50 protein-coding genes, 1 tRNA gene and 2 pseudogenes are annotated in these 57,671 nt (G+C 61.6%); 22 read left to right on the forward strand and 31 right to left on the reverse strand.

Features of this window, described 5'->3' with window-relative positions:
- Positions 1–30 precede the first annotated feature (30 nt).
- The gene (locus tag EV679_RS14395; RefSeq protein ID WP_130487589.1) at positions 31–708 is read left to right on the forward strand and encodes a ProQ/FinO family protein; all 678 of its coding nucleotides are present in this window, start codon (positions 31–33) and stop codon (positions 706–708) included.
- Between the two features lie 72 nt (positions 709–780).
- Here EV679_RS14395 and EV679_RS14400 read toward each other — a convergent pair whose 3' ends face one another.
- Both EV679_RS14400 and EV679_RS14405 read right to left on the reverse strand, forming a co-directional pair.
- Positions 781–2,229 carry a heavy metal sensor histidine kinase gene (locus tag EV679_RS14400; protein WP_207224942.1) on the reverse strand — a complete coding sequence of 483 codons (1,449 nt, stop codon included), beginning with the start codon at positions 2,227–2,229 and terminating at the stop codon, positions 781–783.
- Complete coding sequence (locus EV679_RS14405; protein WP_130487590.1) at positions 2,226–2,924, reverse strand: heavy metal response regulator transcription factor; 699 nt, start codon at positions 2,922–2,924, stop codon at positions 2,226–2,228. Before EV679_RS14405 ends, EV679_RS14400 begins: the two co-directional genes overlap by 4 nt.
- 228 nt (positions 2,925–3,152) lie before the next feature.
- Here EV679_RS14405 and EV679_RS14410 point away from each other — a divergent pair, with 228 nt between their 5' ends.
- From EV679_RS14410 to EV679_RS14430, 5 genes and pseudogenes are all read left to right on the forward strand, one after another.
- Positions 3,153–3,728, forward strand: a complete 576-nt coding sequence (locus EV679_RS14410) for a cytochrome b (protein ID WP_068371601.1) — start codon at positions 3,153–3,155, stop codon at positions 3,726–3,728.
- Complete coding sequence (locus EV679_RS14415; protein ID WP_130487591.1) at positions 3,725–4,282, forward strand: YceI family protein; 558 nt, start codon at positions 3,725–3,727, stop codon at positions 4,280–4,282. The genes EV679_RS14410 and EV679_RS14415 overlap by 4 nt, the downstream gene beginning before the upstream one ends.
- 84 nt (positions 4,283–4,366) lie before the next feature.
- Positions 4,367–4,954 carry a YceI family protein gene (locus EV679_RS14420; protein ID WP_068371268.1) on the forward strand — a complete coding sequence of 196 codons (588 nt, stop codon included), beginning with the start codon at positions 4,367–4,369 and terminating at the stop codon, positions 4,952–4,954.
- Between the two features lie 94 nt (positions 4,955–5,048).
- Positions 5,049–6,543, forward strand: a pseudogene (locus EV679_RS14425) (amino acid permease).
- Between the two features lie 71 nt (positions 6,544–6,614).
- Positions 6,615–6,689, forward strand: a tRNA-Arg gene (locus EV679_RS14430).
- Between the two features lie 294 nt (positions 6,690–6,983).
- On the opposite strand, the gene EV679_RS14435 is transcribed toward EV679_RS14430, so the two are convergent.
- Positions 6,984–7,691: a TerC family protein gene (locus EV679_RS14435; protein WP_127773044.1), complete on the reverse strand. Its 708-nt coding sequence runs from the start codon at positions 7,689–7,691 to the stop codon at positions 6,984–6,986.
- Between the two features lie 252 nt (positions 7,692–7,943).
- Complete coding sequence (locus EV679_RS14440; protein WP_127773043.1) at positions 7,944–8,876, reverse strand: LysR family transcriptional regulator; 933 nt, start codon at positions 8,874–8,876, stop codon at positions 7,944–7,946.
- A gap of 81 nt (positions 8,877–8,957) precedes the next feature.
- Between EV679_RS14440 and EV679_RS14445 the strand changes: the two genes are divergently transcribed.
- Entirely contained in the window at positions 8,958–9,299 is a 342-nt protein-coding gene (locus EV679_RS14445; RefSeq protein WP_130487592.1) for a protocatechuate 4,5-dioxygenase subunit alpha, read from the forward strand.
- A gap of 40 nt (positions 9,300–9,339) precedes the next feature.
- The gene (locus EV679_RS14450) at positions 9,340–10,179 is read left to right on the forward strand and encodes a class III extradiol dioxygenase family protein (RefSeq protein ID WP_068371284.1); all 840 of its coding nucleotides are present in this window, start codon (positions 9,340–9,342) and stop codon (positions 10,177–10,179) included.
- A 240-nt stretch (positions 10,180–10,419) separates the two neighbouring features.
- On the opposite strand, the gene EV679_RS14455 is transcribed toward EV679_RS14450, so the two are convergent.
- Positions 10,420–11,322 carry a LysR family transcriptional regulator gene (locus EV679_RS14455; RefSeq protein WP_068371288.1) on the reverse strand — a complete coding sequence of 301 codons (903 nt, stop codon included), beginning with the start codon at positions 11,320–11,322 and terminating at the stop codon, positions 10,420–10,422.
- Positions 11,323–11,421: 99 nt separating this feature from the next.
- On the opposite strand from EV679_RS14455, the gene EV679_RS14460 reads away from it, so the two are divergent.
- The 8 genes from EV679_RS14460 (at position 11,422) to EV679_RS14495 (ending at position 18,632) form a co-directional block, all read left to right on the forward strand.
- Complete coding sequence (locus EV679_RS14460) at positions 11,422–12,285, forward strand: VOC family protein (protein ID WP_130487593.1); 864 nt, start codon at positions 11,422–11,424, stop codon at positions 12,283–12,285.
- Positions 12,282–12,974 (forward strand): class II aldolase/adducin family protein, encoded by a 693-nt coding sequence (locus EV679_RS14465; RefSeq protein ID WP_068371293.1) that lies wholly within the window; start codon positions 12,282–12,284, stop codon positions 12,972–12,974. The genes EV679_RS14460 and EV679_RS14465 overlap by 4 nt, the downstream gene beginning before the upstream one ends.
- Positions 12,975–13,064: 90 nt before the next feature.
- A complete protein-coding gene (locus EV679_RS14470) occupies positions 13,065–14,525 on the forward strand; it encodes a 2-hydroxymuconic semialdehyde dehydrogenase (protein ID WP_130487594.1) in 1,461 nt (486 codons plus the stop codon).
- Between the two features lie 7 nt (positions 14,526–14,532).
- On the forward strand, positions 14,533–15,318 hold the full coding sequence (dmpE, locus tag EV679_RS14475; RefSeq protein WP_130487595.1) for a 2-oxopent-4-enoate hydratase: 786 nt from the start codon (positions 14,533–14,535) through the stop codon (positions 15,316–15,318).
- Positions 15,319–15,329: 11 nt separating this feature from the next.
- On the forward strand, positions 15,330–16,133 hold the full coding sequence (gene dmpH / locus EV679_RS14480; protein WP_068371299.1) for a 2-oxo-3-hexenedioate decarboxylase: 804 nt from the start codon (positions 15,330–15,332) through the stop codon (positions 16,131–16,133).
- Positions 16,051–16,347 carry a 2-hydroxymuconate tautomerase family protein gene (locus tag EV679_RS14485; protein ID WP_257741165.1) on the forward strand — a complete coding sequence of 99 codons (297 nt, stop codon included), beginning with the start codon at positions 16,051–16,053 and terminating at the stop codon, positions 16,345–16,347. The genes dmpH and EV679_RS14485 overlap by 83 nt, the downstream gene beginning before the upstream one ends.
- Positions 16,348–16,661: 314 nt before the next feature.
- Positions 16,662–18,017 (forward strand): MFS transporter, encoded by a 1,356-nt coding sequence (locus tag EV679_RS14490; RefSeq protein WP_068371306.1) that lies wholly within the window; start codon positions 16,662–16,664, stop codon positions 18,015–18,017.
- 345 nt (positions 18,018–18,362) lie between these two features.
- Positions 18,363–18,632, forward strand: a complete 270-nt coding sequence (locus EV679_RS14495) for a hypothetical protein (RefSeq protein WP_068371309.1) — start codon at positions 18,363–18,365, stop codon at positions 18,630–18,632.
- A 185-nt stretch (positions 18,633–18,817) separates the two neighbouring features.
- On the opposite strand, the gene EV679_RS14500 is transcribed toward EV679_RS14495, so the two are convergent.
- The 13 genes from EV679_RS14500 to EV679_RS14560 form a co-directional block, all read right to left on the reverse strand.
- A complete protein-coding gene (locus tag EV679_RS14500) occupies positions 18,818–19,525 on the reverse strand; it encodes an amino acid ABC transporter permease (RefSeq protein WP_068371313.1) in 708 nt (235 codons plus the stop codon).
- Positions 19,526–19,576: 51 nt separating this feature from the next.
- A complete protein-coding gene (locus EV679_RS14505; protein ID WP_130487596.1) occupies positions 19,577–20,554 on the reverse strand; it encodes a D-2-hydroxyacid dehydrogenase in 978 nt (325 codons plus the stop codon).
- Positions 20,551–21,270: an amino acid ABC transporter permease gene (locus EV679_RS14510; protein WP_068371319.1), complete on the reverse strand. Its 720-nt coding sequence runs from the start codon at positions 21,268–21,270 to the stop codon at positions 20,551–20,553. The genes EV679_RS14505 and EV679_RS14510 overlap by 4 nt, the downstream gene beginning before the upstream one ends.
- Positions 21,271–21,494: 224 nt before the next feature.
- Positions 21,495–22,310: an ABC transporter substrate-binding protein gene (locus tag EV679_RS14515; protein ID WP_130487597.1), complete on the reverse strand. Its 816-nt coding sequence runs from the start codon at positions 22,308–22,310 to the stop codon at positions 21,495–21,497.
- Between the two features lie 432 nt (positions 22,311–22,742).
- Positions 22,743–23,684 (reverse strand): 2-hydroxyacid dehydrogenase, encoded by a 942-nt coding sequence (locus EV679_RS14520; RefSeq protein WP_068371326.1) that lies wholly within the window; start codon positions 23,682–23,684, stop codon positions 22,743–22,745.
- 69 nt (positions 23,685–23,753) lie between these two features.
- The gene (locus EV679_RS14525; RefSeq protein WP_207224943.1) at positions 23,754–25,250 is read right to left on the reverse strand and encodes a tripartite tricarboxylate transporter permease; all 1,497 of its coding nucleotides are present in this window, start codon (positions 25,248–25,250) and stop codon (positions 23,754–23,756) included.
- A 26-nt stretch (positions 25,251–25,276) separates the two neighbouring features.
- Positions 25,277–25,819, reverse strand: coding sequence for a tripartite tricarboxylate transporter TctB family protein (locus EV679_RS14530; RefSeq protein WP_068371332.1), 543 nt, complete (start codon positions 25,817–25,819; stop codon positions 25,277–25,279).
- 142 nt (positions 25,820–25,961) lie between these two features.
- On the reverse strand, positions 25,962–26,921 hold the full coding sequence (locus tag EV679_RS14535) for a tripartite tricarboxylate transporter substrate binding protein (protein ID WP_068371335.1): 960 nt from the start codon (positions 26,919–26,921) through the stop codon (positions 25,962–25,964).
- A 165-nt stretch (positions 26,922–27,086) separates the two neighbouring features.
- A complete protein-coding gene (locus EV679_RS14540) occupies positions 27,087–27,794 on the reverse strand; it encodes a FadR/GntR family transcriptional regulator (RefSeq protein ID WP_068371338.1) in 708 nt (235 codons plus the stop codon).
- 3 nt (positions 27,795–27,797) lie between these two features.
- Entirely contained in the window at positions 27,798–28,946 is a 1,149-nt protein-coding gene (dgoD, locus tag EV679_RS14545) for a galactonate dehydratase (RefSeq protein WP_068371341.1), read from the reverse strand.
- A gap of 110 nt (positions 28,947–29,056) precedes the next feature.
- Positions 29,057–29,707, reverse strand: coding sequence for a 2-dehydro-3-deoxy-6-phosphogalactonate aldolase (locus EV679_RS14550; RefSeq protein WP_068371344.1), 651 nt, complete (start codon positions 29,705–29,707; stop codon positions 29,057–29,059).
- Positions 29,708–29,855: 148 nt separating this feature from the next.
- A complete protein-coding gene (locus tag EV679_RS14555) occupies positions 29,856–30,890 on the reverse strand; it encodes a 2-dehydro-3-deoxygalactonokinase (RefSeq protein ID WP_240733277.1) in 1,035 nt (344 codons plus the stop codon).
- Between the two features lie 164 nt (positions 30,891–31,054).
- A complete protein-coding gene (locus EV679_RS14560) occupies positions 31,055–33,112 on the reverse strand; it encodes a UvrD-helicase domain-containing protein (RefSeq protein ID WP_068371607.1) in 2,058 nt (685 codons plus the stop codon).
- A gap of 186 nt (positions 33,113–33,298) precedes the next feature.
- On the opposite strand from EV679_RS14560, the gene EV679_RS14565 reads away from it, so the two are divergent.
- The gene (locus EV679_RS14565) at positions 33,299–34,957 is read left to right on the forward strand and encodes an FAD-binding protein (RefSeq protein WP_130487599.1); all 1,659 of its coding nucleotides are present in this window, start codon (positions 33,299–33,301) and stop codon (positions 34,955–34,957) included.
- Entirely contained in the window at positions 34,954–35,283 is a 330-nt protein-coding gene (locus tag EV679_RS14570) for a 4Fe-4S dicluster domain-containing protein (RefSeq protein WP_130487600.1), read from the forward strand. Before EV679_RS14565 ends, EV679_RS14570 begins: the two co-directional genes overlap by 4 nt.
- 18 nt (positions 35,284–35,301) lie before the next feature.
- Here the strand turns inward: EV679_RS14570 and EV679_RS14575 are convergent, their stop codons facing one another.
- The 3 genes from EV679_RS14575 to EV679_RS14585 form a co-directional block, all read right to left on the reverse strand.
- On the reverse strand, positions 35,302–37,479 hold the full coding sequence (locus EV679_RS14575) for a primosomal protein N' (protein WP_130487601.1): 2,178 nt from the start codon (positions 37,477–37,479) through the stop codon (positions 35,302–35,304).
- A 394-nt stretch (positions 37,480–37,873) separates the two neighbouring features.
- Positions 37,874–38,980 (reverse strand): uroporphyrinogen decarboxylase, encoded by a 1,107-nt coding sequence (gene hemE / locus EV679_RS14580; protein ID WP_068371365.1) that lies wholly within the window; start codon positions 38,978–38,980, stop codon positions 37,874–37,876.
- Between the two features lie 69 nt (positions 38,981–39,049).
- Positions 39,050–39,847, reverse strand: a complete 798-nt coding sequence (locus tag EV679_RS14585; RefSeq protein ID WP_130487602.1) for a helix-turn-helix domain-containing protein — start codon at positions 39,845–39,847, stop codon at positions 39,050–39,052.
- 174 nt (positions 39,848–40,021) lie between these two features.
- Between EV679_RS14585 and EV679_RS18070 the strand changes: the two are divergent.
- A pseudogene (locus EV679_RS18070) lies at positions 40,022–40,225 on the forward strand (hypothetical protein); the annotation flags it as partial.
- On the opposite strand, the gene EV679_RS17930 reads toward EV679_RS18070, so the two are convergent.
- From EV679_RS17930 to EV679_RS14640, 10 genes are all read right to left on the reverse strand, one after another.
- Positions 40,128–40,952, reverse strand: a complete 825-nt coding sequence (locus EV679_RS17930; RefSeq protein ID WP_415777712.1) for an STN domain-containing protein — start codon at positions 40,950–40,952, stop codon at positions 40,128–40,130. The pseudogene EV679_RS18070 and the gene EV679_RS17930 overlap by 98 nt on opposite strands.
- A gap of 283 nt (positions 40,953–41,235) precedes the next feature.
- Entirely contained in the window at positions 41,236–41,670 is a 435-nt protein-coding gene (locus tag EV679_RS14600) for a F0F1 ATP synthase subunit epsilon (protein WP_068371372.1), read from the reverse strand.
- A gap of 81 nt (positions 41,671–41,751) precedes the next feature.
- Positions 41,752–43,152, reverse strand: a complete 1,401-nt coding sequence (gene atpD / locus EV679_RS14605; protein WP_127773020.1) for a F0F1 ATP synthase subunit beta — start codon at positions 43,150–43,152, stop codon at positions 41,752–41,754.
- A 46-nt stretch (positions 43,153–43,198) separates the two neighbouring features.
- Positions 43,199–44,113, reverse strand: coding sequence for a F0F1 ATP synthase subunit gamma (gene atpG, locus EV679_RS14610; RefSeq protein WP_127773019.1), 915 nt, complete (start codon positions 44,111–44,113; stop codon positions 43,199–43,201).
- Positions 44,114–44,216: 103 nt separating this feature from the next.
- A complete protein-coding gene (gene atpA / locus EV679_RS14615; RefSeq protein ID WP_068371382.1) occupies positions 44,217–45,758 on the reverse strand; it encodes a F0F1 ATP synthase subunit alpha in 1,542 nt (513 codons plus the stop codon).
- 32 nt (positions 45,759–45,790) lie between these two features.
- Positions 45,791–46,336 (reverse strand): F0F1 ATP synthase subunit delta, encoded by a 546-nt coding sequence (locus tag EV679_RS14620; RefSeq protein WP_068371385.1) that lies wholly within the window; start codon positions 46,334–46,336, stop codon positions 45,791–45,793.
- A 12-nt stretch (positions 46,337–46,348) separates the two neighbouring features.
- Positions 46,349–46,819: a F0F1 ATP synthase subunit B gene (locus EV679_RS14625; RefSeq protein WP_130487603.1), complete on the reverse strand. Its 471-nt coding sequence runs from the start codon at positions 46,817–46,819 to the stop codon at positions 46,349–46,351.
- Positions 46,820–46,979: 160 nt separating this feature from the next.
- The gene (gene atpE / locus EV679_RS14630) at positions 46,980–47,219 is read right to left on the reverse strand and encodes a F0F1 ATP synthase subunit C (protein ID WP_068371391.1); all 240 of its coding nucleotides are present in this window, start codon (positions 47,217–47,219) and stop codon (positions 46,980–46,982) included.
- Between the two features lie 112 nt (positions 47,220–47,331).
- Positions 47,332–48,213: a F0F1 ATP synthase subunit A gene (atpB, locus tag EV679_RS14635; RefSeq protein ID WP_068371394.1), complete on the reverse strand. Its 882-nt coding sequence runs from the start codon at positions 48,211–48,213 to the stop codon at positions 47,332–47,334.
- Between the two features lie 83 nt (positions 48,214–48,296).
- Positions 48,297–48,719, reverse strand: a complete 423-nt coding sequence (locus EV679_RS14640; protein ID WP_165390061.1) for an ATP synthase subunit I — start codon at positions 48,717–48,719, stop codon at positions 48,297–48,299.
- Positions 48,720–49,103: 384 nt separating this feature from the next.
- Between EV679_RS14640 and EV679_RS14645 the strand changes: the two genes are divergently transcribed.
- From EV679_RS14645 to EV679_RS14655, 3 genes are all read left to right on the forward strand, one after another.
- Entirely contained in the window at positions 49,104–50,855 is a 1,752-nt protein-coding gene (locus tag EV679_RS14645) for a ShlB/FhaC/HecB family hemolysin secretion/activation protein (RefSeq protein WP_130487604.1), read from the forward strand.
- 24 nt (positions 50,856–50,879) lie between these two features.
- Positions 50,880–56,942 (forward strand): two-partner secretion domain-containing protein, encoded by a 6,063-nt coding sequence (locus EV679_RS14650; RefSeq protein WP_130487605.1) that lies wholly within the window; start codon positions 50,880–50,882, stop codon positions 56,940–56,942.
- Positions 56,943–57,156: 214 nt separating this feature from the next.
- Positions 57,157–57,510 carry a hypothetical protein gene (locus EV679_RS14655; protein ID WP_130487606.1) on the forward strand — a complete coding sequence of 118 codons (354 nt, stop codon included), beginning with the start codon at positions 57,157–57,159 and terminating at the stop codon, positions 57,508–57,510.
- Positions 57,511–57,671 lie beyond the last annotated feature (161 nt).

The raw sequence follows: 57,671 nt of genomic DNA on the forward strand, positions 1-57,671 counted from the left end.
GTCGCAAAATCAACGGAAATCAAAGGCATTATGGGATTTGAACAACTTGCCGCGCTCAAGCGAGAGCTTGAGCTGGCAGCCAAAGCACAGGCCGGCGCCCAGCAACCGCAGCGCCGTGGCCAGCACAAGGCGCCAGCCCGGGGCCCGAAGGGTGCCCCCAAGAGTGCGCGCCGTGACACGCCTCCGGCTGACCCTGTCGTTCTGGCCATTGCCCGCCTGCAAAGGCAATTCCCCAATGCCTTCCCCCGCAAGCCGGCCGCCAAGATCCCGCTCAAGCTGGGTATCCACAACGACCTGTATGCACAGTCGGAAGCCCTGAAACTGAGCCAGGACGAGCTGAAGGAAGCCGTCAAGGCCTGGTGCCAGGGCAGCCGCTACTGGGCGTGCCTGACCGAAGGCGCCACGCGCGTGGACCTCGCCGGCGAACCGGCCGGCACGGTAACCGCACCGGAAGCCCAGCGTGCCCGCCAACTGGCCTGGCGCCAGCGCAACGAGGCCCGCAAGGCTGCTGCCGCCGCACGCAAACCGGCGGATGCGGCTGAAGCCGGCCAGCCTGCCGCTGCCCCGGCCACAGATGCCGCCCCGGAAAACACGGCTCCCGCCGTAGTGGAAACCGCGGCCGCCGTGGCCGTACCGGCGCAGGATCTGACTGCTGCCCAGCCTGACACCGCCGCCGACAACGCTGCGCCCCAGGACCAGGCGCAGTAATAACATGCGCAACCGCGCAGGGCCTGGCTGCGCTGCAGCCAGGCCCGTTCCTGCTGGCGCCTATGCCGGCGGTCAGATACCGGCCTGCATCGTAAACACAAAAATATTGCGCCCTTGCTCACGCCTGGCGCTGGCGGTACCGCCGTGCATGCGGGCCACTGCCGCCACGATGGACAGGCCCAACCCGTGGTGCATGTCGCTTTGCGCCCGCGAACTGTCCGCTCGGTAGAAGCGTTCGAACAAGCGCTGCTCCACCTCCGGCGGAATCGGTTCCCCGACATTGGCCACCGCCGCCACAACGTCGCTGCCCTCCCGTGACAGCAACACTTCCAGGCTGCTGCCCGGTTCAGCATAGCGTGCGCCATTCTGCAGCAGGTTGCCCAGCGCCCGATGGAACAGGCGCCGGTCTATCGACGCCTCGGTATCCCCGCTCACCACGACATCCACGTCATAATCGGCAAACACCGGTTCCAGGTAGTCGATGGTCTTCAGCGCCTCCGCACGCAGCGATACGCGGCTGAGGTCGGCAGCCCGCTGGCCGCTGCCCGCGCATGACAGGAACAGCATGTCGTTGACGATGCCAGTCAGGCGCTCGATTTCCTCGATATTCGAGCCCAGCAGGTTTTCCAACTCTTCCACGCTGCGGCGCTGCGCCAGCATGACCTGGGTCTGCCCCATCAGGTTGCCCAGCGGCGTGCGCAGCTCGTGCGCCACGTTCGCATTGAAAGCTTCCAGCTGCTGCCAGGCCGCTTCCTGGCGCGCCAGCGCCCCATTGAAGGCCGTGGCCAGCTCGCAAAGCTCAGCAGGCAGCGCAGGTACGTCCAGGCGCTGGCTAAAGCTGCCTACCGGCAGATTGCGCGCTTGTGCGCTCAGACGCCGCAGCGGCGCCAGCCCGAAACGCGCAATGCCGTAGGCCAGCAGGGCGATCAGCACCAGCCCGACAAGATAGGTCAGTACCATGCTCTGCCGGAATTTTCCCAGTGTTTGGAAATACGGAGTGCAATCCGAGACTGTCACGAAGCGGATGGCCGGCCGTTCCCCATGCGCAGGCAGCAGACGCGTAAAAATCACCCAGGCCCGGCCACCGCTCAGGTTCGGAATGATGGAAATACCTTCCGGTTTGCCCAGCCATTCAGGCTGCGCCGGGCCCGAGCCAAAGGTATAGGCGGGGTTCTCTCCCAACACCCAGTAGCGCGTGCGCGAGTCGCGCCCGCCCAGGTCGCCGAGCTTGCGGCGTACCGTTGCCCATTGTTCCGGCGTGCCGCTGGCCGCCAGCAAGGGGTCCAGCAGCGAATGGCGGAATTCCAGCTCGCCGCTGATCTGCTCGAGCAGTGTGCGCTCCAGGTACTGGTAAAGCCAGACGCCGCTGGCCGCGAAGACCAGCGTGCCCAGCAGGATGAACATGCACACCAGGCGGCGCGTAATGGACGAACGATGGCGCGGCCGCATGGCTGCCTGCGCCTGGGCCGCGTTTTCATCCCGGACTGGCGCTGCGGCAGGCAGTGGCATGGTACGGCTCATGCTTGCGCCTCCTGCGTGCTGTCACGCTCTTCCAGTACATAGCCCATGCCGCGCACGGTGTGCAGCAGGCGCGTGCCGAAGGGCGCATCCACCTTGGCCCGCAGCCGCTTGACGGCAACCTCCACGACATTTGCATCGCTATCGAAATTCATGTCCCATACCTGTTCCGCGATCATCAGCTTGGACATGACCTCGCCTTCATGGCGCGCCAGCAGGCTCAGCAGCGCAAATTCCTTGGCAGTCAGGTCGAGCCGCACACCTGCGCGCGTCACCTTGCGCGCCAGCAGATCCAGGTGCAGGTCGCCGATCTGGAAACTGGTCGCCTCCGGCGTCTCGGTGCCGCGGCGCCGCGCCAGCGCCTGCACCCGCGCCACCAGTTCAGTAAAGGAAAAAGGCTTGGGCAAGTAATCATCTGCGCCCTGCCGCAGGCCACGCACCCTGTCATTCACATCGCCACGCGCTGACAGCATGAGCACTGGCGTGCACTTGCGCTGGCGCAGTCCGGCCAGCACCTGGAAGCCATCCTGCAGCGGCAGCATGACATCCAGCACGACTACGTCGTAATCCTGCTCCAGCGCGCAATGCAGGCCATCGACGCCATTATTGGCCAGATCAACGGTGTAGCCCTGCTCCGTCAGGCCGCGATACAGGTAGGAAGCCGTCTTTTCCTCGTCTTCGACAATCAGCAAACGCACGCTTTCAATCTCCTGCCGGCCAGGCCGGCCATTCCATGCCACCACCCCGGCTAGCGGGACTGTCCAGATACTGCCATACAGGCTCAAAACTAGCATGCGACAGCCGTCGAACCGCTGACTGCTGCCTGACATTTTTGTCAGCCAGCAGTCATCTTCAGGTCAGAGCCAGCGGCCTAAGATGGCATCCATTCCTTGCTGCATGACGGCCCCGGTCTGCCGTCCACGACGATGCCGAAACCACAAGATACGCAATACGCCCCCTTCGCCAAGCTGCTGCACTGGCTGATCGCCCTGCTGATGCCCGGCATCCTGGCGCTGGGCTTCTACATGCAGGACCTGCCCTTTTCACCCGGCAAGCTGCAACTCTATTCCTGGCACAAATGGCTGGGCGTGACGGTCTTCCTGCTGGCGCTGGTACGCATAGGTTACCGCCTGGGGCATCCGCCCCCGGCCCTGCCGGCGCACATGAACCGGCTGGAACGCCTGGCAGCCCACGGCGGCCATCTTGCGCTGTATGCCCTCATGCTGTCCATCCCCCTGTCGGGCTGGCTCATGAGTTCCGCCAAAGGCGTGCAGACTGTCTGGTTCGGCGTGCTGCCGCTGCCCGACCTGCTGGCCCGCGACCGTGCCCTGGGCGATACCCTGGCGCAGGTTCACGCCTTCCTGAATTTCGCTTTCCTCGGCATGCTGCTGCTGCACACGCTGGCTGCCCTCAAACACCAGTTCATCGACAAAGACGGCCTGCTGGCGCGGATGCTGCCGCGCTGCGCCTGTGCCACCGGAAAAAGGAGCTCTCAAGCATGAAAACATTGATAGCCGCGGCAGTTGCCGCCCTGCTGCCCTGGCACGCCATGGCAGCCTCATACCAGGACGTCGATACAGGCAAAAGCCAGATTCGCTTCCACTACTCGCAACTGGGGGTCGCGATGGATGGCGATTTCCCGCGATTCGCCGGCAAGATCGACTTCGATCCCGCCAAGCCCGAGCAAGGAAGCGCCTCGGTCGAGGTTTTCCTCGACAGCGTCGATACCGGCACGGATGAAGGCAATGACGAAGTCCGCACCGAATCATGGCTGGATGTCTCCGGCCACCCGATTGCCAGTTTCGCCACAACCGCCATCAAGGCCGTGGGTGATGGGGCCTATGAAGCCAGCGGCACGCTGACCATCAAAGGCAAGAGCCAGCCGGTGACCATCCCCGCCCGCTTCACCGAAAAAGACGGCCTGGGCATTTTCGAAGGCCGCTTCGACATTACCCGTGGCGACTACGCCATCGGCGAAGGCCCCTGGGCCGCCACCGATATCGTCGCGGCACAGGTCGGCATTTCCTTCTCGCTGGCCACCCGTCCTGCGCCCTGAGCGCGGGATGGCACGGCCTTGAGCCTGCTGTTTATGCATTGAACCGGCATCAGCCATTTTTTTCGATTTCACACGGAGCCATACATGAATCTTTCCCGTCTCAGCACCCGCCTCGGCCTGGCTGCCGCCCTGACCCTTGGCGCCTCGCTGCCCGCCCTGGCCGCCCCCGTCACCTATGTGCTCGACGGCAGCCACACGGCTATCAGCTTTTCCTACCGCCACGTGGGCCTGAGCACCCAGACCAGCCGCTTCAACAACGCAACCGGCACCATCGTGCTCGACACTGAAGCCAAGACCGGCAAGGTCGATGTCACGGTGGATACCCGTTCGGTGAACACCGGCCTGGAAAGCTTCAATGGCCACATCCAGGCCAAGGACTTCCTGGATACCAGCGCTTACCCGACCGCAACCTTTGTGTCCGATAAGGTGATCTTCGACGGCGACCGTCCCGCCTCGATCGAAGGCAAGCTGACGATCAAGGGTGTGACCAAGGACGTCACCGTCGCCATCGACGACTTCGTGCTGGCTGATCACCCGATGGCCAAGAAGCCCGCGCTGGGCGCGGCCGGCAGCGTCAAGCTGACCCGTTCGGAGTTCGGCATGGGCAAGTTCGCGCCGGTCAACAGCGACGAAGTCACGCTGCGCGTGGTGCTGGAAGCCATCCAGCAATAATGGCCTGCGGACGGCGCCGGATTGCCGGCGCCGTCCTGCATCCCGATGGCCCAGGCGGTATGATGCCGAACCTTACCGGTATGAAACCGCTTTTATGACTCACCCCGCTCCACCGACGTCCTGCCAAGACCAGGACAGTTCTTCCGCACCTCACCTGCAGCGTGCGCTCAAGACCCGCCACCTGACCATGATCGCCATCGGCGGCGCGATAGGCACCGGCCTGTTCGTGGCCTCGGGCGCCACCATCGCGCAAGTCGGCCCTGGCGGCGCGCTGCTGGCTTATGCGCTGATCGGCTGCATGGTCTACTTCATCATGACCAGCCTGGGCGAACTGGCCGCCTTCATGCCCGTGTCGGGTTCCTTCGCCACCTATGGCGCACGCTACGTCGAAGAAGGTTTCGGCTTCGCGCTGGGCTGGAACTTCTGGTATTCATGGGCCATTACCGTAGCCGTCGACCTGGTCGCCGCGCAGCTCGTCATGGCCTACTGGCTGCCGGACGTGCCCGGCATCCTCTGGATGCGTGCTCTTCCTGGCGCTGATGTTCGGCCTCAATGCCGTATCCGTCAAAGGTTTCGGCGAAAGCGAATTCTGGTTCGCACTGATCAAAGTCGTGGCCGTGGTGATCTTCATCGTCACCGGGCTGGCCATGCTGGCCGGCATCATCCATGGCGCGGAAGGCACCGGCCTGTCGAACTGGACCATTGGCGACGCACCCTTTGCCGGCAACTTCGCCGCCATGGTCGGGGTCGCCATGATCGTGGCCTTCTCCTTCCAGGGCACGGAACTCATCGGCGTGGCCGCCGGCGAATCCGAAAACCCCAGGGTCAGTATCCCCAAGGCCGCCAAGCAGGTGTTCTGGCGCATCCTGCTGTTCTACGTGCTGGCCATTCTGGTGATCGGCCTGCTCATTCCCTATACCGACCCCCAGCTGTTGCGCAATGATGTGGCCGACGTCAGCGTCAGCCCCTTCACGCTGGTGTTCGAGCGCGCCGGCCTGCTGTCCGCGGCAGCGGTCATGAATGCCGTCATCCTCACCTCGGTGCTGTCGGCCGGCAACTCCGGCATGTATGCCGCCACGCGCATGCTGTTCAATCTCGCCACGGAAGGCAAGGCGCCGCGCATGCTGGCACGCCTGACCCGCAACGGCGTGCCGCTCTATGCCCTGCTGGCCACCAGCGCCCTGGCCGCGCTGTGCTTCGTCAGTTCCATCTTCAGCCCGAAAGTGGTCTATATCTGGCTGCTCAACACGGCGGGCATGACGGAATTCATCGCCTGGATCAGCATCTCGGTCAGCCACTACCGATTCCGCAAAGGCTACATCAAGCGCGGCCTGGACCTGGACGCCCTGCCTTACCGCGCCGGCCTGTTCCCGTTCGGCCCGATCTTCGCCTTTGTGCTGTGCCTGATCATCACGCTGGGACAGAACTACAACGCGTTCCTGCAAGAACGCATCGACTGGGTCGGCGCCATCGCCACCTATATCGGCATCCCCCTGTTCCTGCTGATCTGGCTGGGCTACCGCCTGGTCAAGAAGACCCGTTTCGTGCGCTATGCCGACATGACCTTCCCGACCGATACATCGGCCTGACAGGGGTGCATCGGCGGGCCTGAGAGACAGCCCACACGGAAATGGAAAAGCAGAGTACAATCGTCGGCTCTGCGCCCGTAGTTCAATGGATAGAATTAGAGTTTCCGAAGCTCTCGATACAGGTTCGATTCCTGTCGGGCGCGCCAGATACGCACTGCCGCCAGTACGCCCCGCCACATTGCATGCCGTGGCGCAATCCCGGATACCGGCGCCATGAAAACGAAAAACCGCTCGCAAATTTGCCAGCGGTTTTTTTCATGGTGCAAGCAGGTGGCTTCCTGTGCGGGACAAATAGCCGCAGGATGAACCTGCGGCCTTGAAAGCAAACCCTGATGTAGAACGGCCCTGATGCAGCGGCCACTTAATCGTGGCAGCCCTTCATGGTGACTGCCCTTAAAGGTGACCGCCGCTTACTGGTGCCGGCCTGGATGTCGCGGCCCTTAATGCGCGGCCGCCTTCGCCTGCTTGCGACGGCCCAGCCACAGGCCCACGCCCACGACCAGCGCGGCGCCCGCGACACCGACACTGATGTGCAGCAGGCTGGAAGGTTCGCCGATATGTTCCTTGAACACGGCATCGGTCAGCAGCATGCCGCCCGCCAGCCAGCCCAGCAGGCCCGCACCGAACACGATAACCAGCGGAAAACGGTCTATCAACTTGAGCACCAGCGTGCTGCCCCAGATGATGATGGGCACGCTGACCAGCAGGCCGAAGATCACCAGCCCCAGCTGATGGTCGGCATGCGCGCCCTGGGCTGCACCGGCGATGGCGATCACGTTGTCCAGGCTCATGACCAGGTCGGCGATGATGATGGTCTTGACCGCGGACAGGACCGAGGCGCCGCCTTCTATCTTGCCATGGGCATCGTGGTCGGGGATCAGCAGCTTGATACCGATCCAGACCAGCAACACCGCGCCCACCACCTTCAGGAACGGCACTTCGAGCAGGGTCAGGGCAAAGGCAATCAGCGCGACACGCAGCAGGATGGCACCGGCCGTCCCCCACAGAATACCCTTCATGCGCTTGTCGGCCGGCAGGTTGCGGCAAGCCAGCGCGATCACCACCGCGTTATCGCCGCCCAGCAGAATGTCGATCAAGATGATCTGGAAAACCGCTGCCCAGCTCAGTGTCTGAAAAAATTCCAGCATGGTTCGTCTATCCTCAAAACAGGCTATTCATTGATCTGAAAACCAGATCGGAACCATCACCGCTCCGCAACGACATGCTGGAAACAAAAATGGCCCGATCCGTCAGGACCAGGCCAGCATGCAGACGGAGTTTCATGCGCACGGACCTTGCCCTTGATGGCAAGGTCTTGCTAGCAGCGCCAAGCGCCGCCCGGGCACCGGGATGAACGCCGCTTGGGCGCGCATCCGTCATGACGATGCTCCGGAAGTAAGCTACTCCCCTTGATTGGCGGCAGTATAGCGCACTTGTCCCTGCTGCTGCGCAACATCCGCGACATGTCCGCGCAGCCAGCGATGCACCGGATCGTCCTGATGCCGCTGGTGCCACACCATATACATGGGCATGGACGGCGTTTCCAGCGGCACGGGCGCCGTAGCCAGGCCGCGCAGCGCCCCCAGGGCGAGCAACGACGGCGCCGTGGCGACCCACGGCCCGCCATGCAGCATCGCGCCCAGCGCCGCCATGCCGGGCACCGTGGCCACGAAGCGCCTCTGCACGCCCTTGCGCAGCATCCACTCGTCGATATCCAGCATGCGCCTGGGTTCGTACAGCACGGTGACGTGCTCGGCAGCGCGGTAGGCCTTCATGCTGGCCGGCGCGATGCATTGCGCGGCGTCGTGGAAGATGCAATAACTGTCCTCGAACAGGCGCTTCTGGTAAATGTCGTCGCCCAACGGCGGACGCGGCGTAATCAGCAGATCGCAATGCTGTTCGCGCAAGACCGCTGGCGTGGGCGCGCCGGACGGAATGACATGCAGGCTCACGCCTGGCGCCTGCGCCCGCAGGCGGCGCAGCAGCCCCGGCAGCAGCACGTCGCGCTGCAGGTCGTTGGCGGCGATGGTCAGGCTCATGTTCAGGCGTGAGGGCTCGAAACCCGCCGCCAGGGTGAAATGGCGCAGGTCATCAAGCAGCCCGCGCGCACGCTCGGCCAGCACGCCAGCCATGGCAGTCGGCGCAATGCCCCGCCCGGATTTCACGAACAGCGCATCGCCGGCAATGGCGCGCAGCTTGTCCAGCCCATGGCTGACGGCAGACTGCGTCACCCCCAGGCGCTGGGCGGCACGGGTGACCGAGCCTTCCTCGTAGACCACCCAAAGCAACTGCAGCAAGCGGCCATCCAGATCCAAATGATCGAAATCGTTCATGGGTTTCATGACTGAAGAGGCCTTTATCCATATTGCCAATAAGGGAATACTTGCCTCCATTATCCCCTTGCGGAGGCAGGCATGTCACATGAAATTCCGGGCACCAGACTGTTCGACGGCGAACTGGCCATGCGTGGCTACGCACTGAACAAAATGTGCTTTTCCTTCAATGACGCGGAGAACCGCGCCGCATTCCTGGCCGATGAAGACGCCTACTGTACGCGCTACGGCCTGAACGAAGCGCAGCGCGCCGCCATCCGCAACCGCAACGTGCTGCAACTGATAGATGCGGGCGGCAATGTCTACTACCTGGCCAAGTTCGCCGGCATCCTGAAACTGGACGTGCAGGACCTCGGCGCGCAGCAGACCGGCATGACCAAGGATGCCTTCAAGGCCAAGCTGCTGGCCTACGTCAAGGATTGAACCCGGCCCGGGACAGACATACAGAACAAGGATATTCATCATGGCTACCATCGTCGGCGGCATTCTCACTTCCCATGTTCCAGCCATCGGCCGCGCCATCGCGCTGGAACTGCAGCAAGACCCCTACTGGAAACCTTTCTTCGACGGTTTTCCGCCAGTGCGGGAATGGCTGGCACGCCAGCGTCCCGATGTCGTCGTCGTGTTCTACAACGACCACGGACTGAACTTTTTCCTCGACAAAATGCCGACCTTCGCCATCGGCGCAGCGCCCAGCTACAGCAATGCGGACGAAGGCTGGGGCATCCCGCAAGTCCCGGCATTCAAGGGTGAACAAACGCTGTCGTGGCACCTGATCGAAGCGTTGGTGGCCCATGAGTTCGACCCGGTCACCTGTCAGGAAATGCTGGTGGACCACGCGTTCACGCTGCCCATGGCCCTGCTCTGGCCGGACCAGCAGTGGCCTGTGACGGTCGTGCCGGTGAATATCAACACCGTGCAGTTTCCCCTGCCGTCCGCCAAGCGCTGCTACGACCTGGGCGCCACCATCGGCCAGGCAGTGCGCAACTGGGACAGCAGCAAGCGGGTGGCCTTCCTGGGCACCGGCGGCCTGTCGCACCAGCTCGACGGCGAGCGCGCCGGCTTCATCAACAAGAACTTCGACCTGGAATTCATGGACAGCCTGGTCAAGGAGCCGCGCTGGGCCACGCAGTTCAGCATCCATCAATTGGTCGAACTCGCGGGCACGCAAGGGATCGAACTGCTGATGTGGCTGGCCACCCGTGGCGCGCTGGGCGAGCACGTGCGCGAAGTCCACCGCAACTATCACATCCCGATTTCCAACACCGCATCCGGCGTACAGCTGCTGGAGCCTGTTGCCTGAGTTTCATCGCCTGATGCCTCCTCATCCGGCCCCAGGCCAGCCATGGCCTGGTTTTTCGCCAGACGCGCACGTGTCTGGCATTTTTTTTGCCCGGCCAGCCGCCCGCCAATAATGTCCACACCCGCTGTGAACAACCCTGTTGGCAGCCCTTGCACAGCCACGGAAAACCCAATGGCATCAAGGCACTGCAACACACCGATCAAAAATTGAGCAGAGACGCACGCCTCGCCTGTGCGCCGGCTACTCCGCAAACACATCCGTGATCAGGCGCCGGAACCAGACATTCCTGGGGTCCTGCTGGAAGCGGGCGTGCCAGTATTGCTTCAGGTCGTAGCGGGCAATGTCTATCGGCGGCTCGATGGTCTGCACATTGACGCTGTGCGCGTACAGATCCGCCACCGTGCGCGGCAGCACCACGATCAGGTCGGACTGCTCGATGAGCGAAGGCACACTCATGTAGTGCGCCGTCTTCAGTACAACGTTCAACCTGACGCCGGTCCCGGCCAGGTAAGCATCGAACATTTCCTGGCGCCGGCTGCCGTCGCGCACCTGCAGGTGGTCGGCTGCACAGAAATCCTCCAGCGACAGGCGCTCGCCGGCCAACGGATGGCCTTCGCGCAACATGCAGGTCAAGTCATGCGAAAACAGGCGCTGCTGATATATGTGCGGGTCGGTCAGGTCCGGGAAATAGCCCAGCACCGCGTCCACCTTGCCGTCGTGCAGGTTTTCCGTCAGGGCGTCGGGGTCCAGGCTGATGGTACGCAGCCTGGCCTTGGGCGCGACGCGCCGCAGGCGCTCGAACAAGGCAGGCAGGAAGACGATTTCGCCTACCTCGCTCAGGCACAGCACGAATTCATGCTCGGTCCGAGATGGGTCGAACTGGGGGCCGCGCAGGATGTCGCGGTCGATGATTTCCAGCACTTCGCGGGTGCGCCCAATCACCCCCAGCGCCCTGGGCGTGGCTTCCATGCGTGCGCCCGAACGGATGAACAGAGGGTCGCCCAGCGAGAGGCGCAGGCGCGCCAGCGCCGCACTTGCGGCAGGCTGGCTGATGCCCAATTGCTTGGCCGCTGCCGTCACATTGCCCGTTTCATAAATGGCGAGCAACACCCGGAGCAGGTTGAGATCGGTGCGGGGAACCATAAGCAAATCAAATAGTGCGAATAAACAGAAGTGGCTTTTCTGATTAGAAGGCAACTGCCAGAATGAGTCCACTAAAAAAAGCAATCAAGGAGCAGACAAATGATCAATCTGCACGACATCCGTTATGTCCGCCTTGGCACAAAAAATCTCGGAGACGCACGCCGCTATGCAACCGAAATCCTCGGTTTGCAAGTTGCCCGGGAGGCCAATGGCGCGATTTACTTCCGGTCCGACGACCGCGACCATACGCTGTGCTACTACGAAGGCGCCCCCAACGAAACCACCACGGCTTTCGAAGTCACCTCGCCTGAAGAACTGGAAAGCGCCGCCGTCCTGCTGGAACAGAACAAGTTCCACGTCGTGCATGGCTCGCGTGCAGATGCGGAAGTCCGCTACGTCGATGACCTGATCCGCTTCCAGGACCCCAGCGGCAACAATATCGAACTGGTGCTGCGCCCGCAGGCCAGCGGCCGCCGTTATTTCGCCAGCCGCGACGCAGGCATCACCGGCTTCAGCCATATCGGCCTGCGCACGCTGGACGCCCGCCGCGACGAGCAATTCTGGACCGGCCTGGCCAGCGCCCGCGTCAGCGACCGCATCGGCGAAGCGCCGTTGCTGCGCATTGACGAAGTGCACCACAAGATCGCCCTGTTCCCGTCCAAGCACCCTGGCGTGCAGCACATCAATCACCAGGTCGAAAGCATCGACGACGTGATGCGCGCCTACTATTTCCTGCTGTCCCGCGGCGTCAAGATACTCTTCGGGCCGGGCCGCCACCCGACCTCGGGCGCGGTGTTCCTGTACTTCGAAGGCCCGGACGGCATGACCTACGAATACTCCACCGGGGTCAGCCATATCAGCCCGGAACAGGAAGCCACGCACCAGCCGCGCCAATTCCCCGGCATTCCGGAATCCTTCTGCATGTGGGGCGCCAAGCCCGACATCCCGGAGTTCCGGTCATGAACGCGCAGCCCGCCGCGACTGCGCTCCAGCAACGTGAAGTCCGCATGGCGGCGCGCGCCCTGTCGCGCGCCGGCCTGGCCCATGCCTACGGCCATTGCAGCCTGCGCCTGGATGCCGATCATTTTCTGGTCTGCGCCGCCAAGCCCATGGGCCTGATCCTGCCGGACGATGCGGGCACCGTGGTGCCCGTCCGCGGTGAACTGCCCGAAGGGGTGCTCGGTGAAGTCCGCATCCACCAGCAGATCTACCAGCGCCGCGCCGATATCGGCGCCGTGATCCGCAGCATGCCGCCGCAGCTCATGGCCCTGTCCTGTGCCGGCCTGACGCCGCAACCGCGTCATGGCATGGGCACGTATTTCCAGCCCGGCATCCCGCTCTGGGACGATGTGCAACTGCTGCGCACCGATGAACAGGCCAGTGCGCTGGGCGAACTGTTCGGCCAGGGCAAGGCGCTTGCCATGCGCGGCAATGGCGCCATCGTCGCCGGGGATTCGCTGGTCGAGGCCCTGACGCTGACCTGGTACCTGGAAGATGCTGCCCGCATTGAACTGGCGCTGCGCAGCGCCGGCCTGGAACAAGGCCGACCGGCCCTGGACGCCCGGACCTGCGAGCAACGTGCGACCCGCAATGGCCGGATCTACGAACGCATGTGGGACTACCTCACGGTGGGCGACCCCGAAGCGGCCTGACGCGCCGCCACACGCCATGCCGGCCCGGGTTGCGCACCCGCCTCCGGCAATGGCCTGAATCCATAGATAAGCAACACAAAGGAATACAGTATGTCTGCCAAAAAATTCCGTCACTTCATCAACGGCGAATGGGTTTCCAGCCCTCGCACCTTCGAGAACCGCAATCCTGCCGACAACAGCCTGGTTGGCATGGTGCATGAAGCCGGCGAACAGGAAGTCGATGCCGCCGTGCGTGCCGCCCGCGCCGCGCTGCGCGGCCCCTGGGGCAAGATGACGGTCGCGCAGCGCATGGAGCTGTTGCACAAGGTGGCCGACGGCATCCTGCGCCGCCAGGACGAATTCCTGGCCGCCGAAGTGGCCGATACCGGCAAGCCGGTGCACCTGGCCGGCCACCTGGACATTCCGCGCGGCGCGGCGAACTTCAAGGTCTTCGCCGACCTGATGAAGAACGTGCCGACCGAAAGCTTCATGATGGACACGCCTGACGGCGGCAAGGCCGTGAACTATGCCGTGCGCGCGCCTCGCGGTGTGATCGCCGTGGTCTGTCCGTGGAACCTGCCGCTGTTGCTGATGACCTGGAAGGTCGGCCCGGCGCTGGCCTGCGGCAATACCGTGGTCGTGAAACCCTCGGAAGAAACGCCGGCCACCGCCACGCTGCTGGGCGAAGTCATGAACGAAGCCGGTGTCCCGCCGGGCGTCTATAACGTGGTGCATGGTTTCGGCGGCGATTCCGCCGGCTCCTTCCTGACGGCGCATCCGGACGTCGATGGCGTGACCTTCACCGGTGAAACCCGCACCGGCGAAATCATTACCAAGGCTGCGGCCAAGGGCATTCGTCCGGTGTCGCTCGAATTGGGCGGCAAGAATGCCGGTATCGTATTCGCCGACGCCGACCTGGAAAAAACCATCAAGGGCCTGGGCCGCGCCGTGTTCGAAAACAGCGGCCAGGTCTGCCTGGGCACCGAGCGCATCTACGTGCAGCGCCCGCTGTTCGATCGCTTCGTCGCTGAGTTCAAGGCCTACGCCGCCAGCATCCGCATTGGCGACCCGCAGCACCACGATACCCAGATGGGCCCGGTCATTTCGCTGGGACACCGCGAAAAGATCCTGTCCTACTGCCGCCAGGCCGTTGCCGACGGCGCCACCGTCGTCCACGGCGGCAAGATTCCCGACATGCCTGCGCACCTGGCCGAAGGCGCCTGGTTCGAGCCCACCATCTGGACCGGTCTGGCCGAATCCTCGGCCGTCGTGCGCGAAGAAATTTTCGGGCCATGCTGCCATATCGCCCCCTTCGACACCGAGGAAGAAGTGGTTGCACTGGCCAACGACACGCCGTATGGCCTGGCCGCCAGCGTCTGGACCACGGACCTGCAGGTGGCGCACCGTATGGGCAGCGCACTGGAAGTCGGCGTGTGCTGGATCAATTCCTGGTTCCTGCGCGACCTGCGTACCGCCTTCGGCGGCGCCAAGCAATCCGGCATCGGCCGTGAAGGCGGCGTGCATTCGCTGGAGTTCTACACCGAACTGCGCAACGTCTGCGTGCGCCTGTGAGCCCGGCATGCTGAACCCCCAACACATCCAGACCCTGGGCCAGGAACTGCATGAAGCGCTGGCCCGCCGCCAGCCCTTGGCGCCGCTGACCGAATCGCATCCGGACATGACGCTGGCGCAGGCCTATGAAATCCAACAGGCCATGCTGGCGCCGCGCCTGGCGGCCGGCGCCCGTATCGTCGGCAAGAAAATCGGCGTGACCAGCAAGGTGGTCATGGACATGCTGAAAGTCGACCAGCCGGATTTCGGCATGCTGCTGTCGGACATGCTGTACGCCGATGGCGCCAGCATTGCCGCCAGCGACCTGATCGCGCCCAAGGCCGAAGGCGAAATCGCCTTCGTGCTCAAGCATGCGCTGCGCGGCCCCGGCATTACCGTGGCCGACGTGCTGCGCGCCACGGCCTATGTCATGCCCTGCTTTGAAATCGTCGATTCGCGCATCCGCGACTGGAAGATCAAGATCCAGGACACCGTGGCCGACAACGCTTCCGCCGGCGTCTTCGTGCTGGGCGACCGTGGCGCTGACCCGCGCGATGTGGACCTGGCCTGCGTCGGCATGACGCTGGAAAAGAACGGTGAGGTCGTCGCCACCGGCGCAGGCGCCGCCGCGCTGGGCCATCCGGCCAATGCCGTGGCCTGGCTCGCCAACACGCTGGGCCAGCTGGGCATCGCGCTGGAACCGGGTGAAGTCATCCTGTCCGGTTCGCTGGCCGCCATGGTGCCGGTGCAGGCCGGCGACCACCTGCGCATCAGTCTGGGCGGCATAGGCTCGGCCTCCGTCCGCTTTGCTTGAAGGAATGCATCATGAAATTATCCGCTGACACCATTGCCCAACTGGCTGAACACCTGGAACAGGCCGAGCTGACGCGCACCGAAGTCGCGAAAATTACCGAAGCCCATCCCGACATGGACTGGGACGACGCCTACGCCATCCAGAACGCTATCCGCCAGCGCAAGGAAGCGCGCGGGGTGCGCATCGCCGGCCTGAAAATGGGCCTGACCTCCTTTGCCAAAATGCGGCAAATGGGCGTGACCGAGCCCATCCATGGCTTCCTGACCGACTATGGCTCCTGCCTGGAAGGCTCGGCCATTGATGTCGATACCCTGATCCACCCCAAGGTCGAAGCAGAAATCGCCTTTGTCCTGAAGCACCCGCTCAAGGGGCCGGGCTGTCATATCGGTGACGTGCTGGCTGCGACCGACTTCGTGCTGCCCGCCGTGGAAGTGATCGACTCGCGCTACAAGAACTTCAATTTCGACCTGAAGAGCGTCATTGCCGACAACACGTCCTCGGCGCGTTTCGTGACCGGCGGCCAGATGGCCGGTGTCGAAGGCCTGGACCTGAAATGCCTGGGCGTGGTGCTGGAAAAGAACGGCGAAGTGGTTGCCACCGGCGCCGGCGCCGCCGTGCTGGGCCATCCGGCGCAGAGCGTCGCGATGCTGGCCAACATGCTGGGCGCGCAAGGCCGAGAAATTCCGGCCGGCACCTTCATCATGACCGGCGGCATCACCGAAGCCATCACCGTTGCCGCAGGCGACTGCATCACGGTGCGCTACCAGCACCTGGGCAGCGTTTCCATGCGCTTCGTGTCCGGCAAGCAGGCCTGAGCGGAGCACAGCCATGCCCATCGCCATGATCCATATCGCGGCCGGCCGCAGTGAGGAAACCAAGCGCGCGTTGCTGAGCAACGTGACCGAGGCCATCGCTCGCAGCCTGGACGCGCCCGTGGCCAGTGTCCGGGTGCTGCTGCAGGAAGTGCCGGAAACGCACTGGGCCTCCGGCGGTGTGACGCTGGCTGAACGCCGCCAGCCCGGCGCCTGATCAGAAACCTCCCACTTTCAGGAAAAGTCGAACCGGAAATAAGATTCGCCACCCATCATTTGCCCTGCGCACTCGGCTCCGGCCCCGGACTGCGCCGCGCCGGGCAGGTGGACGTTCCAGGCCTGGAACCCTGGAACGTTTTTGCCAGGCCCGGCCGCTGCCTCCGTGCAGCGGCCGGGCTGGCATGTTTGTCCCGCAACGCCGCCCGTGGCCTGCAGGATGCCGATGCAAAGCAGTCGCAGTACCTGAAACCCAGAAAACCCCTGCGCCCGATACGACAGGTGGTAAAAAAAACCGAGCAATGAGGAGACAACATGAACCAGAAAACCGCCAGAATCGGCGATATCATCGACAACGCCAGGATATCGCCGTTCCAGATCATCATTCTTACCCTGTGTTTCCTGATCGTCCTGGTGGACGGTTTCGACACTGCGGTCATCGGCTATATCGCCCCTTCGCTGCGTGAAGAATGGGGCCTGGAAGCCTCGCAACTATCCCCTGCCTTCGGTGCCGGGCTGATCGGCCTGATGGTCGGCAGCCTGATTTTCGGGCCTGTCGCCGATGCCATCGGCCGCAAGCGCGTGCTGCTGGTGTCCGTGCTGGTCTTCGGCCTGGGCACGCTGGCCACGGCCTACGCCCATTCGATCGAATCCCTGACCGTCCTGCGCTTTCTGACGGGTATCGGCCTGGGCGGTGCGATGCCCACCTGCATCACGCTCAGCTCCGAGTACTCGCCGGCGCGCCGCCGCATGATCATGGTAACCCTCAGCTGGAGCGGCTTCACCGCCGGCCTGGCGCTGGGAGGCCTGCTTGCCGGGCAAATCATTCCCGCCTACGGCTGGCGCGGCGTGCTGATTTTCGGCGGCGCTGTGCCCCTGCTGATGCTGCCCCTGCTGGCCTGGCTGATGCCCGAATCGGTGCGCTTCATGGCCTCCAGCCCCAAGCACGCCGACGCCCTGCACAAAGTCGTGCAGCGCATTACCGGCAAGCCCTGGACCGGCGTCACCATCCTGGACGACGAGCGCCCCGCGCAAAGCCGTTCCCCGGTCAGCAACCTGTTCGCCGAAGGCCGCACGGTGCAGACCTTGCTGCTATGGGTCGCTTTCTTCTGCTCGCTGTTCGTGTTCTATCTGCTGACGAGCTGGCTGCCCACCATCCTCAAGGATGCCGGCTATGACATCGCCCACGCCTCGCGTGTCGGCGCCATGGTACCGCTGGGCGGCACGGTAGGCGCCATCCTGATGGCCCTGCTGATGGACCGCGTCGGCCCCTATCGCGTGCTGGCCCTGTCGTATCTGGGCGCGGCCGTCATCATCGCCCTGACCGGCTATATGATGGGTGATATCTATCAACTGGCCGCCGCTGTCTTCCTGATCGGTTTCGGCGTCGCCGGCGCCCAGAACGGCCTGAACCTGGTATCGGCAACGATCTACCCGACGTCCGCACGCGTGACCGGCGTCAGTTACGCCATGGCCAATGGCCGCTTCGGCTCCATCGTCGGTTCCATGCTGGGCGCCTGGATGATCGCTTCGGCCGGTTCGTCGCAAGTCTTCTTCCACTGGCTCGCCCTGCCGGTATTGATCGGTTCGGCTGCCATTTTCATCCTGTATCGCATGAGCCTGGCACGCCAGCGCAGCGCACCGGCCGCCATCCCCGCCACCAACGCCTGACCGGATTTCCGGGGCGGCAGGCTCGCGCCGCCCCCGTTCATCCGCCGTTCCTCCTGCTGTCCGCCGGCCCAGGCCGGCGGCCTGCCAGCTACCGCGTGCCAGTATCCCCCTGCCCGCGACTCTCCCTTCATTGCCCCGGCTCCTGCCCGCCAGCCCTGCTGCTGCGGGCGTTTCGCACTTATTGCCACGGTTTTCTTCTATATAACAACACGATACTAAGCGGCCCTAGGGAAAACCCTTGCACCATTTCAGGGTTTTCCCTATAATTCGTTTCAAGGGTTTTCCCTAGGTCATATAGAAGTTCGTCTTCTTATGACACATCACAAACAATAAGGAGCCGCCACCATGACCAAGCAAACCAACACCAACCTGTATTCCGACATCCGCATGACCGACTCGCTCGAACGCGAGCTGCTGCAACGTGCCATGCGTGATGAAATCGACGCCCAACGCGCCGAAGCCATGCGCGCCACCTTCCGCGCCATCAGCAAGGGTATGAACCGCGCATTCAAGGGCGTGTTCAACACCATCGTCGAAGCCCGCAAGCATCAAGCCCGTGCCGCTCTGCGCAGCACCATGGCCCGTTCGGCCAACCTGCACGGCAAAGCAGTCTGATTTCGCGCGGCTCCTTGCAGTACCTGCCCGCAGCAGGCCATGCTGCGGCAGCGCAATGTCTCTGATAGCGCTGTCTGATGCAGGGTCCGTGCGGTAAAAAAAACCCGGCTTTCCTTGGAAGCCGGGTTTTTTCATGCCTGCCGGAACAGCCTGGCAAGATGCTGCCACCTGCACTGAGGCGGCACTCAGGCAGCGATGCCTCCTGCCCGGGCATGGCGCGCGCCATAGCGCGCCGCCAGCCGGTTGGCCGCCATTTCCAGTGCCGAGCACAGCAGGAAATAGATAAAGGCCACAAACAGATAGATTTCCAGCGGATAAATCATCGTACGGTTGCTCACCTGCGTGGCCACAAAGGATAGTTCTGCCACGCCAACGACATAGGCCAGCGAAGTATCCTTGATCAAGGCCACCCACTGGTTGATGAAAGACGGCGCCATGATCGGCAATGCCTGCGGCAGTACCACGAATCGCAGGGTTTCCCACAGGCTCAAGCCCAACGAACGCGACGCTTCCCACTGGCCGGCCGGCAGGCTGCGTATGCCTGCCGCCACCGAATGCGCCAGATAGGCGCCGCCGATTAGCGACAAGGCGGCGACCACCGTCACCAGCTTGGGAATATCCACGTCGAACAGCATGGGCAGCAGGAAATACACCCAGAAGATCAACATCAGCACGGGAATTGCGCGCAGGAAACCGATGACCAGCGTCAACAGCCCATGCAGCGGCCCGCGCCCCAGGGCCAGCGCCATGCCCAGGAACAGGCCCAGCACACTGGCCACCACGCCCGACAGCAGGCTGAGCAGCAAGGTCAGCGACAGGCCTCCCAGCGGCCCATAGGGATAGGCTCCCACCAGGAAATACAACCAGTTGTTGGCAATAACGCTGAAATCCATGCTTTATCCATTGACCCGCCACGCCCGCACCGGCGGGCAAGACAGGCTAGCTCAATAACCCCGGGTGAAATCCACTGCGCCGCGCAGCGGCTCGCCGGCCTCGAAACGGCGCAGGTTCTCCAGGAACACAGGCGCCAGCAAGGCAGGCAGCGTCGGTCCCGCGCTATGACCGGTCAGCCATAGCCTGGGCGCACGCCAGAATGGATGTGCAGCTGGCGGGGGTTCCTCGCGGCAGACATCTATCGCTGCCGCGCCCAGGTGTCCGCATTCCAGGGCCTGAACCAGATCCGGCTCGACCACCGCCACGCCGCGCCCCATATTGATAAACAGCGCCCCCTCGGGCAATGCGGCAAAAAACGCCGCATCGTAGATATCGCGGGTCTGCGGCGTGTCCGGCAGGATGTTGATGAACACGTCGGCCCAGGCCGCAGCGCTGCCCAGCGCATCCAGGCCATATACCTGCGCAAAGCCCGGCAAGGGCCGCGCCTGACGCGCCAGGCCTCGCAACGCCACGCCAAACGGCGCCAACAAGCGGGCCACGTCCTGGCCTATCTCGCCTGCGCCTGCCACCAATACCCGAAGGCCAGCCAGGGTGCCGGGCGCAGGCCCGTCCCAATCGCCGCGCCGCTGCGCACCAGCCCAGGCGAACACCTGGCGGCGCCAGGCCAGCATGTAGGTCAGCGCATACTCCGCCATCAACTGGCCAAATACCCCCACGGCACGGCTGACGAGCGCTGGCTGCGGCACGCCGGCGGAGAACAGCGGCTCTATGCCGGCGGAAGTGGTCTGCAACCATCGCGGCGGCGCCTGCCTGGCCAGCAGGTCGACCGCCAGGCTGCAACTGGCCAGCCAGATGGCCGATGCCGAGGCCGCCTCCGCCACGTCCGGCCCAGCCGGCGATTCGTGCGCGTGCAGCCTGGCATTGGGCAGGGCTGCCGCCAGCAGGTCGCGGTACTGCCGCGCATTGCGGTCCAGGATCAGGATATCGCCCTGGAACGCCTGGAGGCCCGGAGTGCCGTGATGATTCATGTCTTCAGCCTGTAACGGTGCTGCATCCAGTAACCCACCGCCTCAATCACGGCGATGATCGCGATATACAACAAAGTGGCCACCCCGAAAGCCTGGAAGGTCTTGAAGGTTTCCGTTTCCACCTGGCGCGAGGCATACGACAGTTCCGCCAGGCCTATTGCCATGGTCAGGGATGAATTCTTGACTGCATTCATGTACTGCCCCAGCAAGGGCGGCAGTGAAATGCGGAAAGCCTGTGGCAGTACGATCTGGCGCCAGATGTCGCGCCCCGGCAGCCCCAGCGCGCGCCCGGCTTCCCACTGGCCGGCCGGCACCGCCTGGATGCCCGCGCGCAGCTCTTCGGCAATGAAGGCAGTGGTATAGAGCGTCAGCCCCCACCAGCCCGCCAGGAACTCGAAGCTCGGCCATTGCACGCCAAAAACCCCGAACTCGAAGCGGTGCACGCTGTTGAGCCAAAGCATCCAGGATTGCGGCAACAGCGCCGAAACGCCGAAATACCAGAAAAACAGCTGCACCAGCAGCGGCGTATTGCGAAAGAAGCTCAGCCCCAGCGACACCGGCAGGCGCACGGCGCGCCAGCGCGAATAGCGCGCCAGGCACAGCACCGCGCCCAGCACGGTCGCGGCCACGCAGGCCATCAAGGACAACAGCAGCGTGACCTTGAAGCCCTCAAAGAGCCAATCGAGATATTTTGGCGCAAGCCAGTCTGCAAACATGGGCGATGACAATCATGCGGCCCGCTCGCCCATCGGGGCAGGGGCCAGGTAAGAACCGGGCGCAGCATGCGCGCTGCGGCATTGTACTGGCAGTCCCTGCCTGCCCCGGTCTTCTGCCGCTCAATCACGACAGGCCCGGACAGTCGGTGCCGTCCGGGCCTGTCAGCGCCCTGCGCGGCGCCGGACGGCGCCGTGCAGGGCGAGTCGCTGAAGTCAGCGCGCGCTCAGGGCTGGGCCTTGTCGCCGATGCGATAGATGCGAGCCAACGGCGTTTTGGTGTCGGGACCGAACCAGGCGTCATAGATTTGCTGCGCCTTGCCCGACTGTTCCAGTTCCACCAGCGTTTCGTCCACGAACGCCTTCAAGGCCGTTTCGCCCTTGGGGATACCCACGCCGATCAGATCGCTGGAAATGGCAAATGCCGGAATTTCCCAGGTGTCCTTGTCCGGCACGTTGGCCAGCAGGCCGATCAGCTTGGGACCGTCCTGGGTAATGGCCTGGACGTTGCCGTTACGCAATGCGGTGAATGCGAAGGGGGTATCGTCGTAGGCCACGATGGTGGCGCCGGGATACTTTTCACGCAGCACGATTTCATTGACCGTGCCCTTGTCGACACCGACGCGCAGGGAATTCAGTTGCTCGGGCGAGGTCAGCGTTCCCTTGCGGGCGATGAACTGGGTACCGGAAGCAAAGTACGGAATGCTGAAATCCACCTGCTTGGCGCGCTCTTCGGTAATGGTGAAGTTAGCCAGCACCAGGTCGACCTTATTGGAAGTCAGCAGGGGCACCCGGTTGGCGGGGTTGGTCGGCACGATTTCCAGCTTCACGCCCAGTTTGTCCGCGAAAGCCTTGCCGAAATCCACATCCAGCCCGGAGATCTGGCGGCTCTTTTCGTCCACGAAGCCGAACGGCGGGTTGCTGTCAAAAGCAGCGACCTTCAGGACACCGGCCTTTTTGATGTCATCGAGGCGGTCCGCATGCGCCAGGCCCGCAACCAGGGCCAGGGACAGCGCAGCCACGGCTTTCAAAGTCTTCTTCATCTCAATCTGCTCCAAAGTTGCGCCATGAGCTCGCTGGGGAAAACCCGCAGGGCTTGGCATGGGTGTTATCTAACCACGGCTTTTTAAAACCAGGATATACAGAATTTATTATTACTTATTCTTTATGGAAATAAGAAAGCCGGCACCGGGCGCGCAACCGCGCAGCCGCTGGCACGGCGCCTGTCAGGTGCTGGAATGCTGCATAGAGACTGGCTATCGCGTCGATTGCCGTCTCCTATGGCGCGGCCTGGTGGCCGCAGATTCCGCGCCCGACCACCACAACCTGGTGCCCCCGGGCCGTTGCTTGCCAGGACATGGCCGGCACAAAAAAGCCGCAGCGGTAGCTGCGGCTTTTTTGTGCCGGGCACCGATGCGGTACAGGTTCGAGTACGGTGCCAATGCTGTTGCAGATGTGGGTGCAGGTGCAGTTACTTAGCCTGGTATCGGCGTCGGCAGGGGCCGGCCTTCCAGGTGCGCCTGCATATTGGCAAACACCAGATCGCTCATGGACTTGCGGGTCTGCGTGGTGGCGCTGGCCGAATGCGGAGTCAATACCACGTTCGGCAAGGCGCACAGCGCTTCCGGCACATTCGGCTCATGCGCATACACATCCAGCGCAGCGCCGCCCAGGCGGCCCTGCTGCAAGGCCGCGATCAGGGCATTTTCATCTACCACCGAACCGCGTGCGATGTTGATCAGGCGGCCATCCGGCCCCAACGCATCCAGCACTTCAGCACTGATCAGGCCGCGCGTGCTGGCGCCACCATAGGTACACACCACCAGAAAGTCGACTTCCTGCGCCAGCGCCACCAGGGACGGCTGGTAGCGCCAGCTGACATCCTCAGCCTGCCGCCGCGCGGTGTAGCTCACATCCATGGAAAAGGCCGCTGCCCGCGCCGCCACGGCGCGGCCGATACGTCCCATGCCGACGACGCCCAGCTTCTGCCCCGATACCTTGAACGACCAGGGGAACGGCCCTTCCTGCCAGCGTCGTGCCCGCACGAAGGCATCCGCCTCGACAACACGCCGCGCCTGCGCCAGCAACAACGCAAACGCCATATCGGCCACGTCGTCGGTCAGGACGTCTGGGGTATGGGTCACGGCAATGCCACGCGCTCGCGCAGCCGCTACATCCACGCCATCGTAGCCGACGCCAAATACCACGATCAGCTCCAGCGCGGGCAGTTGTTCCAGCAGTGACGCACGGATCGTGGATTCACCATTGGCAACCAGAATACGGACCTTGGCAGCGAATTCGCCCAGGGATCCCGGCGCGGCATCCTCACTGGCCCGGTGCACCTGGAAGTGGCGCTTCATCTGGTCTTCCAGGAAATGCGGCACGTAGGCCACCTGCAGGACATGCACGTCTTCCATCAATCTGTCTCCTCAATCGTTCTTCAACGGCATGGTACCGCTCCAGGCGGCCTCATGCCTGTTTGTCTTTCAGGACTGCGCCGCTACCCTGCGCGCCGCACGGCGCTTGCGCCAGGCGCTGAACAAGGGCGCCAGCACCGTCAGCGCAGCCAGGCTGAGCAGGCCCAGGGTAATCGGCCGTTCATACAGGAAGTCGTAACTGCCCTCGGACAATGCCAACGCACGGCGGAAATTGCTTTCCGCCATGGGGCCCAGCACCAGCCCCAGCACCATGGGCGATACCGGTATCGAAGCCTTGATCATCAGGTAGCCCGCCACGCCGGCCACCATCATGATGCCCACGTCGAACAGGCTGTTGCCGATGGCATAGGCGCCGGCAACCGCCAGCACCATGATCAGCGGCATCAGAATTTGCTTGGGGATCTGCACGATGCGCGCCACGAAACGCATGGACATCAGCGCCACCACCAGCAGCATCACATAGCAGAACAGCAGGCCGGCAAACAGGGTGTAGACCAGATCGCCATGCTCCTGGAACAGCCTCGGGCCCGGCTGCATGCCCTGCAAGGTCAGCGCGCCCAGCATGATGGCCGTCACGGCATCACCAGGGATGCCCAGCGTCAGCATGGGCAACATGGCGCCGCCGGTACATCCGTTGGCGCCGGCCTCGGCAGCGGCCACGCCTTCTACCGCGCCCTTGCCGAATTTCTCGGGGTGCTTGCTGAAGCGGCGCGCTTCGCCGTAGGAAACAAACGCCGCGATATCCGCCCCGGCGCCCGGAATGATGCCGATGGCCGTCCCCAGGCCGCTGGAACGCAGAATTGTGCCCCAGACCTTGCGCCAGCTCTCGCGGGTCGGAAGAATGCGCCCGATCACCGTTTTCACTTCGCTGGCCTTGCTGCTTTCGGACAGCATCTTGAATGCTTCGGCAGCCGCGAACAGGCCGATCATGATGGGAATGAACGGGACCGAATACAGTTCGGACATGCCCCCGGTGAAACGCGGCAGGCCCACCAGGGGGTCCATGCCGACGGTCGCCAGCAACAACCCGGCAAACCCGGCCAACAGCCCCTTGAGCACCGAGCCCCCGGACACGCTGGAAATAATGCTCAGGCCGAACACCGCCAGCGCGAATGACTCGGCCGCGCTGAAGCGCAGCGCAAAATTGGCCAGCAAGGGAGCCAGGAAGATCAGCACCAGTACGCTGATGATGCCCCCCGTCACGGAAGAAAATACCGCCACCCCCAGGGCCTGCCCAGCCTCGCCGCGACGTGTCATGGCATAGCCGTCCAGCGCGGTGGCGGCGGCAGCGGGCGTGCCCGGAATGCGCAGCAGGATCGCCGTGATCGAACCGCCGTAGACGCCGCCGAAGAAAATCCCCGACAGCAACAGCAGGCCGTGCAATGGCTCCATGCCGTAGGTGAACGGCAGCATGATGGCCACACCCATGGTGACCGACAGGCCGGGCAAGGCGCCGACCAGAATGCCCAGCGCCACGCCAGCAATCGCCAGGAGCATGGCATCCCACTGGACAGCAAGGCTTTGCGCGCCTTGCAAAAGCGACATCAGATTATCCATTCTTCCCTACTCCGTCAGTCGTCGCCCAGGAACCACTCGCCAGCGGGCAGAGGCACCTGCAGCAGTTCGACGAATACGCCATACACCACCAGACCGACCAGCACGGCCAGCGCGATGGTGGAAAAGCGCCACATGGCGCCCGGCCCCTTGAGCAGGGAGATCATCAACCACAGATACAGTACGGTGGACAGCGCGAATCCTGCATAGACAATGGCAGCGATATACAGGGCAGCGCCGATCAGACCCAGCACCAGCCGGCCGAAATGCACCGGCGCGTGTTCCGGGTCTGCACTCTCGGCCGCCTCCTGCAAGGCCTCCTGCACCACGGCGGCAGGATTGGCCACCGGCACCGGGGCGGTGCGACCGCGCACGCTCTGAATGAACAACAGCAACCCCAGCAGCGCCAGCACCAGTCCATAGGCCATGGGAAACACACTCGGGCCAATATCGGTATCGGTCAGACTGGGAGGAAAACCTCGCGCCACCACGACAGCCGCCAGGCCGCCTCCCATGGACAGCAGGCCCACCAGTGCGCTGGCTTTATCTTTTATAAACACGATGATTATCCTGACAGGGACTCAATAGTTTCTGCCTGCAGATACCTGCAGGCCGGGGCCTCTGCCCGCCCCGCCATCAGGGCGGCATGACGGCAAAAAGCGCCCGGCACATGCAACGGGCGCTTCCCCAGCCGGTTCACGCTCAGCGGCGCAGGCCCAGCTCGTCGATCAAGGCCTTGAACGTGGCCTCTTCCTGGACCAGGCTGGCCTGGAAGGCATCGGCGTCGTCAAACACGCGCCCCAGGTCCAGGCGCTCCAGCACCTCGATGAACGCCGGTTCTTCCGCAGCCTGGCGGGCCGCAACGCGCAGCTTTTCCACCACGGCAGGCGGCAGGCCCTTCGGCCCCACCAGCGCACGCCAGGTACCGATGGAGAGGTCGATGCCCTTTTCCTTCAGGGTAGGCACTTCCTCGAAACCACGGGCACGTTCATCGGCCATCACGCCCAGGGTACGCAGCGTGCCGGAAGACACGTGGGTAGCCACTTCGGCCGGGCTCACGGTCACGGCTTCGATATGATCACCCAGCAGAGCCGTCACGGCCGGCGCGGCACCATCATACGGCACGTGGTTGAACTTGCTGCCCAGCTTTTGCTCGTAGGCGATGGCTGCCAGGTGCCAGATCGAGCCGGTACCAGCATTGCCGACGCGCACTTTGCCCGGGTTCTGCTTCACGTATTCGTTGAATTCTTCCAGCGTCTGCCAGGGGGCATCGGCACGCACCGTCACCGCCGCCGGATCGGCATTGATACGGGCGATGGGCGTGAAATCGCTGGTCTTGAAGGGCGCCAGGCCCAGGCTGGGTAGAATGGCCATTTCCACCACGACCATGCCGAGCTTGTAGCCGTTGGGACGGGCCTTGGCGACATCCGCCGTACCGATGGCCGTACCACCGCCCGGCTTGTTCACCACACCCATGGGCTGGCCCAGATGCGGTTTAATGGCTTCGGCGAACGCGCGTGCCACGGCATCAGTACCGCCGCCTGCGGCCGTGGGCACGACCAGTTCGATGGAACGGGTAGGATACTCCGCCGCCTGGGCTGCACCTGCAAACATCGCTGCCGCGACCATCGCGCCAGCAAATCGGATAATGCCTTGCTTCATGTTTCCTCCAGTCGAGAGCACTCTGGTTTCCGGTCTATGCGCCGGGTGTCCCGCAGCCATTAGAGATATAAAATTATCATCATACAATTAACTTGGGGCTAAGGCCCGGCAGACTTCTCCGAATTTACCCGCCCCCCCTACCAACCTGAACTGCGTCGGTCGGTCCTATTGACGCGGCGCGGGCCCGTCGGGCAAGCGCTTGCGTGCATCCACCAATATGCCGAGCATGGCGGCATGGGCAGCCACTTCATCCTGCCGGGCAATGGCCGCACATACCCGTCCATGTTCCGGCAAGGACAAATTAAAACTGGAAGCGTGCTCGGCATTCAGCACCAGCACGCCTTCCAGCACCATTTCAATCAAGGACACCAGGGTGTTGAGCATGGGATTGCCGCCAGCCGCCAGCACCTCGCGGTGAAAAGCCAGGTCGGCCTCCACCCAGGCGTGCTGGTCCCTGGCGCTTTCCATCAAGGCATAGGCATGCTCGATACGCTGCAATTGCGCCGGGGTGCGCTTGCGCGCCGCCAGCGCCGCCACGCCCGGTTCCAGCACTTCGCGGACTTCCGCCAATTGCCGCAGGAACTCCAGGCTGAGGCCGGCCGCAGCCCGCCAGGCAAGGATGTCCGGATCCAGCAGGTTCCAGGTGTCCTGCGGCCGCACGCGCATGCCCAGCCTGGGCTTGACGTCCAGCAGGCCCTTGGCCACCAGAACCTTGGTCGCCTCACGCAAGGCCGTCCGGCTGACACTCAGCTCCAGGGACAGCTCTTCCTCGCTGGGCAGGGCCGTGCCAGGCGCATAGCGGCCTGCCGCAATGCGCCTTCCCAACTCATGCACCACCTGCCCATGCAGGCTACGACCCGAATATGTTGCCAAGCCCTACCACTCCGCTACGCTACCGTCCCGATGACGCCATACAGGGTTACGCCAGCGATGGCCAACCTTGGCGCGCTCAGCGACATAATCCTCGTTCACTTCAATTCCCAGGCCAGGCCCCTGCGGGATCCGTACGTAGCCATCCTCGTAGGCAAAAGCTTCCGGGTTGCTGACATAGTCCAGCAAATCATTGCTGGCGTTGTAATGGATGCCCAGGCTCTGTTCCTGGATGAACGCATTGTATGACACCGCATCTATCTGCAAGCAGGCCGCCAGCGCAATCGGCCCCAGCGGGCAATGCAGCGCCAGCCCGACGTCATAGGCTTCCGCCATGGCAGCGATCTTGCGGCACTCCGTGATGCCACCGGCGTGCGAGGCATCCGGCTGGACGATATCCACATAGCCCTGGCTCAGAATGTGCTTGAAATCCCAACGCGAATACAGGCGTTCGCCCAGGGCGATCGGCGCGCTGGCATGCGGCGCCAGTTCCTTCAGGGCTTCATAGTGCTCCGACAGCACGGGCTCTTCGATGAACATCAGATTGTAGGGCGCCAGCTCGCGCATCAGCACCTTCGCCATGGGCTTGTGCACGCGGCCATGGAAGTCCACGCCGATACCCACATTGGGGCCGACGGCTTCGCGCACGGCAGCCACGTTGGCCAGCGCGGCCGTGACCTTGTCGAAACTGTCGATGTACTGCATTTCCTCGGTGCCATTCATCTTGACGGCCTGGAAACCACGCGCCACGGCTTCCTGAGCCGCACGCGCCGTGTCTGCGGGGCGGTCGCCACCGATCCACGAATACACTTTGATGCTGTGACGTACCGGGCCGCCCAGCAGATCAGCCACGGGAACGCCAAGCGCCTTGCCCTTGATGTCCCAGAGCGCCTGGTCGATCCCGGCCAGCGCGCTCATATGCAGGCCGCCGCCACGGTAGAAACCGCCACGGTACAGCACATTCCAGTGGTCCTCGATCGTGCGCGGGTCGCGACCGATCAGGTAGTCGGCCATTTCCTCGACCACGGCCGCAACGCTGGCCGCCTTGCCTTCCAGAACGGGCTCGCCCCAGCCCACGATGCCGGTGTCGGTTTCAATTTTCAGGAACAGCCAGCGCGGCGGTACCAGATAGGTGGTCAAACGGGTAATTTTCATCGTGCATCCTGCCGTCAGGCGCCCTACCGGGCAGGCCTGAAAAGGAGTAGACCGCTTGCGCAAGCAGGCCGCGGCCATCAAAAGAAGGGATAAGGCTTGTTGCGTACGCCTCAGACGTCCTGGCGCAAGGCGCGCCAGGACGACATGAACGCGGCCGCGTTGCGGCCCACCGTCGCCGCGTCGTCACCCGCCCGGTACAGCGCCGACCCCAGCCCGAAGCCGGAGGCACCGGCTTCCAGATAAGCCTGCATGCTTTGCGGCTTGATGCCTCCCACCGGCAGCAGCGGCACCGATTTCGGCACCACGGCGCGCCAGGCCTTGATCACCACCGGCGGCATGGCTTCGGCCGGGAAGGCCTTCAGGCCATCCGCACCCGCATCCAGCGCGGCAAAGGCTTCCGTGGGCGTGGCCACGCCCGGCGTCACGACCATGCCGGCCGCATGGGCAGCACGCACCACGGCCAGATCTGCATGCGGCATCACTACCAGGCGGCCGCCGGCATCGTGGACTTCCTGCACGGCAGCCGGGCTCATGACCGTTCCCGCGCCGATGATCGCGTCCTGCGGCAACGCCGCCAGCAGGCGCCGGATGCTCTCGAGCGGTTCCGGCGAATTCAGCGGCACTTCAATCAGGCGAAAACCCGCCGCATACAGCGCCTCGCCAATGGCGACCACTTCATCGGGACGCACGCCACGCAGAATGGCGACCATGCCGGTTGCAGACAAGGTTTGCTTGAAATGAGCGGACAATTCGTGATTCATGGCTATTTCTGATTCCTGTTGATACGACGCGCCGGCAACTGGCTGCCGGAACGACGCCTGAGACCCTGGCTGGCGCCCATACCTGGGGCCAACCGCTTAACGCTTTTATCCGCACCTGGGGCAGGTTCACACCCTGCGCGGCGGCAACTCAACCTGCATGCTGTTCCTGGGCGCTGATCAGCGCCCATAGCCCGCGCACCGTTGCATCCTCATCCACCGAAATGGCATCCAGATCATTGACCAGCATGGCCTGGCGGTAGCGCTGGCACAGATGCGCCCGGCCGACCACGGCCACCCGCGCCGTGCGCCACTCAGGGGCAAGGCCGGCGAGCAGGCCGCGGATCTCATGTCCGATCAACAGGCCCGAGAGATAGTCGATCTGTTCCGCGCCCGACAGCGCGTGGGTCAGCCCCAGGGTGCGGCTGCTGAAAATCGTGGACAACAGGCCGCGGTCGCCATGGAGCGAGGCCGCATTGCGAATGCCGCGGTCAAACGCCTGCCGGGCGTCGGGATCGCTGGCATCCAGCCCTTGCTCGGCCATCGAGCGGCCCAACACACTGTGACGCGACAGCAAGGCAAATACCTCGCCCGTCATGAAGGTGTCGAAGTGCACAATGACGCCGTCTTCGACCTGCACCCATTTGCTATGCGTACCCGGCAGGCCGATCAACCAGCGCCCGCCGGTTCCCAGCCCGGCATGTTCCAGGTGCGACAGCACACCGGCAATCTGCGTTTCCTCGCCGCGCATCACATTGGGCAACTCGCCATGTTCGATCAGGCCGGGCGCGATATGCACCTGCACGCCGTTGCCCGCATCGACGCTAACCATGCTGCCTGCCAGGCCATCGGTGGTAGCGGGCAAGGGGATATAGGCGGCCTCACGCCAGCCCTGGGCGCTGCCGACCATGCCACAGGCCGCGACATGTCGCGAAGTATTGGGCTGCGCCAGCCAATCCCCGGCAATCTGCCAGAAGGCCTGGGCAAAGCGTGCCGAGCGGCTGGCGGCGTCGTCACCACTGCCGGGCAGGCCCATGATGCCCCAATCGTTGCCCCTGACATCCAGGATGGCTCCCGACGCCGACAGCAAATAGGCACGCAACGAACTGGTGCCCCAATCCAGGGCCACAAACTGGGTGACGCCATCGCTGACAGCGCGGCAAAAAGAGGAGATCTGGCTCTTCACGGGGTACGCATCCTTGTAATCGAATTATCATAATACAAATCAGCGAAAAGCTGCATCAGGGAAAGACAGGATGTCTTCCGTCAGCAGGCACACCGGCCCGGCGCAGGGTCATCCTGGCCTGCCAGGCTCTGTCGCGCATGCAGGCCGGGGGTGACACTTTCTTCTTATTCTTTCTTTTGCAGCAGGGCCTTCAGCATGTCCAGGCGCGCACGCGGCGACATGGCGGCGTCTTCATCCTGCAGTCCCATCCCTGGCGCTTCCAGCCCCATCTCTTCAATGAAACGGGAGGGCTCGCGCACCAGATCCTCCCGCGCGCGGCGCCGCTTGCGGCACCAGCTGATCGACAGCGTGCGCTGGGCCCGGGTGATGCCTACATACATCAGGCGGCGCTCTTCTTCGATGCGCGCCGCCAGCGATTCCGCCGCCTGGGACGGATCGCCATCCTCGTCGTCGCGCCCCCAGTGCGGCAGCAAACCTTCTTCCACGCCAGCCATATACACGTGGGGATATTCCAGGCCCTTGGAGGCATGCAGCGTCGAAAGCTTCACGGCATCCGGTTCTTCCTCATCCTCCTGGCGATCCAGCATCGTGATCAGCGCCACGCGCTGCACCAGCTCCTGCAGGCTCAGGCCATCTTCGTCGGCCTTGCGCTTGAGCCAATCAACCAATTCCAGGACGTTCATCCAGCGAGTCTGGGCAGGACGCTCATCCCAGGTATCGAACAGATAGCGCTCGTACTGGATGGCACCCAACAATTCATCGAGCAACTCGGATGCAGGCGCCGCCGGCGTGCCGCTGACCTCATCACGCGCCGAACGGCGGCGCAGGCGGTCCAGGAACTCCCCGAACACCTTGAGCGGCTCGTACTGGCGCGCCGCCAGCTTGGCCGCCACGCCGCTCTCCGACACGGCCCGCGCCAGCGCGATCCCTCGGGCCGCCGCATGTTCACCCAACACTTGCAGCGTGGCCTGCCCGATGCCGCGCTTGGGCGTCGTGGCGGCCCGGATGAAGGCCGGGTCGTCTTCCTCATTGGCCAGAATGCGCAGATAGGCCAGGATATCCCGCACTTCCGCCTTGTCGAAGAAACTCTGTCCGCCGGAAATCGTATAGGGAATGCGCAGGGTACGCAGCGCCTGTTCGAGAATGCGCGACTGGTGATTGCTGCGATAGAGGATGGCGAAATCACGCCATGAGGCCTGGCGCTCGAAACGCGCCGCCGAAATCTTCATGGCAATGGATTCCGCTTCGACCGACTCGTCGCCATAGGCCGTAACGGTAATCGGCTCGCCATCACCCAGTTCCGACCACAGCTTTTTCTCGAACAGCTTGGGGTTGCGTTCGATCACCTGATTGGCCGCATGCAGGATGCGCCGCACGGAGCGGTAGTTCTGCTCCAGCTTGATGACCTTCATGCCCGGATAATCCGTGGTGAGCCGCGCCAGGTTTTCCAGGGTTGCGCCGCGCCAGGCATAGATCGCCTGATCGTCGTCGCCCACGGCGGTAAAGCGCGCCCGGTCGCCCGTGAGCCAGCGCACCAGCCGGTACTGGCACTCGTTGGTGTCCTGGTATTCATCCACCAGCAGGTAGCGCACCCGCGCCTGCCAGCGCCGCCGCACTTCTTCGTTGCGTTCGAACAGCAACGCAGGCACGCGGATCAGGTCATCGAAATCAACCGACTGATAAGCGCGCAGGGTCGCGTCGTAGCTGCGGTAGATATGCGCCGCCTCGACATCGTCCGGCGTCTTCGCCGCGGCGGCGGCGCCATCCGGGTCCAGCAACGCATTTTTCCACAATGAAATCGTCGACTGCACGGCACGCAGCCGGCCTTTGTCGGTGGTATCCAGCAGTTCCTGGATAATCGCCAGGGCATCATCGGCGTCCAGGATGGAAAACTGCGGCTTGAGGCCCGCATGGCGGGCTTCTTCGCGCAGAATCTTCATGCCCAGCGAATGGAAAGTGCTGACCGTCAGGCCACGTGCCAGGCGTTTTTCCACCAGGCCGGCCACACGCTCGGCCATTTCCCGCGCAGCCTTGTTAGTGAAGGTCAGCGCCACGACATGTCGGGCGGAATATTCACAGTCCCGCAGAAGATAGGCGATCTTCTGGGTAATGACACGGGTCTTGCCCGACCCCGCGCCAGCAATCACCAGACAGGGTCCACCCAGGTACAGCACGGCCTCGCGCTGAGCCGGGTTCAGCCCGGCCACGGCCTCGTTCGACATCTTGGCATCCATCACGAAAAAAAGCGCCGCTATCGGCTCTCGGCGCCGGCTAGCAGAATAGCACTCCGCCAGCGCGCCAATATGGACATTACCGGAAAATCGTTGTCGCTGGCCGTGGCGCTGCCTAGGATGTCTGCACGCATCGCCGGACCGGCAGACCGGCCCGACTCTCCCGAGGAGCCATCCATGTCTTTCACTCAACGAAGCATCCAGGGTACCAGCGACCGGGTCGATGTCCTGGTCATCGGCGGCGGTCCGGCCGGCGCCTGGGCCGCCATAGGCGCAGCGGCCCGAGGCGCGCGCGTGCAACTGCGCGACAAAGGTTTCTGTGGCACATCGGGCGCGGCTGCACCCTCCGGCAACAGCGTCTGGTATGTCGACGACGCCCCCGGCAAGCGCGCCGCCGCCAAGGCCAGCCGCTACGACCTGGGCGGCCAGCTGGCCGAACATGCCTGGATGGACCGGGTACTGGCCCAGACTTGGGACAACATCCAGCAATTGCGCGACTGGGGCTACCCCTTCCCGCTGGACACCAACGGACTGGTACGCGGCGAATCCCTGCAGGGGCCCGAATACATGCGCCTGATGCGCAAGGCAGTCAAGGGCGCCGGCGTCCAAATCCGTGACCACAGCCCGGCCTTGGAACTGCTGACCAATGCGCGCGGCGAGGTCTGTGGCGCAGCCGGCATCGAGCGCCAGAAATCCGCCAGCTGGACGGTGGAAGCCGGTGCCGTGATCCTGGCCACGGGCGGCTGCGCCTTTCTCAGCAAGGCGCTGGGCTGCAATGTCCTGACCGGCGACGGCTATCTGCTGGGCGCGGAAGTCGGCGCCGAGTTTTCCGGCATGGAATTTTCCAATGCCTACGGGCTGGGCCCTGCCTTTGCCTCGGTCACGAAATCCCTGTTCTATCGCTGGGCGACTTTCTACGACGCCCATGGCCAGGCCATCGAAGGCGCCGGCTCGGCCAAGGGACGCGGCATCATCGCGCAGCGGCTCCAGCACGGGCCGGTCTATGCCTGCCTGGACCAGGCTGACGCGCAGATCGCCAACTGGATGCGCCACGCCCAGCCCAACTTTTTCGTGCCTTTCGACCGCCTGGGCATAGACCCCTTCACGCAACGCTTTCCCGTCACGCTGCGCCTGGAAGGCACGGTACGCGGCACCGGCGGCCTGAATATCACCACCGAAGACTGCGCTACGAATATACCCGGCCTCTATGCCGCAGGCGATGCCGCCACCCGGGAACTCATCTGCGGCGGCTTCACCGGCGGCGGCAGCCACAATGCGGCCTGGGCCATGTCTTCCGGCCTGTGGGCTGGCGCCGGCGCTGCCGATCGCGCCCTGCAGGAACGCGGCCAGGCGCGTCGCCAGCTGTATGGCGCAGGCACGGTCGCCCTGCAAGCTGGCGACAGCCATATTTTCGATGCGCAGCAGGCCACCCGCCTGGTCCAGGAAGAGGTCTTCCCCTTCGAGAAAAACTGGTTCCGCCGTGCAGACCGGCTTGCGGCCTCGCTGGAACGGCTGGACACGCTCTGGACGCACCTGCGCAGCAGCCAGGCCATCCATTCGCCCGATTCTCTGCTGCGCGCCCGCGAAGCTGCCGCCATGACGCTCACCGCCAGGCTGATGTACCGCAGCGCGCTGGCGCGCACGGAAAGCCGGGGCATGGCCAGGCGCGCGGACTACACCTCGCCAGACCCGGCGCAACGCCACCGCCTGATCAGCCATGGCCTTGATGGCATCAGCCTGCGCCCGCAGGCCGTCCGGGACACGGCCGCCGCTGCCATTGCTCCTGCAGAATTGGCCAGCCTGGCTGGCAGCACGCTGGCAAGGATCGCAGCATGATAGAAGTCATCAGCACGGCCAGATGCACCGGCTGCAACATCTGCGTCACGGCCTGCCCCACCAATGTCTTCGACATCGTGCGCGGGCAGCCCCCGCGCATTGCGCGCCAGGACGATTGCCAGACCTGTTTCATGTGCGAACTCTATTGCCCGGTGGACGCGCTGTATGTCGCCCCCGATGCGGAACATAAACACCCGCTGGACGCCAACGCCGCCGAGGTGGAGCGATCGCTGGGCAGCTACCGCCAGGCCATAGGCTGGAGCCGCAAGGCCGCCACTGCGGCGCCTGCCGACCCGACCTTCGAATTGCTGCTGCGCGCGCACTGAGGACGCTGGCGGGCCGCCTCAGATATCCAGCGGGTCCACTTCCAGCTGCCAGCGCAGCCGGCCCAGCCCCTGCAACCTGGGCACCCACTGGCGCAGGAAAAACTGCAGGGAGGGCCGGTGGGCGCTTTCCAGCAAAAGCTGGGCGCGCTCCATGTGCGCGACTTTCACGACGCGCAGCGGCACCGGGTCGTACAGCATCACGCTGCCGGGCGCCATGCCGCATTCGGCGATGACCGTGTCGGCCAGCTCACGCGCCTGAGTCAGGAAATCCAGCGCCTGGGCCAGCTCCCTGGCTTCGGTCGCCAGCAAGGCCTGGTGCAGGTATGGCGGCAAACCGGCAGCTTCCCGTTCTTCCAGCGCATAACGGGCGAAACCCTCGTAATCATGGCGCAGCACCGCCTGGTAGATTTCCTGGTCGGGATAGCCGGTCTGGATCAGTACTTCCCCCGGCCGTTCGTGCCGCCCGGCGCGCCCCGACACTTGCATCAGTTGCGCGAACAGGCGCTCGGGCGCGCGAAAATCCTGTGAGTACAGCATGGCGTCGGCATTGAGCACGCCCACCAGCGTCAGACGCGGAAAATCATGGCCCTTGGCCACCATTTGCGTGCCCACGAGAATATCCACTTCGCCTGCGCGCACGCTGTCGAACATGCGTTCCGCGCTGCCTTTCAGGCGTGTGCTATCCGCGTCGATGCGCAGGATGCGAGCCTCCGGGAAACGCTCCGCCAGGGTTTCCTCGACACGCTGGGTGCCGCGCCCCATGGGGCGCAGGTCCTGGTCGCCGCATTCCGGGCAGGCGCGCGGTACCGGTGCCTGGAAACCGCAATGGTGGCACTGCAGGTAATGGCCAGCGCGCGCGCGCCGGTGCAGCACGGTGTGCACGGAACAGCGCGGGCACTGGCTGACCCAGCCACAGGCGTCGCAATGCAAAACCGGCGCATACCCCCGCCGGTTCAGGAACACCAGGGATTGCTCGCTGCGCGCCAGCCGTTCTTCTATGGCGCTCAGCAGGTGCGGCGACAGCCCTTCCTCCATCACCAGCCGGCGCGTATCCACCAGGCGGATGGCAGGCAAGGCGCTGGCCCGGGCGCGCGCCGGCAGGCTCAGGCGCTGGTAGGAACCGCGCTGCGCATGCAACCAGGTTTCCAGCGCCGGAGTGGCAGACCCGAGCACGACCGGAATATCCAGCGCATGCGCCCGCCACACCGCCAGATCCCTGGCGGAATAGCGCAGGCCGTCCTGCTGCTTGTAGGAGGTGTCATGTTCCTCGTCGACCACGATCAGGCCCAGTTGCTGCATGGGCGCGAAAATCGCCATGCGCGTGCCCAGCATCACCCTGGCCGTGCCATTGACGGCCTTGACCCAGGCATCCAGGCGCTCGCCGTCAGCCAGGCCGCTGTGCATCACCGCGACGGCATCCGCGCCTACCAGCGGGGCCAGGCGGGCGCGCAGCGCATGTTCGAATTGCGGCGTCAGGTTGATTTCCGGCACCAGCATCAGCACTTGGCGGCCAGCACGCAGCACCTCGGCCGCAGCATGCAGATAGACCTCTGTCTTGCCGCTGCCCGTCACCCCATGCAACAGGAATGCCTTGAAGGCCTGCTGCGCCGTCATGGTTTCCACGGCATGCCGCTGGGCATCGTTGAGCACCGGCGCTTGCGCGCCAGGCAAGGCCTGATCTGACGTGCCCGGTTCAGCCGCTGATTCAACCACTGATTCAGCCACCGCTGCCGCAACGACTGCCGCCGCCACTTCAGGGGCTTTTTTTGACGCTCGCTTGCGGCGGCGCGCCAGGCGCGCCACCGGCCCTCCTGCCGCCCGGCTGCCCTGATATGCCGCCGGACGCCGCAAGGGGCCGGGCAATGCGGGCAAGGCAACTTCCCCCAGGGGCCGCTGGTAATAGTCGGCGGCAAAACGCGCCAGCGCAAACCATTCTTCGGTCAAGGGTGGCAAATCATCCAGAACCTGCTCGATCGCCCGCACCTGCGCCGGTTCATAGGCAGGTTCGGCGGGGTTATCCACCACCAGGCCAACCAGCTGCCGCTTGCCAAATGGCACGATGACCCGCAACCCCGGTGCCAGCGGCTGATCGTGCCGGTAATCGAAAGGCCCGGGCAAGGGAACATCCAGCACGATACGCACCCAGCAAGGGCGCTCGACTGCTGTTGCCACACTGCCATCAGGACTATCGCCCATGCTCACTCAACTTAAAGCCATTTCTGGATAAATACGTTAACCCCCCAGGCATGCTTGGATTTTCATCGCCGCCAAACCTGTGGGTAACTTTGGGGAAAAGCTCGGGACATATTCATGAGAACAATTCACAAATAAGACACCGAAACATCAAGCAAACTTCTCAATGACAAAATAATCTTATAAATCAAGCAGATAAATAAATTACAAAATAAATTCCGGCGCTTATAGCATGTCTGGGCGCGTGAGGACAAGCTGTGAACAAGTCCAGTACCTCTTGCTGCAGCGACGGCTGGCGCGGCCTGTCCGGCGCTATTGGTGCGCCATCGTCCCGCTGGCGCACCGCGCCTGCCCGCAACATCCAGCGGATGGGCAGGCCCCTGGCGCCAGCCGGGCGTCAGGCCTGGGTGGCATGCAGATGGCGGCTGTAGGTATGCACCTCATCAACCAGTGCGCTCACTGCCTCCACCGGCGTATGGCGCGAAATGCCATGACCCAGGTTGAACACATGGCCGCCGGTGGCTACCGGGCCATAGGCATCCAGCACCCGGCGGGCTTCGGCACGGATGGCCTGCTCTCCGCCAAACAAGGCCATGGGATCCATGCAGCCCTGCAGGGCAACGCTATCCTGGACGCGCCGGCGCGCCTGCGCCAGGTTCACCGTCCAGTCCACGCCGACTGCATCGCAACCCGACGCAGCAATGGCTTCCAGCCACAGGCCGCCCCCCTTGGTAAACACAATCACCGGCACCTGCCCATCGGGCTGGTCGCGGTTGAGCGCCTTCAGGACCCGCTGGATGTACGCCAGGGAAAACTCCTGGTACAGGCCATCGGCCAGCACACCGCCCCAGCTGTCGAAAATCATCACGGCCTGCGCCCCCGCCTCGATCTGCGCATTCAGATACGCGGCCGTGGCCTCGGCATTGACCTGCAGAATGGCATGCAGCAGGTCCGGGCGCTGATAAAGCATGGTCTTGATGCGCTGGTAATCATCGCTGCCACCGCCCTCCACCATATAACAGGCAATCGTCCAGGGGCTGCCGGCAAAGCCGATCAACGGCGCCTTGCCGCCCAGTTCGTGACGAATCAGGGTCACCGCGTCGAACACATAGCGCAGCTTGTCCATGTCCGGCACCGCCAGGCGCCTGACATCGGCCTCGTCGCGCACGGGAAAATCGAAACGCGGGCCTTCGCCGTCGGTAAAGCGCAGACCCAGCCCCATGGCGTGGGGCACGGTCAGGATGTCAGAAAACAGGATGGCGGCGTCGAAGTCATAGCGCTCGAGCGGCTGCAACGTCACTTCGGCGGCCAACGCCGGGTTCTGCGCCAGCGCCAGGAAAGAACCGGCGCGCGCGCGCGTCTCGCGGTATTCAGGCAGATAACGCCCCGCCTGCCGCATCAGCCATATCGGCGTGTACGGCACCGGCTGACGCCGCAGCGCCCGCAGAAAGACATCATTGCGCAAGGCGGGGAAAGTCGTTGTCTGTGTCACGTCGGATTCCATCCAATCAAGAAGGCAGGCGCAAGGCGAAGCACCTGGCATTGTACCCAACCCGGTGGGCCTGCCCTGCCATCACGAAACGGCCTCGCCCGGCGCCTGACGGTAGCGCCGGGCATCGAAACCATGCTTGCGCATCAAGGACCAGAACGCCCGGCGGTGCTTGTTGACCGCACGCGCCGCCGCCGCGACGTTGCCGCCGGCATCCCGCAGGGCCACATTCAGATATTCCTGCTCGAATTGGCCCAGCACCTGGCGCTTGGCCTCCTGGAACGGTACCTCCGCATGGCTGATCCCGCACAAGGCCAGTAAAGGCATGCCGGCAGCCGGCAGCCCTGTCCGGACTTCAGCGGGCAGCCCTGCCGGCGCACCCGCCACCCCGCCACTGCGTTCATCCCTGTTCCTGGCCGCCGCCGGAAACCGCGCCGCACGCGCCAGCACCTCATCCGCATTGGCATCGCCGAGGACGAAATCATCCATGCCCAGCAGCAGCAAGTCCCGGATGGCAGGTGCAGTCAGCCCGTCCAGCAAGCCCAGCAAGGGCACGCTGGCGCCCGCATGGCGGCGCCAGGCCAGCATCAGACGGGCCCGCCGCAAGGACGCTCGCTGCACCGGCAATATGCAAAAATCAAAACGCCGCAAAACCGGGTCCAGCCGCCCCAGCGCCTGTGCGGCCAGGCTATCTCCGCCCGCGTCACCCGGTTGGGCCATCATGGCTTCCGCGGCAACCGTTGCCCCGAAAACCTGCAGCAAGTCAATGTCGCGCACCAGCAGACGTGCGGCAGTGTCACCCAGCGTATCGCGCCATGCACCTGCCCAGGCTGCATCTCCTGGCAGCATCAGCAAGCCGCCCTCCCTGACCCTATGTGCCATTGCTGTTCTCCGTTAGACCATTCATGACGAAGGCATAGCCTAGGGGCGGGCCAGCGCCTGGACAATGCGCAGTTGCCGACAGCCCACACTGCATTTGCCTGACCCGCAAGCATGGACGATAATGCAAATTATTCTTGACGGCATTGATAGCTGCCCGCCGGCACCGCACCCCTCATGCCGCCCCGGAAGATCGACGTTCCCTGCCCCTATGTGCGTGGCCTGCGCCGCCGGCGCCATCCACCCACATCCCTTTGGCCCCCGCCTCCACTCGCCACCATGTCTACTGGAAGCTCTGCCCAGCACGATGCACTTGCCGCCATGTACCAATCGCATCATGGCTGGCTGAGAACCTGGCTGCAACGCCGGCTGGGCAATACTGCCGATGCCGCAGATCTGGCCCAGGACGCTTTTCTGCGGCTGCTGGCTGCCGATGGCGACGCCATTCAGGCAGCCACCGTACGCGAGCCATCAACAGCACCGGCACCCGGCCCTGCCCTTGCATACCGCGAATATTCACGTCCAGGCCGCCTGAGTTGCGGTTTTCCGCCACCAGGACACCAGGCGTACCTTGAAAGATATCGCCTACCGAAGAGCCTCGGAAACGCTCGATCTGATCACGGCTGATGTACTGGGCCGAACCGGCAGTTTGAAAAGGCCTGTCCGCCTCGCTGAGCTGTCCTGTGACCTCGACAGCATCCAGTTCAGCCACACGTCCGGGATTGGCCGGCAACGCCCGCAGCACATAGATACCCTGGGCATTGCGCTGGACTTCCAGGTCATGGCTGCGCAACAAGGCAGCAAAGCCATGTTCAACCTCGAAGGTGCCGCGCAAGCCAGGGCTGTTCAAGCCTGCCAGAAAGCGTGAATCCGCCGATAGCAACACACCCGCCTGGTTGGCATAGGTTTCCAGGACACCACTCAGCCGGCCAGGAGGAATATCAACCGTGACACGATCCGGTGCTGCCTCGGCGCGGATGATGCCCTGGGCATGAGCGCCTGCTGGCTCCAGCACCATCCCGCCAAGCGTGGCCGCAACGGCCAATACCAAGCAATTCAGGTGGCCCTGACTGCTGCAAGACGCAAAACTTGATCGCATGGGAAACATCCGGTGACCACGCCCGACATTCGGGGCGTACACCTTCTATGTCAATCAAGAATGGAAAATCGGAACCGTATGCAGAAATTTTTCTACGGTACCCGATGCATTTGTCATCTGGCCATCTCATGCCTGTCAGATTGCTCGCCAACGGCCTATCACCAAACCGTGGCAAGCGCATACCCGGTTGGTGCACACTTGGCCACGAACAGCATCCAGAAACAGGGCACAAGCAGCAAGTCATGAAAAACGGCCCCGAAGGGCCGTCGTTCATTGCCAGGGAGGGGATGCCTCAGAACGAGGAACGCACACCCAGGTCACGCAAGCGGCGGGCCGCACTGGCCTGGGCTGCCAGCATTGCCAGCTCAGCCTCGACCACGGCGATTTCTTCCTTGCCCTTGGCGTTGCGCAGGGACTCTTCCGCCTTCTTACGGGCTTCGAGCGCCTTCGCTTCGTCCAGCTCGGCACCACGGATTGCGGTATCCGACAGCAAGGTTACCGCGCCCGGCTGCACTTCAAGAATGCCGCCGGCGACGAAGATGTAGTCTTCGCCCTTGCCATCAGCATGCACGATTTTCACCGTACCGGGACGGATGCGCGAAATCAGCGGGGTGTGACCGGGCAAAATGCCCAGCTCGCCCGATTCTCCAGGCACAGCCACGAACGAGGCTTCGCCGGAAAAAATGGACGCTTCCGCACTGACGACATCGACACGAATGGTAGCCATGAATAGCCTCCGGTATTACCCCCGGCGCACCGCGCCGGGGAATGAAGGCCTGCCTCACAAGGCGGCAGGCCCGTTCCAGCCTTACTGCAGCTTCTTGGCCTTTTCGAAGGCCTCGTCGATGGAACCAACCATGTAGAAGGCCTGTTCCGGCAGTGCGTCGCACTCGCCTTCGACGATCATCTTGAAGCCACGGATGGTTTCCGACAGCGGCACATACTTGCCGGGCGAGCCGGTGAACACTTCTGCCACGTGGAAGGGCTGCGACAGGAAGCGCTGGATCTTACGCGCGCGGGCCACGGCCTGCTTGTCTTCCGGCGACAGTTCGTCCATGCCCAGAATGGCGATGATGTCGCGCAGTTCCTTGTAGCGTTGCAGGGTTTGCTGCACGCCACGGGCCACCTTGTAGTGCTCTTCGCCCACGATTTGCGGGTCAAGCTGGCGGCTGGTGGAATCCAGCGGGTCCACGGCGGGGTAGATACCCAGCGAGGCGATGTCACGCGACAGCACGACGGTGGAGTCCAAGTGCTGGAAGGTCGTGGCAGGGGACGGGTCGGTCAAGTCATCGGCAGGCACGTAAACGGCCTGGATGGACGTGATGGAACCGGTCTTGGTGGAGGTGATTCGCTCTTGCAGCACGCCCATTTCTTCTGCCAGCGTCGGCTGGTAGCCCACGGCGGAAGGCATACGGCCCAGCAGTGCGGACACTTCGGTACCGGCCAGGGTGTAGCGGTAGATGTTGTCCACGAAGAACAGGATGTCGCGGCCTTCGTCACGGAACTTCTCGGCCATCGTCAGGCCGGTCAGCGCCACGCGCAGACGGTTGCCGGGAGGCTCGTTCATCTGGCCGAACACCATGGCCACCTTGTCCAGAACGTTCGACTCTTCCATTTCGTGGTAGAAGTCGTTGCCTTCACGGGTGCGCTCACCCACGCCGGCAAACACGGACAGACCGCTGTGCTGCTTGGCGATGTTGTTGATGAGTTCCATCATGTTGACGGTCTTGCCCACACCGGCGCCACCGAACAGACCCACCTTGCCGCCCTTGGCGAACGGGCAGACCAGGTCAATCACCTTGATGCCGGTTTCCAGCAGTTCCACCGACGGCGACAGTTCGTCGAAACGGGGGGCCTTCTGGTGAATGGCGCGCTTTTCTTCGCAGGCGATGGGGCCGGCTTCGTCGATCGGGCGACCCAGCACGTCCATGATGCGGCCCAGCGTGCCGTTACCCACGGGCACCGAGATCGGTGCGCCGGTGTTGGCCACGGACATGCCGCGACGCAGGCCGTCGCTGGAGCCCAGTGCGATGGTGCGGACGACGCCGTCGCCCAGCTGTTGTTGAACTTCGAACGTCAGCCCTTTTTCGGCGAACGAATCACTTTCGTCGGCCAGTGTCAGGGCGTCATAGACCTTGGGCATATGATCGCGGGGGAACTGAATATCCACCACGGCGCCGATGCACTGAACGATGGTACCGTTGCTCATGTCGATTCCTTGATAATAACTTTCTTGACGGGATACCGCGCCATCGTCAGACGGCGGCGGCGCCCCCCACGATTTCCGAAATTTCCTTGGTGATCGCGGCTTGGCGGGTCTTGTTGTAGACCAGCTGCAGATCACCGATGACCTTCTTGGCGTTGTCCGATGCGGCCTTCATGGCCACCATGCGGGCAGACTGCTCGGACGCCATGTTCTCCGCGACCGCCTGATACACCAGGCCTTCGACGTAGCGATGCAGCAGGTCGTCGATCACGCTCTTGGCATCGGGTTCGTAGATGTAATCCCAGCCGTACTGGCCCTTGGTCACGCCCGTGTCGGACTCAGCAGCCGCTTCGCCACGGGTCTGGTACGGGTCGACCAACTGGCCCGGCAGGGGCAGCAGGCGTTCGAACACCGGTTCCTGACGCATCGTGTTGACGAAGCGGTTGGTGGCGACATAGACGGCGTCGATACGGCCGGCGATGAAATCGTCGAACTGCACCTTCAACGCGCCCACGAGACGCTCCAGGTTCGGCGCATCGCCCAGCTGGACTTCCTGCGACACCAGATTGACGTCCAGACGCGTCAGCAGGCCCAGGCCCTTGTTGCCAAATGCCGTGAACTGCGTCTTCACGCCAGCAGTCTCGAACTCGCGCAGGCGGTTGAGCACCAGGCGCATGACGTTCGTGTTCAGACCGCCGCACAGACCTTTGTCGGTGGTAATGACAACCACACCCACCGCCTTCACGCTTTCGCGCTCGTGCAGATACGGATGGCTGTATTCAGGATTGGCCTGCATCAGGTGCGAGGCGATTTCCCTGACCTTATCGGCATAGGGACGGCCGGCGCGCATCCGCTCCTGCGCCTTGCGCATCTTGGACGCGGCGACCATTTCCATGGCCTTGGTGATCTTGCGCGTGTTCTGCACGCTCTTGATCTTGGTTCGGATTTCCTTGATTCCGGGCATTGCGCTTTCCTGTTGAGACAACCGCCGGCCTTAAGCGGCCGGCTGGCTCGGGGCGGGCATCCGACGGCTCAGCCGCCAGTCGCCCGCCTCTTGTCAAGATTCCTTAAAAAGCACCGTGCTTCTTGAAATCCTGGATCGCAGCAGCCAGTTCGGCCTCGCCTTCCTTGGACAGTTCCTTGGTGTTTTCGATGGCTTCGATCAGGCTGGCGTTCTTGCTCTTCAGGGTATCCTTCAAGCCCTTCTCGAACGACAGAACCTTCTCGACGGCCACGTCATCCAGGTAACCGTTGTTGACGGTGAACAGCGTCACAGCCAGTTCCCAGACCTGCAGCGGCTGGTACTGGGGCTGCTTGAGCAGTTCCACCACGCGCTTGCCGCGCTCCAGCTGGCGACGGGTTGCGTCGTCGAGGTCGGAGGCGAACTGGGCGAAGGCGGCCAATTCACGGTACTGGGCCAAGTCGGTACGAATACCGCCGGACAGCTTCTTGACGACCTTGGTCTGGGCAGCGCCACCCACGCGCGACACCGAGATACCGGCGTTGATGGCGGGACGGATACCAGCGTTGAACAGGTCGGTTTCCAGGAAGATCTGGCCGTCGGTGATCGAGATCACGTTGGTCGGCACGAAAGCGGACACGTCGCCAGCTTGCGTTTCGATGATAGGCAGTGCGGTCAGCGAACCGGTCTTGCCCTTCACTTCGCCGTTGGTGAACTTCTCGACGTACTCTTCGCTGACGCGAGCAGCACGTTCCAGCAGGCGGGAGTGCAGGTAGAACACGTCGCCGGGGTAAGCTTCACGGCCGGGAGGACGGCGCAGCAGCAGCGAGACCTGGCGATAGGCCCAGGCTTGCTTGGTCAGGTCATCATAAATGATGAGCGCGTCTTCGCCACGATCGCGGAAGTATTCGCCCATGGTGCAGCCCGAGTACGCAGCCAGGTATTGCATGGCGGCGGAATCGGAGGCAGCGGCGGCCACGATAATGGTGTATTCCAGCGCGCCGTGCTCTTCGAGCTTGCGCACCACGTTGTTGATTGTCGAAGCCTTCTGACCAATGGCGACGTACACGCAGGTAACGTTCTTGCCCTTCTGGTTGATGATGGCATCAACGGCAACAGCGGTCTTGCCGGTCTGACGGTCACCGATGATCAGCTCGCGCTGGCCACGGCCGATAGGCACCATGGAGTCAATGGCCTTGACACCGGTTTGCAGCGGCTGCGACACCGACTTGCGCCAGATCACGCCGGGCGCGACCTTCTCGATGACGTCGGTCAGCTTGGCGTCGATCGGGCCCTTGCCGTCGATAGGCACACCCAGCGCGTTGACCACACGGCCACGCAGCTCGGGGCCGACGGGGACTTCGAGAATGCGGCCGGTCGCCTTGACAGGGTCGCCTTCGGAAACGCCGATGTAGTCGCCCAGCACCACGGCGCCGACGGAGTCGCGCTCGAGGTTCAGTGCCAGACCATAGACGTTGTTGGGAAATTCGAGCATTTCGCCCTGCATCACGCCGGACAGGCCGTGGATACGGGTGATGCCGTCGGTCACGGACACAACCGTGCCCTGCGTACGGATATCAGTCGAAACGCCCAGGCCTTCGATACGGCTCTTGAGCAGTTCGCTGATCTCGGACGGATTGAGTTGCATGTTCAGACTCCTGGAATCCAGTGTGCCGGCGATCAGGCCGCCAGCGTATTGCGCATTTGGGCCAGACGTGCCAGGACGGAATCGTCCAGCACCTGATCGCCTACTGCGACGCGCACTCCGCCGATCAGCGAGGCATCGACGGTGACATTGGGTTTAAGCTTCAGGCCGAAGCGTTTCTCGAGCGCGGCCACCAGACCGGCCAGTTCCTCGCCTTCGAGCGGGAACGCGCTGGTGATATCGGCAACGGCAGCGCCTTCGCTACGGTTCTTCAGTTCAATGAACTGCCGTGCGATCTCGGGCAACAGCAACAAACGGCCGTTTTCCACGAGCAAGGTAATGAAATTGCGGGCGCTGGGCGACAGTTCGGCCTGCGTCAACTGGATAAACAGCTCAATGCTCTGTTCGTCGTTCAGACGCGGATCGGAGAAGGCTTCGCGGACATCGGGCAAGGCCACGACCTGCGCCCACTGGGACAGCAGTTCGGACCAGCTTTCAGAACCCGCCGATTCCTTGTCCTTGCTCGCAGCTTCGTACAAAGCCTCTGCATACGGGCGGGCTACAGTCGAAATTTCAGCCATGGCAGTCCCGGATTAAAGCTGAGCTTTGAGTTGGTTCAGCAGATCGGCATGCGCCTTGGCGTCGATCTCGCGCTTCAGGATCTGCTCGGCGCCCTTGACGGCCAGGGCCGCCACGTCATTGCGCAGTGCTTCACGCACACGCTGGGCTTCCTGCAATGCGTCCTGGCGAGCTTGCTCGACGATACGAGCGCGCTCGGCTTCGGCGTCCTTGCGGGCCTGTTCCAGCAGAACCGTGCTTTGCTTTTCCACTTCGGCCAGACGCGTCTGGACTTCCGTCTTGGCATTGGCTTCGATCAGGCCGATACGGGCCTGCGCTTGAGCCAGGTCGGCCTTGCCTTTATCAGCAGCAGCCAAACCGTCTGCGATTTTCTGACGGCGTTCCTCGATCGCCTTCGTGAGGGGCGGCCAGATGAATTTCATCGAGACCCAGCCCAAAACGAAGAACACGAGCATCTGGAAGAAGATTGTCGCGTTCAGATTCACGTTCGTGTTCCTTTTACACCTTGTGCGACTCTGCTATCCGCCTGAACGCAGGAACAGAGCCAGGAATTCCTGCCGACAGGGCACACGGTCGATTGACAACCGCATGCCCGGCGCCGGCATCATGAACCGCCGGCCGCGCCGGCGGAAACAACGGTGCTTCTTAGACGAAAGGATTCGCGAAAGCGAACAGCATGGCGATACCCACGCCGATCAGGAAGGCGGCGTCGATCAGACCGGCCAGCAGGAACATCTTGGTTTGCAGGGCGTTCATCAGCTCAGGCTGACGGGCCGAGGCTTCGAGATACTTGCCGCCCATGATACCGATACCGATGCAGGCGCCGATGGCCCCCAAACCGATGATGAACGCGCAAGCGAGGGCAACGAAAGCAACGTTGGTCATGACACACAACTCCTTGGTTAAAAATCTGAAATCGAAAAAAGGAAAGAAATACCGGGTACTACCAATACATCCGACTCTGGCGCACCCGGCAATGCCGGGTGGCCCTAACCGATCAGTGACCTTCGTGGGCCTGACCGATGTAAACCAGCGTCAGCATCATGAAGATGAAGGCCTGCAGCAGCACGATCAGGATGTGGAAGATCGCCCAGATCGAACCCGCCAGCACATGGCCAATACCCAGGCCAATACTGGTGGCGTTCAATCCGGTCCAGGCACCGCCCAGCAGGGCGATCAACATGAAGACGAGTTCACCGGCGAACATGTTGCCGAACAACCGCATCCCCAGGGACACCGACTTGGCGGCGTACTCGACCAGGTTGAGCAGGAAATTGGCAGGAGCCAGCAGCACGGCAGCGAAGCCATGGGCATGGAAAGGCGCGCTGAACAGTTCCTTGACGAAACCGCCGGGGTGCTTGATCTTGATGCCGTAGTAGAGCATCAGCAGCAGCACGCCCATGGACATGCCCATCGGGATGTTCAGGTCGGCGGTCGGCAGGATGCGGTGATAGTACAGGGGATCGCCATGCTCGGCGCCCAGGCCGGTCCAGCGCATGATGGCGGGAACCAGATCAACGGGGATCAGGTCCAACGCATTCATGAAGACAATCCACAGGAAGACGGTCAGTGCGAGCGGCACCACGAACAGGCGGGACTTGACGTTCGGCACAATGCTGCGCGCCTGCTCGTCCACCATTTCCACCAGCATTTCAACGAAAGCCTGGAAGCGGCCCGGCACGCCCGACGTCGCGCGGCGTGCGGCACGCCACAGGAAGAACACGGCCAGCAGGCCCATCAGCACCGACCAGAAGATCGAGTCATAGTTGATGACGTCGAACTGGGCGATCAGCGACTGTTTTTCGCCGATATTGTTGTTGTGCACCAGGTGGTGCTGGATGTAATAGGACTGAGGCGACACATCGCTGGCAGCAGCCATTTGATTCCCTACCCTGTTCTTTTGAGCCACCGGCACGAAGCCGACACACATTCATTCTTGCGGGGACGCATTATCGCGAACGACTATGACAGCTTGCGCCGTCCCCACCGCGTACTGCGAAAGAGCATCCATAGCAATGGACCCTTGAGCGCGCAGATCAACCCTGCCAGCAATGCCGGCCAGACCAATCCATCACCACCCTCGGACGCCGCCCACCAAAGCAGAGCAATGGCAGCCAGCAATTTGAACGCTTGCCCAAGGATGAACACCACCGGGCTGGACTGGCCAGACACGGAAATGGTCATCATGAGACGCAGAATGAAAATCGCACTAGGTAGCAAATAGGCGCCAGCCCCGATCAAGGCAGACACGCCGGCACCCGCCCCGGCAATCAGCCAGGACAAGACCACCGCCAGGCTTCCCATCAGAACCTGTGCAACCAAAGCCCCGGCCAGTTCCTTCCTGGCCCGAAGCGCTACTTCCGTTCGCTCGGTGGCTGTCAGCATCAGACGCGGTTCTGTTCCCTGCCCCTGCATGCCTTGCCCCCTTGTTTCTGCGAACTACCCCGCAAGCGTCAAACCCAAAAATTATAACTTGAAAAATTTTAACCGGGCAATCCAAAATTGCGGCACCGCAATATGGGGATGGCCGGAGCGGTTTCAAGGTGTGCGGTAACAGCTCGACATAAGGGCACTCCGTGCATGCAGACGGGTTCCAGAGCCCGCCCCATGGCGCTGCCGCTGGATCAGTGAGCATAAAAAAATAGCACCCAGAAATAGAACTGGTTATTATTCTCAATGATCATTAAGAAATAAAAATATTAGATTCGATCGAAAAATCTGGATTTTTTACATCCCGACATAACGCGAACAAGCAGCCGTCCAACAAGCATGCAACATAAACACACGGACCACCTCTCTCACCATGCCACATCCAGGCTCGGCTTAGGACTTGTGGCAGCGCTCTTTTCATGTCTCGTCCTCAGCCAACAACTACCTGACCCATCCCAAGAACTTCAACGACAGGAAGAACGTCAGCGCGAACGCCAACGTCAACTTGAACAGACGCCGACAGTTCGCCTAGAGACGCCGATCGCCACGCCATCAGACTATGACGCTCTGCTTCCTCATGATGAAACGCCTTGTTTTCCCATCTCAACCATTCTCCTTCAAGGAGATACAGATCACACATTCACTGCGCTTCCCTCACACAGCGGCATCACACCGTCTGGCCTGAGTGACCCTGCAATGGGGCGCTGCCTGGGCACCGAAGGCATACGCCTCGTCGTCTCCCGCATGCAACATGCACTCGTCGAACAAGGCTTCATCACCACTCATTTATTCTTGAAATCACAGGACTTAACAAACTCAGTATTAATTATCGACATCATTCCTGGACGTATTCACAATATTATTCTTTCATCAGACAGCTATCGTCCAATCAGCCTCTGGTCTGCAATGCCGGCCCGCCCGGGAGACCTGCTGAACCTGCGCGATATCGAGCAAGGCCTGGAAAACCTGCGCCGCCTGCCCAGCGTTGACGCCAATATCGCTATCGCTGCCGCCCAGGATACCAACGCCGATGGCTACAGTGACTTAATTGTCGCCTACGCCCAGGAGCGGCCCATTCGGCTTAGTGTCAGCCTGGACGACGGCGGTAGCAATGCAACAGGAAAATACCAAGGCAGTCTCACCCTGGCGTACGACAACTGGTGGTCACTAGGCGATCTTTTGCACATTAACTTAGGCCATGATCTGGGCGGCGGGGACCTTGGTGCCAAAAGTAGCCGAAACCTGAACACCCACTACTCCTTCCCCTGGCGTAATTGGCTGGCTTCATTCAATTACAGCCGCAATGATTATCGGCAAAACATCTCCGGCGCCAACCAGAATTATCTCTACCAGGGCAACAGCCGACAAACACAAATACAGCTCAGTCGGATGATATGGCGCAATGCCAGACACCGAGTCAGCCTACACGCCAAGGCTTTCCAGCGACGCTCCAGCAACTACATCGACGACACAGAAATCAAAGTGCAACGCCGGCGCACTGGCGGCTGGGAGCTTGGCATCAACCATCGGGCATTCCTCGGCAATGCAACCACCGATGTCACACTTTCTTTTCGACGTGGCACTGGCGCCTTTGGTGCCATTCCAGCACCCGAACAAAATTTTGGTGAAGGCACCGCACGCTTCAAGATCATCAACGCTGATGCCACTTTGCATCTGCCATGGCGTTGGGGCAATCAACTCTTCCAATACAGCGCCACCTGGCGCGCACAATGGAATCGCACCCCGCTGGCACCCAATGAAAGGTTTTCAATCGGTGGACGCTACAGCGTGCGCGGCTTCGATGGTGAGTACAGCCTGATGGCCGACCGCGGCTGGCTGCTGCGCAATGAACTCGCCATATCGCTGGGCGCCGGCCTACACCAAGCCTACGGCGGCCTGGACTTCGGTGCTGTCAGCGGTCCATCCAGCGAATGGCTATCCGGCCGCCACCTAGCCGGCGCAGTTTTAGGGCTGCGCGGTAACCAAAGCGGCCTGCTTTACGACCTCTTCGTCGGCGTCCCTCTGCACAAACCTCCACACATGCAAACGGCAAATGTCACTGCCGGTTTCAGTCTCGACTACCCATTCTGAACCTCTTCTGCATTTCGAACCGCTATGAACAAGAACCTTCATCGTCTCGTCTTCAACGTAGCCCGCGGCATACTTGTAGCAGTACAGGAAACGGCCCGCAGTAACTCGCAACACCAAGGCACATGCCACGCACGCCTCCTCAAACCTGTGCAGGAGAGCCAGGGATGGGCAACAACATCTCACGCCGCCCCGCATGTGCGATTACCAACGCGGCTCTCGGCCTCGTTGCTGGCCTGGGCATTGATACCCGCAGCATATGCACAGATCGTCGCCGACCCGACTGCGCCCGGCAACCAGCGCCCGACAATTCTTCAGACCAGTGACGGCAAGCCGCTGGTCAATATCCAGACGCCCAGCGAGGCTGGCGTTAGCCGCAACACATACCAACAGTTCGATGTCCAAGCCAACGGCGCGATCCTCAACAACCAGCGCGGCAGCAACCCTTGGCTAGCCAAGGGAGAAGCCAAGGTCATCCTGAATGAAGTCCGCTCCAGTAACCCCAGCTACTTGGGAGGACAACTGGCGGTACAAGGCGGTCGAGCCGAAGTCATTATTGCCAACCCATCGGGCATCAACATTGACGGCGCCAGTTTCAGCAACGCCAGTCGCGCCACATTGACCACCGGCACTCCCGTCATGGAGAACGGTCAGTTGACTGGCCTGAAAGTGGAACGCGGAACAGTCAGCGTCAGCAGCAAAGGCATAAATACGAGTGGCGTCAGCTATACGGATGTACTGGCTCGGGCGGTCAAAATATCCGGCAAAATGCAAGCAAGTGCCAACGACACGCTCAGCATTACCACAGGTACACAGACCATCGGCTATACGGATGGCTTGCTGGAAACCAACACCGGCACAGGCGCCAAACCAACTGTCGCCATTGACACGGCAGCACTGGGTGGGATGTATGCGGGACGTATCCTGCTACTAGCAACCGAGGACGGCGCAGGTGTGCGCAATGCTGGCACCTTGCAATCCAACGTCGGCAGCGGCCAGTTGGTCGTCACCGCCGAGGGAAAACTGGAAAACTCGGGCGTGATGGATGCAGCCGTCACCAGCATTGCCACACTGTCAGGAGACCTGAACAACACAGGAAAACTACAAGGCAGACAGCTTCTCATCGCCAAGGCCGGCAATGACATGCACCTATCCGGCAGCGGGCTGGCTCAAACCACAGCAACGCCGGCCAATGTAGTGCTGCACGCGGAGCGAGACCTTAACCTACAGAACAATGCACTTATTAAAAGCCTGGGCAGCACCAGCACCAATGGCGTCACCCAACGCGGACAGATTGCGCTCAGCGCTGGGCGCACGCTCACGTTGGAGACGGGCAGCCATGTGGAGGCCAATGGCAAGGTACAACTGAATAGCGATGGTTTGATGTCTCTGTCGACGACTACGCTATCAAGCCAAGCTGAAGATGTTGTGGCCATTAGCGCTGAAGGTATAAATGCCCGCAATTTACACGCGACAGGTCAAACAGTACACCTGGAAACCGGCGCCCCGTTCCGTGAAACGGACGCAAATATCCTTATGGGCAACTTCCACATTCAAGGAGCCAAACAAGCGACTCTCATTGCAAGCGGCAACCTGGTTTTCGTAAATGAACTAAACCACAAACATGCTGACCTCGAGAGCACGCAAGGCAATGTACATTTACAGGCAGGAAAAACCCTATTCATCTCACCCCATATCTCCATGCGTGCCATGCAAGATATGTCATTAATTAGTGAAGAAAAGCTATTCATCGACGGCTGGAAAGTTTTTCACAATTACCACCCCAACATATCCCGAACAACGAAACTTGAGGCTAACGGAAACCTTTCACTATCAGGAGGTCAGATTCAACTCACTGGTGATATACAGCTCGCCGCGCAAAAAGACCTATCCATTGAGGCGCTTCAACAAGAGGGAATCACACTTCAAGCACAGCACGCTTATCATGAAACAGCTGCGATCAAACTTAATGCCGAAAAGACATTAAATATTTCAGCCTATGAAGGGACAATCACGGCAGAAGGCCTACACGCAACAGCCGGGAACGCAAGCTTAGTCAGCCGGAAAGGTACTACAGTGAAAGCCCTCACGGCACAAAATCCGCAATCCGAGCCTATGATAGCTAGCACGCTTGAATCTAGAGGCAATTTAATCGTAGGCAGCACGGAGGGAAACGTCCAAATACAAGCTTCTAGCCTGCTCGCGGAGGGACACACCAAAATTGTTGCCCAAGGTGCTATAGAAACCGAAACACTTTATGACACCTATATCGTACCCACGCCATTCAAAGTTCCTGTAGGCCCGCTACAAGCAAGAATTAGCGCAAGTGACATCACGTTGCAAGCGGGCACAAACGTATCCATCAAAGGCAGCTATTTCAACGCCAGAACAGGTGACCTAAGCATTATCGCTGAAAATGGATCTGCTACGCTGCAAGACAGCGCTGATCTCAATAGCCGGCTCTATGCAGGAAAAAATCTAGCTCTACACTCAAAACAAGCTGCCAGCCTAAACTCCGTTAGCATTTCAAGCAGCGGCGGCCTGGGGATAACAAGTGCCGAAAGTACTATCACATCATTAGGAAACTATCTTTCGGCAGGTGACATACTCAGCTTTTCGTCTAAACGCAGCCAAAACCACGCTAACGGTACATATGCTGGCGGCGCTCTTTCCGTTTACAACGAAACTGGCCCATTAAAAATCGACAATAGCAACCTAAAAACATCAACAGCCAAGAGCACAAACATCAAGCCCTTCAGCGGCCAATTAAGCCTAGAGTCCGGCGGCACAATTACCATCGACACCAGCCCGAACAGCGGCACAGCCAGCAAATTTTCCGCACAGACTGACTTAACAATATTAGCAGGCACTGGCGACATCACTCTAGTTCCAGAAGGCACTAGCCTATTCGGCACTGGCCTGCACCTGCATGCCTCGCAACTGTCGGCCGGTCGGGATCTTAACATTGCAACCCGTGAGGGTGCACTGACTCTCTTAGGTATTCCTGGAACTCAGGGCAACACTAACGCTAAAACAGTTTCGCTCAATGCTCAAGGCAACTTGACCCTAGGAGGCGCAACAGTCAATATCCAGGGCGCCAATCTAAAAAGCAATGCCAATTTAAGCATTACATCTTACACTGGAAGCCTGCTGATCGATGGAATAAAGAATAATTTCAGCAACTACGTACCTGCTCAACGCATCCTCCAGCTCCAACAATTACAAGATGAAGTACAACAACAGCTGAACAAAATATGGCATGACCCTGAATATATTTACTGGGACACCAAAGCCATAGAACTTGAACCCATTTACTACGACAAATGTGCCAGATCCAGAAGAACCAATTATTGCACCTCCATTGCAGACCAATGGGATGAGGCACTAGCTCGTTTAGCACCATACGACAAAACAGCCCGAGTAATAGAATCAAAGAAATTTGAAATTATAGATTACATAAATACAATTTCGAAGCCTGCAAAAGGATACGAAAACCTCGGCACATCCATACAAGGACGAAACATCAATCTCACCTCCGCCAGCGGAATTGCGATATTTGGATCAGACATATTATCCAGTGGAAAAATAGAAATTCAATCCACAGGAGCCTTGCCTCAGGATAAGTCTGCTCCCACTAACGAACAAAAAAAACCGATTGGTATCCACATCAGCGGCCTCTCTGATCTCTATCAGTATGGTGACCCAAATACTGAATATCATGCCTGGGCTCTATTTAGCACACCCGCCCGAATCCAGGGAGCATCGGACACCACCATTCAAGCCGTCGGAACAAACGCCCAATCTAGTTTAGTCATTAATGATTCAGAAATCACGTCCTCACTCGGAAAAGTCTTACTTCAATCTCGTGGCGACCTACGACTGGAAGCAGGACAAGAAGAATTCTACAGCTACAGCTCTCGCAGCTATAAAACAGGAAAATGGTATAAAAAAAAGAAGGTAACTAAAACGGAGACAAATCAAGACACAACCGCATCACCAACAGTTATCAAAGGGCAAGATATTTCCATTAAATCTGGCGAAAGCGTTGTCGCCGAAGCAACCGTCTTTGATGCGTCGCAAAATAATATACACATCACTGCAGCCAATGCACTAAATCTCTATGCAGTCCCGGAAATAACCTACAGCCAGGTCAATTCACAAAAAAAATCCTCCCTATTGGGAATAAGCACTGGAAAAAACAAAAGCACTACCACCAGAGAAATTGCGTCTCAACTTCCTACGCACCTCATCGCCTCCTCTTCTCAAACAAACTCAGGATGGGATACCTTACTGCAAGGCACCCTCTTCGATACACTCCAAGGTGCGTCAATCAATGTTGGCGTTGGTGCCAATGCTCGTGCTGATGCACGTATTATCATGGAAGGCATCAAACGCCGCGTTACAGAGACACGTACCAAAGAAGGCAACTACGTTGTCTGGCAACGCACTCTCAACGCCGGCAGCATCACCGAAACCCTGGCCATGCCGAAGTTCACCGGGCCGGTTTCGCCTGTGTTTAATGGCACGGTTTTGGCAGACATTCCTGACGGCGATTTCAAGACCGAACTAACCAAACTGGCCAGACAGCCTGGCTACGAATACCTGGATGTCCTGGCACAGCGCAACGACGTCAACTGGCAGCCGGTACAACTGGCGTTCGAACAATGGCATGAATCACAGGAAGGCCTGACGCCTGCGGGTGCAGCGTTGCTGGCTGTGGTTGTGACAGCTGCAACCCACGGCACTGGTGCATCGCTGCTGGGATCTGCTGGCAGCAAGACCGTCATCGTCAATGGCGTGGCGACCACCAGCTTCACGACAGCGGGCCTGATGGCCAACGCCGCCATCACCAGCCTGGCCGCACAGGCCAGCATTACCTTGGTCAACAACCAGGGCGATATTGGTAAGACTCTCAAAGACCTGAGCAATAGCGACACCGCCCGTGCAGCACTCGCCGCTGCGATTACCGCCGGAGCCATGGCAAATGTCGCGGGGCTGGACGGAATGCAAGGGCTAGCCAATGGCTCCACCACCACAGAACGACTGGCTTTCAATCTCATCAACGCAAGCGGTCGGGCGTTAACCTATGCCGCGATCAATGGTGACGAACTCACCGAAGCGATCAAAAAAGGCTTGATTGGCGGACTGATCGACACCGCTCATGGAGAAATTGCTCGCAGCTATATTAAAGATCTGCGCGACAGCACAATCACCAACCAGGTTCTGCATAAGGTCGCACATGCCATGGCAGGCTGCACCGCCGGCTCCATCGCCGGGGGAAGTTGCCGCGACGGCGCCATTGGCGCTGCGGTTGCTGAAATTGTTGCGGAGTTCTTTATCGAGGATGTGCCTTCGCTTTCCGCCTCAACGGAGGAGTGGACCGCCTTTGATAATAAGGTCAAGGCCTACGGTAAATTTGTTGCTGGCAGCATTGCAGCCTACATTGGCGGCGATGCCCAGACTGCCATCACTACTGCTGAAACCGCTTATGACAATAATGGCAGGCTGGCCATGCGTACTCGAGCGGCTCAGCAACAAATCAGCCCACAACAGTATTATTTGAACCTACGTGGTCAAGACTTGGCAACTGCCATCATTGCCCGTGGAGGAAGAGTGCCGGATCGGATGACCAATCCGAACTCCCCTGTGCAATTCACCCAGAATGAAGTGACTGCCTATGAAAACCTGCTCAGAACCCTGGATCCGCATAGCCCACTCATTGCACGCCTGCCAAGCAACATGTCGTCTCCAATTCCGGACGCCTATGTCAATTGGAATTTAGCAGTAAATATGAACAACATTTCCACCGGCAGAAATACCAATGCCTTTGGTTTCAATCGAGATGGAACTGCATTCTTCAGGGTGCTACTTCAACGACAACCCGAAATATTTAGCGAACACAACCAACGAAATATTAACAACGGTCTTGCACCAATCATTGATCAACAATGGATTCGCTACAACTCAACCCACCAGAATTTTGAGGGGCAAACCCTGACCCACCATCATTGGATGCAGGGAAATATAGCTATCCCTCTCCCCCAATCCATTCACCGAAAATGGTATCAAATCCTGCATCCATACAAATAATTTTCCAACTATGAAAATAAACGTCTTTCTAGCCTATTTACCATGGCTTCGCCTACCCAAAATTCTATCTATAAAGAGTAACGACACCGCAATTCACGAAAAACATGAGATCAGCCGAACCACTCCTATTGAAAGACCAACGCCTTATCCCCTTGACAATGCACCCGAAGAGATAAAAGCACTTTATCAACACTATGATCTGTCTTCGATCCATATGCTTTGGACCAGTTTTCTTTCCGAACCCAAACAGGTACTCGAAGGCTGGCATTTCGCCACCATGTCCGAAGCCAGGATTGTGTTGACCCCTTCCGGACGCATCGAGGCCTATAACGATCACCCGATCCAGGCCATCCACGGCGATAGCGAATTCCTGGGCGACCTCGCCCAGGACATGGAGTCCTACCTGGAAGCCTTGCTATGCGGGCAAATGAACAAATCCCATTTTGCCTCTGGCTTTGGAGATGAACCCGGTGTACGTGAGAAACTGGAGCCCATTGTGCAGCTTTGCACTGCCATTGCCGGCGGTGAGGAGTTCAGGGATTTCTGGGAAGGCACGCTAGGACTGTAGATTTGACAGCTCCCGTCCAGCGATTCAGCCTGTCCATCCTGATGCGGTGCTTGCCGCCACCTGGCGCATTGCACAATGGATATGGCACGCGAAATCCGGTCAAATGAGCAGCGCAGGCATCATTGCTACAAGCCGTCTCCCAACAAACCGGACATCATGAT

This window comes from Kerstersia gyiorum, assembly GCF_004216755.1.
Classification (GTDB): Bacteria; Pseudomonadota; Gammaproteobacteria; order Burkholderiales; family Burkholderiaceae_B; genus Kerstersia; species Kerstersia gyiorum.

Bases quoted from the DNA above. Each gene is read 5' to 3' on its own strand.
- EV679_RS17930 (WP_415777712.1), bottom strand. From the start codon at position 40,952: ATGTTTCCCATGCGATCAAGTTTTGCGTCTTGCAGCAGTCAGGGCCAC.
- EV679_RS14470 (WP_130487594.1), top strand. From the start codon at position 13,065: ATGTCTGCCAAAAAATTCCGTCACTTCATCAACGGCGAATGGGTTTCC.
- dgoD (WP_068371341.1), bottom strand. From the start codon at position 28,946: ATGAAAATTACCCGTTTGACCACCTATCTGGTACCGCCGCGCTGGCTG.
- EV679_RS14465 (WP_068371293.1), top strand. From the start codon at position 12,282: ATGAACGCGCAGCCCGCCGCGACTGCGCTCCAGCAACGTGAAGTCCGC.
- EV679_RS14645 (WP_130487604.1), top strand. From the start codon at position 49,104: ATGCAACATAAACACACGGACCACCTCTCTCACCATGCCACATCCAGG.
- EV679_RS14550 (WP_068371344.1), bottom strand. From the start codon at position 29,707: ATGAATCACGAATTGTCCGCTCATTTCAAGCAAACCTTGTCTGCAACC.
- EV679_RS14520 (WP_068371326.1), bottom strand. From the start codon at position 23,684: ATGGAAGACGTGCATGTCCTGCAGGTGGCCTACGTGCCGCATTTCCTG.
- atpA (WP_068371382.1), bottom strand. From the start codon at position 45,758: ATGCAACTCAATCCGTCCGAGATCAGCGAACTGCTCAAGAGCCGTATC.
- EV679_RS14510 (WP_068371319.1), bottom strand. From the start codon at position 21,270: ATGTTTGCAGACTGGCTTGCGCCAAAATATCTCGATTGGCTCTTTGAG.
- EV679_RS14400 (WP_207224942.1), bottom strand. From the start codon at position 2,229: ATGAGCCGTACCATGCCACTGCCTGCCGCAGCGCCAGTCCGGGATGAA.
- EV679_RS14560 (WP_068371607.1), bottom strand. From the start codon at position 33,112: ATGTCGAACGAGGCCGTGGCCGGGCTGAACCCGGCTCAGCGCGAGGCC.
- EV679_RS14515 (WP_130487597.1), bottom strand. From the start codon at position 22,310: ATGAAGAAGACTTTGAAAGCCGTGGCTGCGCTGTCCCTGGCCCTGGTT.
- EV679_RS14445 (WP_130487592.1), top strand. From the start codon at position 8,958: ATGTCACATGAAATTCCGGGCACCAGACTGTTCGACGGCGAACTGGCC.
- atpD (WP_127773020.1), bottom strand. From the start codon at position 43,152: ATGAGCAACGGTACCATCGTTCAGTGCATCGGCGCCGTGGTGGATATT.
- EV679_RS14535 (WP_068371335.1), bottom strand. From the start codon at position 26,921: ATGAAGCAAGGCATTATCCGATTTGCTGGCGCGATGGTCGCGGCAGCG.
- EV679_RS14455 (WP_068371288.1), bottom strand. From the start codon at position 11,322: ATGGTTCCCCGCACCGATCTCAACCTGCTCCGGGTGTTGCTCGCCATT.
- hemE (WP_068371365.1), bottom strand. From the start codon at position 38,980: ATGGAATCCGACGTGACACAGACAACGACTTTCCCCGCCTTGCGCAAT.
- EV679_RS14435 (WP_127773044.1), bottom strand. From the start codon at position 7,691: ATGCTGGAATTTTTTCAGACACTGAGCTGGGCAGCGGTTTTCCAGATC.
- EV679_RS14600 (WP_068371372.1), bottom strand. From the start codon at position 41,670: ATGGCTACCATTCGTGTCGATGTCGTCAGTGCGGAAGCGTCCATTTTT.
- EV679_RS14490 (WP_068371306.1), top strand. From the start codon at position 16,662: ATGAACCAGAAAACCGCCAGAATCGGCGATATCATCGACAACGCCAGG.
- EV679_RS14575 (WP_130487601.1), bottom strand. From the start codon at position 37,479: ATGGGCGATAGTCCTGATGGCAGTGTGGCAACAGCAGTCGAGCGCCCT.
- atpE (WP_068371391.1), bottom strand. From the start codon at position 47,219: ATGACCAACGTTGCTTTCGTTGCCCTCGCTTGCGCGTTCATCATCGGT.
- EV679_RS14505 (WP_130487596.1), bottom strand. From the start codon at position 20,554: ATGAATCATCACGGCACTCCGGGCCTCCAGGCGTTCCAGGGCGATATC.
- EV679_RS14570 (WP_130487600.1), top strand. From the start codon at position 34,954: ATGATAGAAGTCATCAGCACGGCCAGATGCACCGGCTGCAACATCTGC.
- EV679_RS14565 (WP_130487599.1), top strand. From the start codon at position 33,299: ATGTCTTTCACTCAACGAAGCATCCAGGGTACCAGCGACCGGGTCGAT.
- dmpE (WP_130487595.1), top strand. From the start codon at position 14,533: ATGCTGAACCCCCAACACATCCAGACCCTGGGCCAGGAACTGCATGAA.
- EV679_RS14410 (WP_068371601.1), top strand. From the start codon at position 3,153: ATGCCGAAACCACAAGATACGCAATACGCCCCCTTCGCCAAGCTGCTG.
- atpB (WP_068371394.1), bottom strand. From the start codon at position 48,213: ATGGCTGCTGCCAGCGATGTGTCGCCTCAGTCCTATTACATCCAGCAC.
- EV679_RS14495 (WP_068371309.1), top strand. From the start codon at position 18,363: ATGACCAAGCAAACCAACACCAACCTGTATTCCGACATCCGCATGACC.
- EV679_RS14440 (WP_127773043.1), bottom strand. From the start codon at position 8,876: ATGAACGATTTCGATCATTTGGATCTGGATGGCCGCTTGCTGCAGTTG.
- EV679_RS14415 (WP_130487591.1), top strand. From the start codon at position 3,725: ATGAAAACATTGATAGCCGCGGCAGTTGCCGCCCTGCTGCCCTGGCAC.
- atpG (WP_127773019.1), bottom strand. From the start codon at position 44,113: ATGCCCGGAATCAAGGAAATCCGAACCAAGATCAAGAGCGTGCAGAAC.
- EV679_RS14460 (WP_130487593.1), top strand. From the start codon at position 11,422: ATGATCAATCTGCACGACATCCGTTATGTCCGCCTTGGCACAAAAAAT.
- EV679_RS14640 (WP_165390061.1), bottom strand. From the start codon at position 48,719: ATGCTGACAGCCACCGAGCGAACGGAAGTAGCGCTTCGGGCCAGGAAG.
- EV679_RS14500 (WP_068371313.1), bottom strand. From the start codon at position 19,525: ATGGATTTCAGCGTTATTGCCAACAACTGGTTGTATTTCCTGGTGGGA.
- EV679_RS14620 (WP_068371385.1), bottom strand. From the start codon at position 46,336: ATGGCTGAAATTTCGACTGTAGCCCGCCCGTATGCAGAGGCTTTGTAC.
- EV679_RS14525 (WP_207224943.1), bottom strand. From the start codon at position 25,250: ATGTCGCTTTTGCAAGGCGCGCAAAGCCTTGCTGTCCAGTGGGATGCC.
- EV679_RS14395 (WP_130487589.1), top strand. From the start codon at position 31: ATGGGATTTGAACAACTTGCCGCGCTCAAGCGAGAGCTTGAGCTGGCA.
- EV679_RS14655 (WP_130487606.1), top strand. From the start codon at position 57,157: ATGCTTTGGACCAGTTTTCTTTCCGAACCCAAACAGGTACTCGAAGGC.
- EV679_RS14450 (WP_068371284.1), top strand. From the start codon at position 9,340: ATGGCTACCATCGTCGGCGGCATTCTCACTTCCCATGTTCCAGCCATC.
- EV679_RS14585 (WP_130487602.1), bottom strand. From the start codon at position 39,847: ATGGCACATAGGGTCAGGGAGGGCGGCTTGCTGATGCTGCCAGGAGAT.
- EV679_RS14420 (WP_068371268.1), top strand. From the start codon at position 4,367: ATGAATCTTTCCCGTCTCAGCACCCGCCTCGGCCTGGCTGCCGCCCTG.
- EV679_RS14650 (WP_130487605.1), top strand. From the start codon at position 50,880: ATGAACAAGAACCTTCATCGTCTCGTCTTCAACGTAGCCCGCGGCATA.
- dmpH (WP_068371299.1), top strand. From the start codon at position 15,330: ATGAAATTATCCGCTGACACCATTGCCCAACTGGCTGAACACCTGGAA.